This window comes from Clostridium subterminale (genome assembly GCF_039521425.1).
Classification (GTDB): domain Bacteria; phylum Bacillota; class Clostridia; order Clostridiales; family Clostridiaceae; genus Clostridium_J; species Clostridium_J subterminale.
Map to the genome: position 1 here is coordinate 1 of NZ_BAAACI010000018.1, position 57,671 is coordinate 57,671.

General features: G+C 29.1%; 60 protein-coding genes and 6 tRNA genes (1 of these 66 running past the window's edge). 49 read left to right on the forward strand and 17 right to left on the reverse strand.

The features are described from left to right. Window positions 1-69: 69 nt before the first annotated feature. The 6 genes from ABDZ93_RS19630 to ABDZ93_RS19655 all read left to right on the forward strand — a co-directional run bounded on the left by ABDZ93_RS19630 (window position 70) and on the right by ABDZ93_RS19655 (window position 603). Window positions 70-144, forward strand: a tRNA-Gly gene (locus ABDZ93_RS19630). 3 nt (window positions 145-147) lie between these two features. After that, a tRNA-Gly gene (locus ABDZ93_RS19635) sits at window positions 148-221 on the forward strand. Window positions 222-226: 5 nt separating this feature from the next. Continuing rightward, a tRNA-Arg gene (locus ABDZ93_RS19640) sits at window positions 227-303 on the forward strand. 5 nt (window positions 304-308) lie between these two features. After that, window positions 309-384, forward strand: a tRNA-Pro gene (locus ABDZ93_RS19645). Window positions 385-401: 17 nt separating this feature from the next. Next, window positions 402-475: transfer RNA gene (locus tag ABDZ93_RS19650), tRNA-Gly, on the forward strand. Between the two features lie 51 nt (window positions 476-526). Further along, window positions 527-603, forward strand: a tRNA-Arg gene (locus ABDZ93_RS19655). 89 nt (window positions 604-692) lie between these two features. On the opposite strand, the gene ABDZ93_RS19660 is transcribed toward ABDZ93_RS19655, so the two are convergent. After that, complete coding sequence (locus ABDZ93_RS19660) at window positions 693-896, reverse strand: tyrosine-type recombinase/integrase (RefSeq protein WP_343828278.1); 204 nt, start codon at window positions 894-896, stop codon at window positions 693-695. A gap of 150 nt (window positions 897-1,046) precedes the next feature. Here ABDZ93_RS19660 and ABDZ93_RS19665 point away from each other — a divergent pair, with 150 nt between their 5' ends. Next, window positions 1,047-1,742, forward strand: coding sequence for a cadmium resistance transporter (locus ABDZ93_RS19665; protein ID WP_343828213.1), 696 nt, complete (start codon window positions 1,047-1,049; stop codon window positions 1,740-1,742). Between the two features lie 166 nt (window positions 1,743-1,908). Beyond that, window positions 1,909-2,472: a peptidylprolyl isomerase gene (locus ABDZ93_RS19670; RefSeq protein WP_343828214.1), complete on the forward strand. Its 564-nt coding sequence runs from the start codon at window positions 1,909-1,911 to the stop codon at window positions 2,470-2,472. A 51-nt stretch (window positions 2,473-2,523) separates the two neighbouring features. Here the strand turns inward: ABDZ93_RS19670 and ABDZ93_RS19675 are convergent, their stop codons facing one another. The 4 genes from ABDZ93_RS19675 to pflB all read right to left on the reverse strand — a co-directional run bounded on the left by ABDZ93_RS19675 (window position 2,524) and on the right by pflB (window position 7,578). Continuing rightward, window positions 2,524-3,621 carry an AI-2E family transporter gene (locus ABDZ93_RS19675; RefSeq protein ID WP_343828215.1) on the reverse strand — a complete coding sequence of 366 codons (1,098 nt, stop codon included), beginning with the start codon at window positions 3,619-3,621 and terminating at the stop codon, window positions 2,524-2,526. Window positions 3,622-3,772: 151 nt separating this feature from the next. Continuing rightward, window positions 3,773-4,222 (reverse strand): type III secretion system chaperone family protein, encoded by a 450-nt coding sequence (locus ABDZ93_RS19680; protein ID WP_343828216.1) that lies wholly within the window; start codon window positions 4,220-4,222, stop codon window positions 3,773-3,775. Between the two features lie 206 nt (window positions 4,223-4,428). Further along, window positions 4,429-5,172: a pyruvate formate-lyase-activating protein gene (gene pflA / locus ABDZ93_RS19685; protein WP_343828218.1), complete on the reverse strand. Its 744-nt coding sequence runs from the start codon at window positions 5,170-5,172 to the stop codon at window positions 4,429-4,431. Window positions 5,173-5,346: 174 nt separating this feature from the next. After that, a complete protein-coding gene (gene pflB, locus ABDZ93_RS19690; RefSeq protein WP_343828219.1) occupies window positions 5,347-7,578 on the reverse strand; it encodes a formate C-acetyltransferase in 2,232 nt (743 codons plus the stop codon). Window positions 7,579-8,172: 594 nt separating this feature from the next. On the opposite strand from pflB, the gene ABDZ93_RS19695 reads away from it, so the two are divergent. The 7 genes from ABDZ93_RS19695 (at window position 8,173) to ABDZ93_RS19725 (ending at window position 15,384) form a co-directional block, all read left to right on the forward strand. Continuing rightward, window positions 8,173-8,964, forward strand: coding sequence for a hypothetical protein (locus ABDZ93_RS19695; protein ID WP_343828220.1), 792 nt, complete (start codon window positions 8,173-8,175; stop codon window positions 8,962-8,964). Window positions 8,965-9,165: 201 nt separating this feature from the next. Beyond that, a complete protein-coding gene (gene tig / locus ABDZ93_RS19700) occupies window positions 9,166-10,455 on the forward strand; it encodes a trigger factor (RefSeq protein ID WP_343828221.1) in 1,290 nt (429 codons plus the stop codon). Window positions 10,456-10,577: 122 nt separating this feature from the next. Then, on the forward strand, window positions 10,578-11,162 hold the full coding sequence (gene clpP, locus ABDZ93_RS19705; RefSeq protein ID WP_343828222.1) for an ATP-dependent Clp endopeptidase proteolytic subunit ClpP: 585 nt from the start codon (window positions 10,578-10,580) through the stop codon (window positions 11,160-11,162). A gap of 18 nt (window positions 11,163-11,180) precedes the next feature. Continuing rightward, window positions 11,181-12,473, forward strand: coding sequence for an ATP-dependent Clp protease ATP-binding subunit ClpX (clpX, locus tag ABDZ93_RS19710; RefSeq protein ID WP_343828223.1), 1,293 nt, complete (start codon window positions 11,181-11,183; stop codon window positions 12,471-12,473). Window positions 12,474-12,612: 139 nt separating this feature from the next. Then, window positions 12,613-14,304: an ATP-dependent protease LonB gene (gene lonB, locus ABDZ93_RS19715; protein ID WP_343828224.1), complete on the forward strand. Its 1,692-nt coding sequence runs from the start codon at window positions 12,613-12,615 to the stop codon at window positions 14,302-14,304. 22 nt (window positions 14,305-14,326) lie between these two features. After that, on the forward strand, window positions 14,327-14,596 hold the full coding sequence (locus ABDZ93_RS19720; RefSeq protein WP_343828225.1) for a hypothetical protein: 270 nt from the start codon (window positions 14,327-14,329) through the stop codon (window positions 14,594-14,596). Between the two features lie 455 nt (window positions 14,597-15,051). Beyond that, window positions 15,052-15,384 (forward strand): hypothetical protein, encoded by a 333-nt coding sequence (locus ABDZ93_RS19725; protein WP_343828226.1) that lies wholly within the window; start codon window positions 15,052-15,054, stop codon window positions 15,382-15,384. Window positions 15,385-15,745: 361 nt separating this feature from the next. Here ABDZ93_RS19725 and ABDZ93_RS19730 read toward each other — a convergent pair whose 3' ends face one another. Next, window positions 15,746-15,877 carry a hypothetical protein gene (locus tag ABDZ93_RS19730; protein WP_343828227.1) on the reverse strand — a complete coding sequence of 44 codons (132 nt, stop codon included), beginning with the start codon at window positions 15,875-15,877 and terminating at the stop codon, window positions 15,746-15,748. Window positions 15,878-16,459: 582 nt separating this feature from the next. Here ABDZ93_RS19730 and lon point away from each other — a divergent pair. The 7 genes from lon (at window position 16,460) to ABDZ93_RS19765 (ending at window position 23,006) form a co-directional block, all read left to right on the forward strand. Then, window positions 16,460-18,793 (forward strand): endopeptidase La, encoded by a 2,334-nt coding sequence (gene lon, locus ABDZ93_RS19735; RefSeq protein WP_343828228.1) that lies wholly within the window; start codon window positions 16,460-16,462, stop codon window positions 18,791-18,793. Beyond that, complete coding sequence (gene yihA, locus ABDZ93_RS19740) at window positions 18,783-19,373, forward strand: ribosome biogenesis GTP-binding protein YihA/YsxC (RefSeq protein WP_343828229.1); 591 nt, start codon at window positions 18,783-18,785, stop codon at window positions 19,371-19,373. Before lon ends, yihA begins: the two co-directional genes overlap by 11 nt. 110 nt (window positions 19,374-19,483) lie before the next feature. Further along, window positions 19,484-20,215 (forward strand): CPBP family intramembrane glutamic endopeptidase, encoded by a 732-nt coding sequence (locus ABDZ93_RS19745; protein ID WP_343828230.1) that lies wholly within the window; start codon window positions 19,484-19,486, stop codon window positions 20,213-20,215. A 254-nt stretch (window positions 20,216-20,469) separates the two neighbouring features. After that, window positions 20,470-21,045, forward strand: coding sequence for a hypothetical protein (locus tag ABDZ93_RS19750; protein WP_343828231.1), 576 nt, complete (start codon window positions 20,470-20,472; stop codon window positions 21,043-21,045). Window positions 21,046-21,110: 65 nt separating this feature from the next. Next, complete coding sequence (locus tag ABDZ93_RS19755) at window positions 21,111-21,446, forward strand: hypothetical protein (RefSeq protein ID WP_343828232.1); 336 nt, start codon at window positions 21,111-21,113, stop codon at window positions 21,444-21,446. Window positions 21,447-21,576: 130 nt separating this feature from the next. After that, window positions 21,577-21,852, forward strand: coding sequence for a hypothetical protein (locus ABDZ93_RS19760; RefSeq protein WP_343828233.1), 276 nt, complete (start codon window positions 21,577-21,579; stop codon window positions 21,850-21,852). Window positions 21,853-22,031: 179 nt separating this feature from the next. Next, the gene (locus ABDZ93_RS19765; RefSeq protein WP_343828234.1) at window positions 22,032-23,006 is read left to right on the forward strand and encodes a hypothetical protein; all 975 of its coding nucleotides are present in this window, start codon (window positions 22,032-22,034) and stop codon (window positions 23,004-23,006) included. A 196-nt stretch (window positions 23,007-23,202) separates the two neighbouring features. Here ABDZ93_RS19765 and ABDZ93_RS19770 read toward each other — a convergent pair whose 3' ends face one another. Together ABDZ93_RS19770 and perR are read right to left on the reverse strand one after the other, a co-directional pair. After that, entirely contained in the window at window positions 23,203-24,138 is a 936-nt protein-coding gene (locus ABDZ93_RS19770) for a hypothetical protein (RefSeq protein WP_343828235.1), read from the reverse strand. 92 nt (window positions 24,139-24,230) lie between these two features. Next, entirely contained in the window at window positions 24,231-24,650 is a 420-nt protein-coding gene (gene perR / locus ABDZ93_RS19775; protein WP_343828236.1) for a transcriptional regulator PerR, read from the reverse strand. A gap of 213 nt (window positions 24,651-24,863) precedes the next feature. Between perR and ABDZ93_RS19780 the strand changes: the two genes are divergently transcribed. The 5 genes from ABDZ93_RS19780 to ABDZ93_RS19800 all read left to right on the forward strand — a co-directional run bounded on the left by ABDZ93_RS19780 (window position 24,864) and on the right by ABDZ93_RS19800 (window position 30,121). After that, window positions 24,864-26,240, forward strand: a complete 1,377-nt coding sequence (locus ABDZ93_RS19780) for a PhoH family protein (protein WP_343828237.1) — start codon at window positions 24,864-24,866, stop codon at window positions 26,238-26,240. 441 nt (window positions 26,241-26,681) lie between these two features. Next, window positions 26,682-27,335: a site-2 protease family protein gene (locus tag ABDZ93_RS19785; protein ID WP_343828238.1), complete on the forward strand. Its 654-nt coding sequence runs from the start codon at window positions 26,682-26,684 to the stop codon at window positions 27,333-27,335. A gap of 65 nt (window positions 27,336-27,400) precedes the next feature. Continuing rightward, window positions 27,401-28,057, forward strand: a complete 657-nt coding sequence (trmB, locus tag ABDZ93_RS19790; RefSeq protein WP_343828239.1) for a tRNA (guanosine(46)-N7)-methyltransferase TrmB — start codon at window positions 27,401-27,403, stop codon at window positions 28,055-28,057. A 194-nt stretch (window positions 28,058-28,251) separates the two neighbouring features. Continuing rightward, window positions 28,252-29,208, forward strand: coding sequence for a sulfurtransferase (locus ABDZ93_RS19795; protein WP_343828240.1), 957 nt, complete (start codon window positions 28,252-28,254; stop codon window positions 29,206-29,208). A gap of 199 nt (window positions 29,209-29,407) precedes the next feature. Continuing rightward, complete coding sequence (locus tag ABDZ93_RS19800) at window positions 29,408-30,121, forward strand: TVP38/TMEM64 family protein (protein WP_343828241.1); 714 nt, start codon at window positions 29,408-29,410, stop codon at window positions 30,119-30,121. A 40-nt stretch (window positions 30,122-30,161) separates the two neighbouring features. On the opposite strand, the gene ABDZ93_RS19805 is transcribed toward ABDZ93_RS19800, so the two are convergent. Beyond that, window positions 30,162-30,617 (reverse strand): rhodanese-like domain-containing protein, encoded by a 456-nt coding sequence (locus ABDZ93_RS19805; RefSeq protein WP_343828242.1) that lies wholly within the window; start codon window positions 30,615-30,617, stop codon window positions 30,162-30,164. 252 nt (window positions 30,618-30,869) lie between these two features. On the opposite strand from ABDZ93_RS19805, the gene ABDZ93_RS19810 reads away from it, so the two are divergent. From ABDZ93_RS19810 to ABDZ93_RS19835, 6 genes are read left to right on the forward strand one after another with little or no spacing between them, the layout of a single operon-like run. After that, the gene (locus ABDZ93_RS19810) at window positions 30,870-31,655 is read left to right on the forward strand and encodes a heterodisulfide reductase-related iron-sulfur binding cluster (RefSeq protein WP_343828243.1); all 786 of its coding nucleotides are present in this window, start codon (window positions 30,870-30,872) and stop codon (window positions 31,653-31,655) included. Next, window positions 31,655-32,254, forward strand: a complete 600-nt coding sequence (locus ABDZ93_RS19815; RefSeq protein WP_343828244.1) for a CDP-alcohol phosphatidyltransferase family protein — start codon at window positions 31,655-31,657, stop codon at window positions 32,252-32,254. The genes ABDZ93_RS19810 and ABDZ93_RS19815 overlap by 1 nt, the downstream gene beginning before the upstream one ends. Further along, window positions 32,244-33,452: an ABC transporter substrate-binding protein gene (locus tag ABDZ93_RS19820; protein ID WP_343828246.1), complete on the forward strand. Its 1,209-nt coding sequence runs from the start codon at window positions 32,244-32,246 to the stop codon at window positions 33,450-33,452. The genes ABDZ93_RS19815 and ABDZ93_RS19820 overlap by 11 nt, the downstream gene beginning before the upstream one ends. Continuing rightward, window positions 33,442-34,308, forward strand: a complete 867-nt coding sequence (locus ABDZ93_RS19825) for an ABC transporter permease (RefSeq protein WP_343828247.1) — start codon at window positions 33,442-33,444, stop codon at window positions 34,306-34,308. The genes ABDZ93_RS19820 and ABDZ93_RS19825 overlap by 11 nt, the downstream gene beginning before the upstream one ends. After that, on the forward strand, window positions 34,308-35,099 hold the full coding sequence (locus tag ABDZ93_RS19830) for an ABC transporter permease (RefSeq protein WP_343828248.1): 792 nt from the start codon (window positions 34,308-34,310) through the stop codon (window positions 35,097-35,099). The genes ABDZ93_RS19825 and ABDZ93_RS19830 overlap by 1 nt, the downstream gene beginning before the upstream one ends. Window positions 35,100-35,102: 3 nt before the next feature. Beyond that, complete coding sequence (locus ABDZ93_RS19835; protein WP_343828250.1) at window positions 35,103-35,888, forward strand: ABC transporter ATP-binding protein; 786 nt, start codon at window positions 35,103-35,105, stop codon at window positions 35,886-35,888. A gap of 62 nt (window positions 35,889-35,950) precedes the next feature. Here the strand turns inward: ABDZ93_RS19835 and ABDZ93_RS19840 are convergent, their stop codons facing one another. Further along, the gene (locus ABDZ93_RS19840; protein WP_343828251.1) at window positions 35,951-36,604 is read right to left on the reverse strand and encodes a TVP38/TMEM64 family protein; all 654 of its coding nucleotides are present in this window, start codon (window positions 36,602-36,604) and stop codon (window positions 35,951-35,953) included. A gap of 221 nt (window positions 36,605-36,825) precedes the next feature. Between ABDZ93_RS19840 and add the strand changes: the two genes are divergently transcribed. After that, the gene (gene add, locus ABDZ93_RS19845) at window positions 36,826-37,818 is read left to right on the forward strand and encodes an adenosine deaminase (protein WP_343828252.1); all 993 of its coding nucleotides are present in this window, start codon (window positions 36,826-36,828) and stop codon (window positions 37,816-37,818) included. A gap of 201 nt (window positions 37,819-38,019) precedes the next feature. Here add and ABDZ93_RS19850 read toward each other — a convergent pair whose 3' ends face one another. Both ABDZ93_RS19850 and ABDZ93_RS19855 read right to left on the reverse strand, forming a co-directional pair. Next, window positions 38,020-38,820, reverse strand: a complete 801-nt coding sequence (locus ABDZ93_RS19850) for a metal ABC transporter permease (protein WP_343828253.1) — start codon at window positions 38,818-38,820, stop codon at window positions 38,020-38,022. Beyond that, window positions 38,807-39,466, reverse strand: coding sequence for a metal ABC transporter ATP-binding protein (locus tag ABDZ93_RS19855; protein ID WP_343828254.1), 660 nt, complete (start codon window positions 39,464-39,466; stop codon window positions 38,807-38,809). Before ABDZ93_RS19855 ends, ABDZ93_RS19850 begins: the two co-directional genes overlap by 14 nt. Before the next feature lie 256 nt (window positions 39,467-39,722). On the opposite strand from ABDZ93_RS19855, the gene ABDZ93_RS19860 reads away from it, so the two are divergent. The 4 genes from ABDZ93_RS19860 to ABDZ93_RS19875 all read left to right on the forward strand — a co-directional run bounded on the left by ABDZ93_RS19860 (window position 39,723) and on the right by ABDZ93_RS19875 (window position 42,463). Beyond that, on the forward strand, window positions 39,723-40,655 hold the full coding sequence (locus ABDZ93_RS19860; protein ID WP_343828255.1) for a metal ABC transporter solute-binding protein, Zn/Mn family: 933 nt from the start codon (window positions 39,723-39,725) through the stop codon (window positions 40,653-40,655). Between the two features lie 147 nt (window positions 40,656-40,802). Next, entirely contained in the window at window positions 40,803-41,030 is a 228-nt protein-coding gene (locus tag ABDZ93_RS19865) for a DUF1450 domain-containing protein (protein ID WP_343828256.1), read from the forward strand. Window positions 41,031-41,152: 122 nt separating this feature from the next. Then, window positions 41,153-42,001 (forward strand): DegV family protein, encoded by an 849-nt coding sequence (locus tag ABDZ93_RS19870; protein ID WP_343828257.1) that lies wholly within the window; start codon window positions 41,153-41,155, stop codon window positions 41,999-42,001. Window positions 42,002-42,007: 6 nt separating this feature from the next. Further along, window positions 42,008-42,463, forward strand: a complete 456-nt coding sequence (locus ABDZ93_RS19875) for a PadR family transcriptional regulator (protein ID WP_343828258.1) — start codon at window positions 42,008-42,010, stop codon at window positions 42,461-42,463. Between the two features lie 423 nt (window positions 42,464-42,886). On the opposite strand, the gene ABDZ93_RS19880 is transcribed toward ABDZ93_RS19875, so the two are convergent. Next, a complete protein-coding gene (locus tag ABDZ93_RS19880) occupies window positions 42,887-43,561 on the reverse strand; it encodes a DUF4397 domain-containing protein (RefSeq protein ID WP_343828259.1) in 675 nt (224 codons plus the stop codon). Window positions 43,562-43,712: 151 nt separating this feature from the next. Continuing rightward, window positions 43,713-44,651 (reverse strand): magnesium transporter CorA family protein, encoded by a 939-nt coding sequence (locus ABDZ93_RS19885; RefSeq protein ID WP_343828260.1) that lies wholly within the window; start codon window positions 44,649-44,651, stop codon window positions 43,713-43,715. A gap of 217 nt (window positions 44,652-44,868) precedes the next feature. Between ABDZ93_RS19885 and ABDZ93_RS19890 the strand changes: the two genes are divergently transcribed. Further along, window positions 44,869-45,420 (forward strand): manganese efflux pump MntP, encoded by a 552-nt coding sequence (locus ABDZ93_RS19890; protein WP_343828262.1) that lies wholly within the window; start codon window positions 44,869-44,871, stop codon window positions 45,418-45,420. Window positions 45,421-45,439: 19 nt separating this feature from the next. Continuing rightward, window positions 45,440-46,894, forward strand: a complete 1,455-nt coding sequence (locus ABDZ93_RS19895) for an aminoacyl-histidine dipeptidase (RefSeq protein ID WP_425544811.1) — start codon at window positions 45,440-45,442, stop codon at window positions 46,892-46,894. Window positions 46,895-47,009: 115 nt separating this feature from the next. On the opposite strand, the gene ABDZ93_RS19900 is transcribed toward ABDZ93_RS19895, so the two are convergent. Further along, complete coding sequence (locus ABDZ93_RS19900) at window positions 47,010-47,351, reverse strand: hypothetical protein (protein WP_343828264.1); 342 nt, start codon at window positions 47,349-47,351, stop codon at window positions 47,010-47,012. A gap of 87 nt (window positions 47,352-47,438) precedes the next feature. Here ABDZ93_RS19900 and ABDZ93_RS19905 point away from each other — a divergent pair, with 87 nt between their 5' ends. From ABDZ93_RS19905 to ABDZ93_RS19935, 7 genes are all read left to right on the forward strand, one after another. Further along, a complete protein-coding gene (locus ABDZ93_RS19905; protein ID WP_343828265.1) occupies window positions 47,439-47,837 on the forward strand; it encodes a DUF6762 family protein in 399 nt (132 codons plus the stop codon). A gap of 20 nt (window positions 47,838-47,857) precedes the next feature. Next, window positions 47,858-48,916, forward strand: coding sequence for an HD-GYP domain-containing protein (locus ABDZ93_RS19910; RefSeq protein ID WP_343828266.1), 1,059 nt, complete (start codon window positions 47,858-47,860; stop codon window positions 48,914-48,916). 330 nt (window positions 48,917-49,246) lie between these two features. After that, window positions 49,247-50,272: a YkvA family protein gene (locus tag ABDZ93_RS19915; protein ID WP_343828267.1), complete on the forward strand. Its 1,026-nt coding sequence runs from the start codon at window positions 49,247-49,249 to the stop codon at window positions 50,270-50,272. 25 nt (window positions 50,273-50,297) lie between these two features. Next, complete coding sequence (locus ABDZ93_RS19920; protein WP_343828268.1) at window positions 50,298-51,209, forward strand: ribonuclease H family protein; 912 nt, start codon at window positions 50,298-50,300, stop codon at window positions 51,207-51,209. 181 nt (window positions 51,210-51,390) lie between these two features. Then, on the forward strand, window positions 51,391-51,561 hold the full coding sequence (locus tag ABDZ93_RS19925; RefSeq protein WP_343828269.1) for a hypothetical protein: 171 nt from the start codon (window positions 51,391-51,393) through the stop codon (window positions 51,559-51,561). A 199-nt stretch (window positions 51,562-51,760) separates the two neighbouring features. Then, window positions 51,761-53,074, forward strand: a complete 1,314-nt coding sequence (locus ABDZ93_RS19930) for a helix-turn-helix domain-containing protein (protein WP_343828270.1) — start codon at window positions 51,761-51,763, stop codon at window positions 53,072-53,074. 15 nt (window positions 53,075-53,089) lie between these two features. Beyond that, window positions 53,090-54,349, forward strand: a complete 1,260-nt coding sequence (locus tag ABDZ93_RS19935; RefSeq protein ID WP_343828271.1) for a helix-turn-helix domain-containing protein — start codon at window positions 53,090-53,092, stop codon at window positions 54,347-54,349. 88 nt (window positions 54,350-54,437) lie between these two features. Here ABDZ93_RS19935 and ABDZ93_RS19940 read toward each other — a convergent pair whose 3' ends face one another. Beyond that, on the reverse strand, window positions 54,438-55,160 hold the full coding sequence (locus ABDZ93_RS19940; RefSeq protein ID WP_343828273.1) for a type 1 glutamine amidotransferase: 723 nt from the start codon (window positions 55,158-55,160) through the stop codon (window positions 54,438-54,440). 15 nt (window positions 55,161-55,175) lie between these two features. Then, window positions 55,176-56,330, reverse strand: coding sequence for a MurT ligase domain-containing protein (locus ABDZ93_RS19945; protein WP_425544809.1), 1,155 nt, complete (start codon window positions 56,328-56,330; stop codon window positions 55,176-55,178). On the opposite strand from ABDZ93_RS19945, the gene ABDZ93_RS20175 reads away from it, so the two are divergent. Beyond that, window positions 56,329-56,580, forward strand: a complete 252-nt coding sequence (locus ABDZ93_RS20175) for a hypothetical protein (RefSeq protein WP_425544810.1) — start codon at window positions 56,329-56,331, stop codon at window positions 56,578-56,580. The genes ABDZ93_RS19945 and ABDZ93_RS20175 overlap by 2 nt on opposite strands. Window positions 56,581-56,914: 334 nt before the next feature. Then, window positions 56,915-57,671 carry the 5' end (the start) of a phosphoenolpyruvate carboxykinase (ATP) gene (pckA, locus tag ABDZ93_RS19950; RefSeq protein WP_343828274.1) on the forward strand. The gene runs 818 nt beyond the window's last position, so only the first 757 of its 1,575 coding nucleotides appear in the window; its start codon is at window positions 56,915-56,917; its stop codon lies beyond the right edge, outside the window.

Here is a 57,671-nt window from a genome sequence, read left to right on the forward strand (position 1 = left end):
TAGGATCTAGCGCCTTAGGCGTGGGGGTTCGACTCCCTTCACCTGCACCAATCATAAAAATAAAAAATTGCGGGAGTGGCTCAGTGGTAGAGCGTCACCTTGCCAAGGTGAACGTCGCGAGTTCGAATCTCGTCTTCCGCTCCAAATGCGGGTGTAACTCAATGGTAGAGTGCTAGCCTTCCAAGCTAGTTACGAGGGTTCGATTCCCTTCACCCGCTCCAAATATGCGTTTTTAGCTCAGCTGGATAGAGCAACGCCCTTCTAAGGCGTGGGCCAGGGGTTCGAATCCCTTAAGACGCACCATATATCGGGGTGTAGCGCAGATGGGAGCGCGCGTGGTTTGGGACCATGAGGTCGCAGGTTCAATCCCTGTCACCCCGACCACTTTAAATTAAATATATGCGGGTGTAACTCAATGGTAGAGTGCTAGCCTTCCAAGCTAGTTACGAGGGTTCGATTCCCTTCACCCGCTCCATTTTTTTATTTTTTGAGAATATATATTGTTGGGAATTAATATTTTACTTGTGCACCCATAGCTCAGCTGGATAGAGCGCTGGACTTCGAATCCATCGGTCGCAGGTTCAAATCCTGTTGGGTGTACCATGAATGTAGTAATATCAACGGTTTCAGTTATTGAGATTGTTGGTATTTTTTTATGTTTTCATATATTTATCACATTTTTATCACACTGGTTAATTTATCACAATTATTGAGTTGAAAATATCTATACTTTTCTCTTTATGTTCTTTTAATACATGGGTGTAAGTATTAGCTGTGATATAAATATCTGTATGACCTAATAATTCACTTACAGTTTTTAATGAAGTATTACCTTCAAATTGATTAGTAGCATAAGTGTGGCGAAGAGTATGAAATTTTTTATAATCAACATTAATTTTGTCTAAGAACCTTTTCTATGCTCTAGTAAAGCAGTTAGATGTTTCTTGAAAATTGGATAGTACGATGTTTATTATATAACAAATAAATGAAATAGTGTATAATTGTAATACATTATAAATTAAGATAAATATTAATAATGTGTAGAGGTGAAATTATTGATTAGTACAATAATAACTGCTTTTATTTCATTTGCGAGTACAAATATTGATGATATATTTATACTCATGCTATTTTTCTCTCAAATAAATAATGGTATGGAGAAACGACATATTATTATTGGTCAATATTTAGGTATTATTTTATTGATTACAATAAGCATTATAGGGGCTTTGGGTGTATCATTAATTCCAAGTGAATATGTTGGGCTACTTGGATTAGTACCGATATATTTAGGAGTAAAAGCATATATTGGCCATAAAAAGGATCATAAGAATAATGTGGATATAGGTCAGCGACAAATTCAAAATAGTGAGGATTTAGAACTGATAAAAATAACTGATATAAAAGAAGAAGGCATATTAAGTTTTGTTATGAAATTTATTAATCCGAGTGCTGTAAAAGTATTGGGTTTGACATTTGCTAATGGTGCTGATAATATCGGAATTTATATACCTCTTTTTTCAAGTATGAGTCTAAGAGATATTTTTATAACAGTAATAGTATTTATGTTTTTAACAGCCCTTTGGTGTTTTATCGGAATGAAATTAGCAGAACATTCTTTGATACAAAGAATTATTGAGAAGTACAAGAATATTTTTATTCCAATAGTATTTATAGGATTAGGAATTTTTATATTGATAGAAAGCGAAACAATAAGTTTCATTATTAAGAAAATATTTTAATTGTATTTAATAAGCGTAAAATTAAATAATTTATTCACAATACCGTATTATTTAAATGAATATGCGGTATTTTTTTATTTTACTCTTAGTTTAAGATTAACATTGTAATGATTTATGGTATGTAGTAAAATTTCCATATATTGATTTTAAATGGGAGGCATTAATTATGAGTAAAAATCCTATAGCTACAATTGTAATAAATAATAATGAATACATAAAGGTTGAATTATATCCTAGAGATGCACCAAATACTGTTAACAGTTTTATAAATTTAATAAATGAGAAGTTATACAATAATAGAGCTATAAAAAGGATAGTAAAGGATTTTGTTATTCAACCTAGTTATTGTAATTTTGAAGATTCAAGATGTAACTTTTTTATTGATGGAGAATTCGAAAATAATGGATTTGATAATAATATTAAGTTAGATAAATGGACTATAGCAATGGCTGGAGATGGGAAGAAAATAGCTTCAGGAAGTGAATTTTTTATAACTATAGGTGAAAATGAAGAAAGGCTTAATGGAAGGTATGCAGCATTTGGCAAAGTTATTGATGGGTTTGAAGTATTAGAAAGATTAGAAGAGGTAAAAACTAAAGAAATTGAAAGTGATATGGAGGAAGTTACTATTAGGGAGCCTATAAAACCTGAGATAATCACGGAAATTTATGTAAATACCTTTGGTGAAATTTACCCAGAGCCAATAAGATTAAAGGAATTGGTAGAGTAAAAAATAAGAACTACTGAGTTAAACCAGTAGTGCCTATTTTAATATAAAAAGTTATTTTTCAACTGTAATTTCTGTATTATGCTTATTTATCAAATAACAGTATAAATTCTTAATAAGAATTTTAACAATATTATATATAGGAACAGCAAGGAAGGCTGCGAAGAAACCACCAAAGTATACACTTATGGTAACTACTAAAATAGTTGTCAGTGGGTGCATATTGAGTTGATTACCAGTGATATTAGGGGTTATAACATTGCCTTCTAATTGCTGCACAATCACTGTAAGAATTATTATTTTAAGTACCATACCAAAGCCCATACTTAAGGATATAAGGATAGCTGGAATAATTCCAAGTATTACACCTAAGAAAGGAATAAAGGCGGTTACAAGTGAAAATAGAGAAAGAACAAGAGCATTAGGCATGCCAATAATTACATAACCTATAAACATAAGAACTCCGATGACACAAGCAACCATAATCTGTGAAGTAATGTATTGTTTTAATACTGTATCAATTTCATGGAGTATTTTTAATATAATACTTTTAAATTTTATTGGAAGAAAGGAGGTGAAAGTATTATAAATTTTTTTATCATCTTTAAGTATATAAAACATTATTATTGGGATTAAGATCATCTGAGCTACAAAATTACCTATAGAACTAGCAAATACATATATATTTTTACTTATATCTGTAAAAGAGTTTACTAAATAGTTAGCAGCTTTTTGAAGTAATTCACCAATATTCAAAAATTCATTAATTTGAGGAAATAGATAGCTATATTTATCCGTTAAGTTTTGCACAGAATTAATTATAGATATGGTTAAACTTTCACCTTGAGAAGCTATTATCGATGAAGAATACATAAGAATATATACTATTAAAATTATTATTAATAGTATTGAAAGTGCCGTAGCTAATCCGCTTGATAGCTTCCTATTTTGAAGAAATCTTTTTACCGGCCTTACCAAATAGTAAAGAAAAATTGCTAAAACTATAGGTATAAACATGGCATTAAGAATTGTAGTTATAGGAGATAGTACAAAGTTCATTTTACTAAAGAGCCATATAGCTATTAGAATTAAGTTTATTATTAAGAGAATTTGTATTGTTTTATTCATATTTTTATTAATATTTTTATTCATTTTTTCCTCCCTTTATTTAAATTTTAGCTTCGAGTAAAGTTTTGGCTACACCCAGGTTTGGTTATATTTATACCATTATATACCATGATATAAATGATTAAAAAAATACATGCTAGAAAGTTAAAACTAGCATGTTAGTTTTCAAAGTTATTTAGTTGTGTAAGGTAGAAAGGATTTTAGGGTATTCTTCATCTACAGCTCTAAATATTATAGAAAGCATTTGAAAAACTAAATCTGCATCAAAGTTATCATTGAATGGTAGAGATACTTTTGCGCTTATAATTTCATTATCTTCATAAAAGGATACATATTTATATGTAGAGTTTAATTCATTAAATAAAGCATATAACTTATATTTATCTTGAGCTTTAGCTATAGATGCTATATTAAAGCAGAAGATGTCAGCTAATGTATCATCATCTCTTAGTGATATAACAGCTCTTCTATCTTGGCCACCACCAAGAACAGGCTTAGTAACACCATTTATAGTAATCTTTTCAGGAAATGAAAAGATGGTGAATTCATCTACATTGAGTCCTTTATTTAATGGAATTCTATGTTCTTCTATATATTTTTCAAATTCTATGGCATTATTTCTCATATTATTTCCCCCTTAGATGAAATTAATATAAATATATTTTTTGAATATTATTTATATTATAATGTATTAGTAATTATCTCATAAAAATGGTAGTTAGTAAATAGAATTGTATAACTTAAAAGTATATGATTTAAATTATAAATTTATTACCAACCTGTGGATAAACTTGGGGATTATGTGGAAAAAAATGTAAAAGAAATAGTGGTTTAAGAAATTTTATTCTTTTTACCCTGTTGAACTTTAGATACTAAATAATCTTGGAGTTGACTACAAGTTTCCTTATCCATCTGGTTTACACCATCTAGTCTATATTCTATACCTAAATTTTCATACTTATTTACACCTAAAAGGTGATAAGGTAATAATTCTATCTTATCTACATTAGGAATTTCTTCAATTATTATATTAGCTATTTCATCCATATGTTCTAAAGTATCCGTATAACCAGGGACTACTACATGCCTAACCCATACACGAGCTTTAGATTTTCTAAGAGCTGATAAGAATAAGTTAACATCTCGTGTGTCCCTACCAGTAAGAGTTACATATCCATCACTATTAATATGTTTTACATCTAATAAAACTAGATCAGTATACTTTAATATTTCATCATAATCACCATGTCCATAGCCAGCGGTATCAATAGTTGTATGGATACCTAATTCTTTACATTTTTTTAATAATTCTAATAAAAATTCAGGTTGAATAAGAGGGTCTCCACCAGAGAAGGTTACACCGCCTCCAGAAGGTTGAAAATATGGTTTAAATCTGATGATTTTATTTATGATTTCATCAGAAGTTACTTCTTTACCATCTTTTAAGTTCCAAGTATCTGGATTGTGGCAATAAGCACATCTTAATTTGCATCCTTGAAAAAATACTACAGTTCTTATACCAGGACCATCTACTAAGCCCATGCTTTCTATTGAGTGAATTCTACCAGTTTTCATTATAAATCCTCCTTGTAATTTTAACTAAATAACATAATTAACTTTATACAAAAATAAATTCTATAATTTCTCTATAAAATTAATTAAAATCAATTTTTCAAATGTTAAATATAATAGAGATATCTAAAGAAGACATCTCTACTATGTTGTTATAATTAAATATTTTAAATCAAATTACATTGATGCGTGGAAAGTTCTGCTAACAACATCTAACTGCTGCTCTCTTGTTAGTTTAATGAAGTTAACAGCATATCCAGAAACTCTTACAGTTAACTGAGGATATTTTTCAGGATGATCCATAGCATCTAATAAAGTTTCTCTATTAAATACATTTACATTTAAGTGATGAGCATTTTGTCCGAAATATCCGTCCATTAAGTTACTTAAGTTTGATATTCTATCTTCAGATGATTTTCCTAAAGCATCTGGAATAATTGAGAAAGTATTAGAAATACCATCTTGAGAATATTCATATGGTAACTTAGCTACAGAATTTAGTGATGCTAAAGATCCACTACTATCTCTTCCGTGCATAGGGTTAGCTCCAGGAGCAAATGGCTCACCAGCTTTTCTACCGCATGGTGTTGTACCAGTTTTCTTACCATAAACTACGTTTGAAGTTATAGTAAGAACTGATTGAGTGTGATATGCATTTCTGTATGTTTTGTTCTTTCTAATCTTATTCATCATAGTTTTAACTAAGTTTACTGCTATATCATCAACTCTGTCATCATCATTTCCGTATTTAGGGAACTCACCTTCAATTTCAAAGTCTACTGCTATTCCTTGTTCATTTCTAATAGGTTTAACTTTAGCATATTTAATTGCAGACAAAGAGTCTGCACATACTGAAAGACCAGCTATACCACAAGCCATTGTTCTAAATACATCTCTATCATGTAAAGCCATTTGTAAAGATTCATAAGAGTATTTGTCATGCATGTAGTGGATAACGTTTAATGTATTAACATAAAGTTTAGCTAACCATTCTACCATAACATCGAATTTTTCTATAACTTCGTCATAGTTTAAGTATTCAGAAGTGATTCTTTCCATTTTAGGAGCAACTTGTACTCCAGATTTTTCATCTACACCACCATTTATAGTATAAAGTAAAGTCTTAGCTAAGTTTACTCTAGCTCCAAAGAATTGCATTTGCTTACCAACTCTCATAGCAGATACACAACAAGCGATAGCATAGTCATCTCCCCAATAAGTTGCCATTAAATCGTCATTTTCATATTGAACAGAACTTGTATCTATAGAAGCTTTTGAGCAGAAGTCTTTAAAGCCTTGAGGTAATCTTGTTGACCATAGTACAGTTAGGTTTGGCTCAGGTGAGGCTCCTAATGTATATAATGTATTAAGCATTCTGAAAGAGTTCTTAGTTACCAAAGTTCTTCCATCTAATCCCATACCACCAATTACTTCAGTAACCCAAGTTGGGTCTCCAGAGAATAAATTGTTATAATCAGAAGTTCTTAAAAACTTAACTAATCTTAATTTCATTACAAAGTGGTCTACCATTTCTTGTGCATCTTCTTCAGTAAGAACACCATTATCTAGATCTCTTTGAATATATATATCAATGAAAGTAGAGGTCCTACCAAGAGACATAGCAGCACCATTTTGCTGTTTTATTGCTCCAAGATATCCGAAGTATAACCATTGAATAGCTTCTTGAGCATTTCTAGCAGGAATTGATATATCAAAGCCATAACTAGCTGCCATTGCTTTTAACTCATTAAGAGCAACTATCTGATCAGATAATTCTTCTCTTAATTGAATAACATCAGCATCGATAGTGCTAACCTCTAAGCTTTTCTTTTGTTCAATTTTATCTTCTATTAATCTATCTATACCATATAAAGCCACTCTTCTATAGTCACCTATGATTCTACCTCTTCCATAGGCATCTGGTAAACCAGTTACTATACCATATTTTCTAGCTAATTTCATTTCATCTGTATAAGCATCAAAAACTCCTTGATTATGAGTTTTTCTGTGTTTTGTAAATATTTCAGAAATTAAAGGATCAATTTCGTATCCATAAGATTTAGCTGCAGTTTCAGCCATTCTTATTCCACCTTGAGGCATAACAGCTCTTTTAAGTGGAGCGTCAGTTTGAACACCAACAATTTTTTCAAGATTCTTATCTATATAGCCTGGGTTATATGCATCTATCTTTGATATGGTCTTAGTATCAACATCTAAAACGCCACCATTTTTTATTTCTTTTTTAAATAGTTCACTTACTTCATTCCACAACTTGTTTGTAGCTTCTGTAGCACCAGCTAAAAATGATGCATCACCTTCATATGGAGTATAGTTTGATTGAATAAAGTCTCTTACATTAACTTCTTTCTTCCAAGTTTTGCCGTTAAAGCCATTCCATTGAGTAAACATATATAATCCTCCTAATAAATTTAATTTTGAATAAATAAATAAATTTATATATTCAAATCAAAGCATAAAACAGATCAAATTTAACTGTTTTATATGTAAAAATTAAACAACTAATAATATGAATTAGATGTTGATTTCATCTCCATCTGTTATAATTGTACAACTATAACAGATGAAAAACAATAGTTTTTTTTATGGTGAATTAAGTTTTAATATTAAGAAAATTAAAACAAGTAAAGGATTAAATTTGTAAAATTTATTAAAAAAACAATTGCAAGGTGGTTAAAGACAATTTTCATTAAATAGCAATCTTCAGATGAATATAACAGTTAAAATGAAATTCTGAAACAGATTAAAGTTAATTAACTGTAACACACAATTATATATATTAAAATAATACAGTAATACTAGATTGGGATTTTAAACAAAAAATAGAGAAAGTTAATATAGTAAATAAACTAATTGTAAATTTAAATTGATTTGACATAAAAAAATGTTAATTTATAATAAGTTGAGTTATAATAAGTTATGAGAATATAATTATTAATCAAAATGTATAGTGAAATAATAAAGTTAACTATGGAGGTAAAAGATGTGAGGAAAAAACCAAGTATGTTTAGTAAGGATTATCGCAGACAGTTAAAGCTGAGGCGTATAAAATATATGGTTATATTTTTGATTATAATAATGGTTATGGGGATAGCAGGATTAGTTTTCACTAATAAAGAAGGAATAGTAGCTATAAAGAAAATTTTTGTTAAAGAAAGCATAGAAGATAATAACCATAAGTCTGAAGAAAATAAAAATAAAACTGAAGAAAATTCTGAAGGTGAAAGTGTTGTAGAGGAAAAACCTACTCAAACCTCTTCAAATATAGAGCTTAAGTCAGGAAAAAAAGTTGTCATTAATTATGAAGAAAAAGATGGAGTTAAGAAAATTAACACAATTGATTCAGATTCGCAAGTTAAATGCAGTCTATCTCCATCTCAAGAAATAATTTTAATTTTGGATAATGAAGCGCAGGACATGTATATTTTAAATAGAAAAGAAGAACTAACTAACATTACCAATGAACAGTATGTATCAACTACAAATGAAGTTTTTAGAAAGGAAAATGTATTAAGTTATAATCCTTCTTATAAGTGGGTTGAAAGTGCTCAATTTATTGACAATACTCATATTGCATATTCTAGTAGCTTGCCTTGGATAAATGATAATGATAATAGATATCTGTGGATATACAATATGGAGAATAATACTCATAAGGGATATTACAATATAAAAGGAAAAAGCTTTGAAGTAGGACAGATAACAGATAAAGGATTAACTATATCTTTAGATAATAGGGAAATAATTGTAGATAGAGATGGTAAAATAGTTCAATAAATATATAGTGGGAAAAAGTATTGTACATAATAATAGTATTATTGTATAATTTATTAGGTAATATTTAATTTATTATCATAAATTTAGAGTATGACGATGTATCTTATTAGCAGTTAAATAATGAAATGTACTATTTACTTTACTAAATTTATGTTATAATTTTAAGAAATACAGAGTTGGTAATATTAGGAGGAAGAAATAATGAACGTTAAAATGGAGAAACTAGAAAAAAACGTTGTTAAATTTGAAGTAACAATAGGAGCAGATAAATTTGCAGAGGCTGTTAAAAAATCTTATGCAAAAAATGCGAAAAAATTCAATGTGCCTGGATTTAGAAAAGGTAAGGCTCCAATGAATATAATTAAACAATACTATGGAGAGGGTGCATTATATGAAGATGCTATAAACTACATATATGAAACTACTTATCCAGAAGTATTATCAGAAAATGATATACATCCAGTAGATTATCCGTCAATTGATATTGTTCAAATTGGTGAAGGAAAAGAATTTATATATACTGCCTTAGTACCAGTAGTACCAGAAGTGGAACTAGGTGCTTATAAGGGAATCGAAGCAAAGAAAGAAGTAGTAGAAGTTACAGAAGAGGATGTAGAAAACAAATTAAAAGAATTACAAGCTCAAAATACAAGAGTAGAAGTAAAAGAGGGAGCTATTGAAAAAGGTGATATAGCTGTTATAGACTTCAAAGGTTATGTAGAAGAGGTTGCTTTTGAAGGCGGAGAAGCTAAAGACTACGAATTAGAAATAGGTTCAGGTAGCTTTATTGATAACTTTGAAGATCAATTAGTTGGATTAACAGCTGGAGAATCTAAAGACGTGGACGTTAATTTCCCAGAACAATATGGAAAAGAAGACCTAAATGGAAAACCAGCTAAATTTGAGGTAACAGTTAAATCTGTTAAGAAAAAAGAATTACCAGAAATAACTGACGAATTTGCTAGTGAGGTTTCTGAATTTGAAACTTTAGAGGAACTTAGAAACAATATAAGAGAAGAATTAGTAAAAGCTAATGAGTTGAAAGCAGTAAATGAATATGAAATGGCTGTTATAGAGACTGTAGTTGCTAATGCTAATGTGGAAATTCCAGATGCTATGGTAAATAGAGAATTAGATGGAATGCTACAAGATTTAGAAAATAGATTAAAATATCAAGGTTTAGATATAGAAAGTTACTTCAAGTTTACAAATACTTCAGAAGCTGACTTTAGAGAACAGATGAAAGATATAGCAACTAAAAATGTTAAAAATGAATTAGTATTAAATGAAATTGCTAAAGCTGAGAAAATTGAAGCATCAGAAGAAGAGATAAGAGAAAAAGCTAATGAGATTGCTAGCAAGTATGGTGAAGCTGAGAAGTTAGAAGAAACCGTTAATCGTTTAGTTCAAGTTCAAAGAGAATATCTTGGAACTCAAATAGTAAATGAAAAAATTAAGAATATGATAATGGAAAATAGCAAAACTATTTAAGTTGATTAATAATTGCCAGTATATACTGGCAATTATTTTAAATAAAATAGGTTAAAATAATTTTAATGAGGATATAATAGTAAATATTCTAATATATTTACAATAGTAAGGAGGTTGTATTTATGAGTTATATACCAATGGTTGTAGAGCAAACTGGTAAGGGGGAACGATCTTATGATATATATTCTAGATTATTAAAAGAAAGAATTATTTTCTTATCAGATGAAGTAAATGATATCACTGCTAGCTTAGTTGTAGCACAACTTTTATTTTTAGAATCAGAGGATCCAGATAAGGATATATATCTATATATAAATAGCCCTGGGGGTTCAATAACGTCTGGAATGGCAATTTATGATACTATGAATTATATAAAGCCGGAGGTTTCTACAATTTGTGTAGGAATGGCTGCATCTATGGGAGCATTTTTACTTGCAGCAGGACAAAAGGGAAAAAGATATGCGCTTCCTAATAGTGAGATAATGATACATCAGCCATTAGGTGGATTTAAAGGTCAAGCAACTGACATCGATATTCATGCTAAAAGAATATTAAAGATAAAAGAAACTCTTAATGAAATATTAAGTGAGAGAACAGGCAAGCCTTTAGACAAAATAAAGCAAGATGTTGAAAGAGATTATTTTATGTCCGCGGATGAAGCTAAAGAATATGGATTAGTAGATGAAGTAATTATTAAAAAGAAATAGCTTTAAAGGGGTGTCAACATGCCAAGAAATGAAGAAAAGAAAAAATTTAAATGTTCTTTTTGTGGAAAAAGTGAAGAGCAGGTAAGAAGACTTATTGCAGGTCCAGGTGTATATATTTGTGATGAGTGCATTGAGCTTTGCTCCGAAATCATAGTAGATGAAAGAGAAGAAGATGTCCAAATTGACATGGGCACATTACCTAAACCTAAAGAAATTAAAAAGTATCTAGATCAGTATGTAGTAGGCCAGGACGATGCTAAAAAGGCTTTGTCTGTAGCAGTGTATAATCATTATAAAAGAATAAATTCCAATGTTATGGATAATGATATAGAACTACAAAAAAGTAATATACTTCTTTTAGGCCCAACAGGTTCAGGTAAAACTTTATTAGCACAAACACTAGCAAAAATGTTAAATGTACCTTTTGCAATAGCAGATGCTACAACTCTTACAGAAGCTGGATATGTAGGTGAGGATGTAGAAAATATATTATTAAAATTAATTCAAAACTCTGATTATGATATAGAGAGAGCTGAAAGAGGCATTATCTATATCGATGAGATTGATAAGATTGCACGTAAGTCTGAAAATCCATCTATAACTAGAGATGTTTCTGGTGAGGGGGTTCAGCAAGCTTTACTTAAAATTCTTGAGGGAACTGTATCTTCTGTACCACCACAAGGTGGAAGAAAACATCCACATCAAGAGTTTATCCAAATAAATACATCTAACATATTATTTATTTGTGGTGGAGCTTTTGATGGATTAGAAAAAATTATCACAAAAAGAACTCAGAAATCAGCCATGGGATTTGGTGCAGAAGTGGTATCCAAGGAAAAGCAAGACTTAGGAGAATTATTTAAGCAAATAATGCCAGGGGATTTACTGAAATTTGGATTAATTCCAGAGTTCGTAGGAAGAATTCCTGTAATAGTAACTTTAGACAACTTAGATGAAGAGGCTCTTGTAAAAATATTAAGTGAACCTAAGAATGCATTAGTAAAGCAGTATCAAAAGTTATTAGAAATTGATGATGTTAAACTTGAATTTGATGAAAATGCACTTATATCTATAGCTAAAGAAGCAATAAAGAGAAGCACAGGAGCAAGAGGTTTAAGGGCAATAATAGAAGATATAATGCAGGAAATAATGTATGAGATTCCTTCACGTGAAGAAATAGAAAAAGTTATAATTCATGAGGAAACTCTAAACACAAAGATTCCTGAATATATTATTGCAGACAATGGAAAAAGGGAACCTTTAAAAATAGATAGTAAAAAGGGTGTAAAAAGAGCACCTGAACTTGCATAATATAAAAACTGCTGAATTTCAGCAGTTTTTTCTTGTTATAGAATATTAATCCAATATATTGTGAATAATACTATTGTGACTTAAATAATTAGTAAAGGGAGGGAAGATTAGTTTGCTTATAAAGTAGGCTAATATTGATATGGAACCAGTAGCGATTTTAATTATGCTAATACAACTATTAGTTACAATAGTAATGGGAATCTACTTTTTTAATGCATTAAAGGGGCAAAAATCATCTAAGATTACAATTAATAAAGAAAGTACGAAAGAAATTGAAAAACTAAGAAAATTAAAAAGCATATCTTTAACTGAACCTTTAACAGAGAAGAGTAGACCCAGAAATTTTGAAGACATAATTGGCCAAGAAAAGGGGATTAAGGCTTTAAAAGCAGCCATATGTGGTCCGAATCCTCAACATGTAATAATATATGGACCTCCAGGAATAGGAAAAACTGCAGCAGCAAGACTTGTACTAGAAGAGGCAAAACTAATTTCTTCTTCACCATTTAAGGCAACTTCTTCTTTTGTAGAAATTGATGCTACAACTATAAGGTTTGATGAAAGAGGAATAGCTGATCCTTTGATAGGGTCAGTTCATGACCCCATATATCAGGGGGCGGGTCCACTAGGTGTTATAGGAGTACCACAACCAAAACCTGGAGCAGTTACCAAAGCCCATGGGGGAGTTCTATTTATTGATGAAATAGGTGAACTACATCCTATAGAAATGAATAAGTTATTAAAAGTTTTAGAAGATAGAAAAGTGTTTTTAGATAGTGCATATTACAATAGTGAAGATCCTAATATGCCATCCTATATTAAAGAGATATTTGAAGAAGGGCTTCCAGCTGATTTTAGATTAATAGGTGCAACAACTAGAAGTCCAGAAGAAATAGTTCCAGCTATTAGATCTAGATGTGTAGAAATATTTTTTAGATCTCTCGATGGGGATGAAATAGAGATAATTGCAAAAAATGCAGCAGAAAAAGTTGGAATAACCATAGAGGAAGAAGCAGCAAAATTAGTTGGAATGTTTGCTAATAATGGTCGTGATGCTGTAAATTTAGTTCAATTGGCTTGTGGGATTGTAATAAATGAAAATAGAGATACTGTTGGTATAAATGAAATACAATGGGTTATCGAAAATGGTCAATACTCACCAAAGCCTAATAAAAAGATATGTGCTAAACCAAAGGTTGGTTATGTAAATGGCCTTGCAGTATATGGTTCTAACGTTGGATCTGTAATGGAAATCGAGGCAACGGCTACTAAGTCACGGGAAAGAGAAGGAATAGTTAAAATAACAGGTATAGTTGAAGAAGAGGAATTAGGGGATAAGGGCAGAAAATTAAAGCGAAAGAGTACAGCAAGAAATTCTATTGATAATGTAATTACAGTGCTAGAGAGATTATATAACATTGATACAAAAAAATACGATATACATGTTAATTTTCCTGGTGGAATACCTGTAGATGGTCCATCCGCTGGAATAAGTATGACTACTGCAATTTATAGCGCAATAACAGGTAGGAGTGTAGATAATAATATAGCTATGACTGGAGAGATATCCATTCATGGTGAAGTAAAGCCTGTTGGAGGTGTTACAGCTAAGATTACTGGTGCTATAAAAGCAGGTGCAACAAAGGTTTTAATTCCAAAGGAAAATTGGCAAGAAGTATATAAAGATTATAAAGATATAAAAGTAATACCTGTAAATACTATAAAAGAAGTAATAGATGAAGCTATAATAAAAGAACAAATTCTTCACATAAGTGTAGAGCAAAAAGATCAAGGGTTTGAATTGAATATGTTACCACAATTGGATGCTTAAATCTAATCCCTATAGAAGTTCAATGGATAAAATTTTTATAGGGATTAATTTAATAATAGATACTATTGCAGAACAAGAAGCCTTTGGTGTAGCTATAGCTAAAGGTATATTAAAACACTTAGGGATGACCACTGAAGTATCTAAGCCTACACCAGAATCAGTTCCAACACCAAGTAAAAAGAAGATAGATTCTTTTATCAAGTTGGATAATTTCTCTTGGGTACAGAACTATAAATCATCCAATGGAAATTATGATTTTGCTGGTAACGATATAGAGATAGATAGAGTTTAAATGAAACTTAAGGGGTTAAATGGATATTCTATAAGATATAGAGTACATCTGTTAGGAGGTTCTTGGCTTGAGTAGGTTAAGGACGATACAGACTTTGCAGGTATAGTAGGAAGAACTATAGATGCAATCGAAGTTGAAATAATATAATTTTAAGGCTAGTAGAGAGTAAAATCCTTACTAGCCTGTTTTTCTTTTGTATAATCACATGGTTTAAGATGTATTTAGATTATAGACAAAAATATATAAAATTAATGATAATATTGGAAAATTAGGTTCAAAAATAACCCTTTCATGCATTTGCTAAAGAAAAGTATGTATATTCATGTAATAATATAGTAGATATAAATAATTATTGAGGGGGATATAAAAATGAAAAAACTAATTTCAAAAAAATTGCAATTAGTTTATGTTTACTTTTAATGCTTTCTATTTCTACAGTTTTTGCGGAAACACTTATGCTCTACAAAGAGACAGGCGTTCGTGAAGGATTTTCTCAAGGATACTTTGAAATATACAATGAGGGTTATATATCTATAGGTAATTGTATTGACGAATGGAGTACTAATAATCGAGATGATCAAAATATGCAAGTACAAATTTGGCAAAGGATACCTGGTTCAACAGGGCAATATAAGCTATATAATAATGGGTTTTATCATGGCGGAGATGGATGTGTTCCTCTTAGAAAATTTTTTTGTGAGAAAGGGATATATAAACTAAAATTTGTTTCTTATAACAAAAATGCTTATGCTGATGTGCAAGGTCGAGTTGGAACTTGGGAGGATTAGGTTTTATCGAGCCTAAAATGGATAATATAATCAGATTTTAGATTTTAGTGTTGGAACATATAAAATTAGGATCTAAGAGTTATGTTTCGAGATAAGTGATTAATTACTAACATAAAGGGCATAGTTTTACATTCTAATTAATAGAGGATTAAAAGAGAACCTATAGAATAAAATATAGGTTCTTTTTTTGTAAATAATCTAAACCAGTTGTGACTGAAGTGAATGGTTTTTATTTTATTATAAACAGCAATGTCAACATCATAAAGAATGCAAATATCCCAAGTATAGATCTTAGTACCAGTATTGCTTTAGTTAAGATTTTATTATTTCCACATCATCACCTCATTTAATTTTCTTAAGATTATCTTCCTTTCAAAATTTGTAGGAGTTCTTCTTTATGTGAATCAACTAATCTTAATAATGATTCTGTAATTAATTTAGATGAATCAGGTCCCGTAGTAACAGTTGCGTTTAATTTTCTTTTTTTCTTCATTGTAAATCACCTCAAATTAATTATTGTCAATTAAAGAAGAGTTTATAACATATCTATAGATTTTATATAAGATTTAATAAATATATTTAGAAATAAGTTGATATCACAGGGAGAAACTCTATAAAGATATTATAGAATTTGTTTTAAAATAAAAAAGAGTATGATATAACTGAATATACCTACTCGTTTTATTTGCCGTCAAAAATTAATTTCACAACTATTCGTGTCTTACAAGTGATATTAAAATTATATTATGTTAATACTAGACATATCAATGTTTCTCATAGTTTATCACCCTTTTAAAATGGTTCATTAATTTAATTGAAAAATTATATTTTTATAGGTATAATATACTAGTCTAATTATAATTAATATAATAATGCATATCATTTAGATATTTTATTAAAGTATGATTTTCTTTCATAAGTTTTATTTTGCAATAAATAAAGAAAACAGTGCCCTAAAAGATTCCTGTATAAATACTTAAGATTGAATTATTTAGTTTAAGTAAACTAGGTAAAGTTTTATAATATGAAATTAAGTAAGATTAAATAATAGATTAGATAGAAATGAGGAGATATTATGGAGAATCAAATAATGAAACTTCCATTAATTCCCCTTAGGGGATTAAGTGTCTTTCCACATATGGCTTTAAACTTTGATATAGGCAGAAATAAGTCTATAGAAGCGATTAATAGAGCCATGGATGAAGATCAGAAGATATTTGTAATAAGTCAAAGAGAAGCAACTACTGAAAATCCAACTGAAAAAGATATATATAATATTGGATGTGTATGTACAATAAAGCAATTTATGAAGTTGCCGGGGAATCACTTGAGAGTATTAGTAGAGGGCGAATATAGGGCTAAACTTGTAAATTATTTAGATGAGGATGATTGTATAAGTGCAGACGTTGAAGCTATTGAAGAGTTAGATATAGAAGATGAAACAGAATCTCAAGGATATAAAAATTCATTAAATGATATGTTTATTAATTACTTAGAATTAGCAGGTGAAGAATTTAAAGATTTAATAGTAGAATTAGAATCAGAAGAAAATAATAGTGTATACTGCGATGTTATAAGTGCATTTCTACCTGTAAAGGCTGAAGTAAAGCAAGAGTTATTGGAAATCATTTCAATTAAAGAAAGAATGGAAAAGTTATTAGTTATTCTAAAAAAAGAGATAGAAGTTGTAAAGGTAGAAAAGCTTATAAGTAATAAGGTTAAGGCTAGAGTGAGTGCATCTCAAAAGGAATATTATCTTAGAGAGCAACTTAAGGTAATTCAAGAAGAACTAGGAGAGGAAGATGAGCTTACAAGAGAAATAGCTAACTATGAAAAAAAATTAGGACAAATTAAATTACCTAAAGAAGTTAAAACTAAGATAGAATACGAAATCAATAGACTTAAAAATGTAGGACCTTCATCCCAAGAGGGGTCAGTTATCAAGACTTACTTAGATACTGTTTTAGGTATGCCATGGAATAAACTTACAAAAGATAATTTAGATTTAACTAATGCTAGGAAAGTTTTAGATGAGGAGCATTATGGATTAGAAGACGTAAAAGAAAGAATCATAGAATATTTAGCAGTTAGAAAAATGAGTAAATCACTAAAGTCACCTATAGTGTGTCTAGTTGGACCTCCAGGTGTTGGTAAAACATCTATTGCAAAGTCAGTGGCTAATTCACTAGGAAGAAAATTTGTAAGAATGAGTTTAGGTGGAGTGAAAGATGAGGCTGAAATTCGAGGTCATAGAAAAACTTATGTAGGAGCAATTCCGGGAAGAATCGTATCTGCTTTAAAGGAAGCTGGCTACAAAAATCCAGTATGTCTTTTAGATGAAATTGATAAAGTATCAAAGGATTATAAAGGAAATGTAGAAGATGCTCTTCTTGAGGTGTTGGATTCAGAACAGAATAAGACTTTCAGAGATCATTATATAGATGTAGAATTTGATCTATCAAAGGTATTATTTATAACTACAGCAAATACTTTAGATACTATATCTAGACCTCTTCTAGATAGGATGGAAGTAATAGAGGTTTCAGGTTATACTACAGAAGAAAAGTATGAAATTGCAAAGAAATATTTAGTACCTAAAGTTATGAAAGAATATTCTGTGGAAGATGGTCAGATTGTAGTTAATGAAAGTGCTTTAAGAACTATAATAGATAGATATACTAGAGAATCAGGGGTTAGAAATCTAGAAAGAAAGATTGCCTCAGTGATAAGAAAAGCTATAACTGAAATTATGGAAAGTGATAAGAAAAAAATAGCTATAAATTCTTTAACAGTTAAAAAATATTTAGGATCTGAATTATATAGCTATGATGATTTAGAGAAAGAAGATAAGATTGGTGTAGTCACAGGTCTCGCATGGACTGGATATGGTGGTGATACACTTCCTGTAGAAGTAGCAGTAATGGAAGGTGATGGTAAACTTCAACTTACAGGACAACTAGGAGATGTAATGAAGGAATCAGCTAAGGCAGGATATAGTTATGTAAGGGCTCACTGTGATGAGAATGGTATAGATAAGGAGTTCTACAAAAATAAAGATATACACATTCATATACCAGAAGGAGCTATTCCGAAGGATGGTCCATCTGCTGGAGTTACTATGGTTACAGCTATGATTTCTGCTTTAGGTAACAGGAAAATAAAATATTCAGTAGCTATGACAGGCGAAGTTACTTTAACGGGTAGAGTATTACCTATAGGTGGACTTAAAGAAAAAAGTCTGGCTGCTTATAGAATGGGTATAAAAACTATAATTATTCCCAAAGCTAATGAGAAGGACTTAAAAGATATACCAAAAGTTATAAAAAACAAAATAGAATTTATACCAGTAGAAAAAATTGAAGATGTGTTGAAGAATGCACTAGTTGGAGAAGATAAGAATGGAAATTAAACAAGCAGAATTTAAAACATCGGCTGTAAAGCCTACTCAGTACCCAGAAGATGGAATGTGTGAAATTGCCTTTGTTGGTAGATCTAATGTAGGAAAATCTTCACTTATTAACACTTTAACCAATAGGAGGAAGTTGGTTAAGGTAAGTGGTACGCCAGGAAAGACAAGACTTATAAACTTCTTTACCATAAATAATAAGCTATACTTTGTAGATTTGCCTGGATATGGATATGCGAAAGTTTCTAAAAGCGAGAAGGCTACTTGGGGGAAAATGATGGAACAATATTTAATAAATAGACCAGAGTTAAAAAAAGTAGTTATTTTAGTAGACTGTAGGCATAAACCAACTGGTGATGATGTAATGATGTATGAGTGGATTAAACATTATGGTTATGAGGTTATAGTTGTAGCTACTAAAAAAGATAAGTTAAATAAAAATGAATTACAGAAAAGTGCTAAGGTAATAAAAGAAACTTTAGAGTTTGGTAAAGAAGATAAATTATTATTCTTTTCTTCTTTAAAAAAGGAAGGAAAAGAAGAATTACTTGAGGAAATATTTAAAGATTTAGATATTGAATAAAACAAAGGGTTATTGATTGTTACAGTCAATAACCCTTTATCTATGATATAATAATATTGATTTACTTTTAAACATATAAATTATATATGTGATTAAAGAGGGGTGTTTATTTGAAGATATTTGGAAATTTATTTATTATATTTATGCTTTATATTTTACCGTTGGTATGTTTTCTAAGAACAGTGATAATAGAAAGAAATTCTAAATTAATTAAAATTGTTGTGACTATAATATATATATCACTATACTTGTTATTGCCTGAACTTTATAATAATATATTACCTTTTATTTTAATTATTTTTATATTAATTAATTGGTCTAATTCAAAGCATAAAAATGGTGATTATATTAAATATAAGTTTTCTTTAACTGAGTTTAGACTAAGTAAAGGCATGAAATATGTAGGAATGACTTATGGATTTACAATAATATGTGCTTTAGTATGGTATATGATACTTATTATCTTAAACATATCTATTCAACAACAAGAAGTTATAACTATGCTAAGTAATTATGATTTGGTTTCTTTTATAATTACTATTCCTTTTACAGTTATTTTTGCACCAGTAGTTGAAGAGTTTGTTTTTAGGTACTTATTTTATGGCAAATTCTTAAGAAAGAGGCTTAATAGTAAGTTTGGATTTATTCTATCTGCATCTATTGTAAGTATACTATTTGCATCAGTACATTTTAGCATTAGTGTTTTTGCTTCGTTATTTGTAATAAGTTTTTTAAATTGTTATTTAATTGAAAAGGAAGGGTTTTGGTATTCAGTATTTACCCACTTATTTGTTAATAGTGTTTCTACTATCGTCTTGCTTTTAGGCAAGATAATTTTATAGTAATAACATAATAAAAAGTCATCTCATAATTTTCTTTATTGAAAATTATGAGATGACTTTTTTATCACCGATTTTATGGAAAAACATATATTGTAGTAAAGAGACTTAGGAAAAAAACACCGAAAATACTATAGGATTAAATATATAAATAACTTTAGAAATATAATTATCAGTGTCAAAACTTAAGCAAAATCATATAGTGTATTATACAAATGATGATATAAGAATATAAGTTTAAAAGGAGGATGAAAAATATGAGTGACTTTTCAAATCTACATCAAATGTTTGGAGAAGCATGTACAGATGGGAATTTCTCCCGTAACTTTGGATTTGGAGGTGGAAGAATAATAATTTGGATAATAATAATACTAATTTTCTGTAGAGGTGGATTCGGAGGAAACTGTGGACGCGGTGGATTCGGAGGAAACTGTGGATGCGGTGGATTCGGAGGAAACTGTGGATTCGGTGGATTCGGTGGATTCGGAGGAAATAATTGTTGTTGCAATCCTTGCTGTTGTGATCCTTGTTCTTGCTGCTGCGACCCTTGTTCTTGTTGCTGCTGTGAGCCTTGCTGCTGCAAATGTAAAGAATGTTGCTGCTGCTGCGGTGGAGTTATAAAGGGCCATAAAAAACAAAAGAACTATATAGTAGAAACATGTTGTTGCAATCCATGTTGCTGCAATAATAACTTTGGTTCTGGTGGATTCGACGGAAACTGTGGATCCGGTGGATTCGGCGGATTCGGAGGAAACTTTGGATGGTGCCAAATAATTCTTATAATAGTTATTTTCCTTATAAGAAGAGAACCAATATGTTGTAAGCCATGCTAAAGAATAGATGATATAAGAAGCATATGGATAAGAAAACGATAAATAAAGATTGGAGGAATGAATAAATGTGCGGATGTTCAAATAATAGATGTAACTCACAAGCATGTACTATTATTTTAATAATAGTTATTTTTGCAAATCAAGGATTGTTAGATGGTTCATCAAAGTCTAAAAATGCATTAACATTGCTTTTCTTATGGTGGTTATGTGGATTCAATGGCGGATGTGGATGCAATAACTCAGGACAAATGATGTCAGGAAATTGTGGCGGTAGATCAATGTGTGGAAACCAATGCTCATGTGGATGCGGATGCGGATGTCAATGCAAGTGTAAATGTTGCAAATGTAAATGTAAAGAAAAAAAATGCAAATGTAAAAGAATAAAAATTTGTTGCGCATAGAATAATAAAAAATTAACAGAAGTAATATTGATTATCAAGAGATAAAATTAAATTAGTAAATTTTAACAAAAGGTATTAAGTGATTAATTTATGATAATTAAAAAATACAATTTACAAGGAGGAGAAATTTATGATGTCTGGATGTGGGAATATAGGAAATTCAGGTTTTTGCTCTTCACCATGCATAATTATACTATTAATCGTAATTCTAAAAAATCAATGCCTATTAGACACAGAGTGTAATTCAAGTGCTAGAAATGCATTAACTTTAGTATTCTTATTCTGGCTATGTTGCTCTTGTGGCTCTGGTGGCTTTGGAGGTAATAGAGGAAATTTTGGATTTGGCCATAATAACTTTAATAGTGGATGTTGCTGCAGAAAACAATGCTGCTGCAAATGTTGCTAATCTGTAAGAAATTTGAACAAAAGAAATGACTGCTTATAATAGTGGAAATAACGAAGGATGAATTGTTATGTAAACCATGGCCCAGTGTAGGGGGGTTTCTAGAAAAGTAAGAAAACTAGCAGTCCATGTTATTCATGGATTGCTTTTTTAAAATTTATAATTAGTAAAGAGGTGAGTAGATGGGAAAGCATAAGCATAGAAGAAGAGATAGAGAAGAAAACTATGTACAAGATCAAAATAATAATGGATACTTTGGAGGATATAATGGTAATAATTCAATGAATAATATGGGTATGAATGCTATGAATATGGCCGCTAACTTAGGTGCTATGGGAATGAACAATCCAACTGGGATGAATAACCAAATGGGAATGAATAATCTAATGGGAATGAATAATCCAATGGAAATGAATAATCCAATGGGTATGATGAATCAAATGGGAATGAATAATCCAATGAATAATATGGGAGGAAATAATCCACTAGCTAGTATACTAGGAGGTATGGGTGGAAATTTTAATGGCATTCTAGAGTTGCTTAGCACTTTAGGCATAGGTGGAGGAAGCAACACAGGCGATGGTGGTGATTTAATTAGTATGATATCTTCTTTATTAGGAGGAGGTAGTACACAAGCTTCTTCTAATAATATAAACAATGGTGCAGCAAATAACAATAATTCCATAGAGCAGTTTTTATCTCAAATTAAGCCAGAGGATATAGAACAATTAAAAACATTAATAGGGAATATGAATTCTAATAATACTAATAATGTTAATGAGGGGAATTTTGGAGAAGTTACAGATGTAAAAAAAAAAGATAAAGAATCAGTAGATGAAATATTAGCTAATCTTGACTTTAATGCTATATTAAATAATATGAATAATATGGAATTTTCAGGAGTAGATTTTTCAAATGTAGATTTAAATAATTTAGACATAAATGACATTATAAAAAATGATGAATTTTCAGAAGAAAATATTACTACAGTAGATGAAGCAGATATAATTGAAGAGAACATATTTAGAGATGAAAAAGGGTTAACTCAAGAAGAGTACAATAAACTTGTAAATATATTAATAAGACTTATTGATCCAAATAAAATTAAATTACTACAAAGAATTCTAGATGAATATAATAATGCAGAAAAAGACTAAAATATTTTAAAAAATGTATATATAATATAATTTGGTCAATAATAAAAATGTAATGGAAGTTAAAATCTCCATAAGCCTCTAGAAGTAATTTTAGAGGTCCCCCCCCATCCCCCTGGGACCGTTAGGTCCCATTTTTATTTTTTTGACTATTATAATTCTAATGATGGGAGTAGGAAATTATAAAAGTTGAAATAGTTTAATATATATTAACAGAGGTAATTTTAAATGGAAAATCATCATCATTATATTTATTTACCATTAAATTTATAGTTATATTACTTACTTTTTCACTATCGGATGTGCTGATTACTCTAAAGTTTAATATCCAATTTTCACAGATTATATTTCCAGTATTATCCCAAGCTAAATCTGTAAAATAGCCATCTTGAAATTTATAATAATTTGATCCGTTAGCAAGCCTAAAAATACTCTCTAAATCTGCCCCACTTATTTGAGAATAAAAATAAGTGGGAACAGACAAGTAAGGATTTGGTAAACTTTCTATTAGGCATATAAAATTATTTATAGTATCTTTCCCAGGCAAAGATGTAGTTAGACTATTATTAAATTCCTTAAGTGAGCCTTGATTATATAAATATCCCTTTAACTCAATATTATTATCTTGAAAATTACCAGATATAATTTTAGGAGTTTTATTATTAGCACTATCTATAAATCCTAATAAATTATTGGTAGAACAGAATATGTCATCATATCCATTTCCATTCCAAGAAAAAATATGTTGTACAGCTTTATTGTGAAAAGAGCTTTGAATAAGTATTTCTTTAGAATTATCTCTAGAAATATCTAAGGTAGATACTCTTACAGGCCAATATTTGCAGTATTCTCCAAGGGTCTGCAAGTTTTTATCATAATTTAAACTATAGGTTTCATTATCGTTTAAATTTACTTGAGCTAATAAATCAGAGTTAGATTTTTTTATAAGTATAGAATCTTTTTTATTATCATTATTTAAATCTTCATTAATCACAATACTTTCTTCAGATAAGTTAAATACATTTTTCCCTTTTAAGTTATATTCTACAAAAAATAGTTTTAAAAAGCATAAAATAGCTAATGCTAATAAGAATATATTAAATAATTTAGTATACAAATTATTTTTCTTATACACTATAATCACCCCTTTATAAATTATATGTGTAAAGAGCGATAATAATTAATAAAAATTAGACAAATAAAAAGGAGATTAGATAATCTAATCTCCTATTTTGATTTCTTGCACGTAGGGCATAGTCCATAAAAATATACTTTATTAGAAATAATCTCATAATTCGTATTATCTTTTACACTAGAATTTAGAAAATCAAAGTTAACACCTTCTAAATCATCTACCCTAGAGCAATTTATACAATGTATATGAGGATGTGGATCAGCAAAACCATCATATCTAAAGTTGCCTTCTCCAACATTAATTTCTTGAATTAAGTTAACGTCTACTAAAACTTTTAGCGTTTTATAAACCGTTGCCAAACTCATTGTTGGATAAGCTTCTTTTAAAGCTTTATGAATAGTTTCAGCTGATGGATGTTCTTTTGTTGATTTCAAGTAATTGTATACGGCTATACGTTGAGGTGTAAGTTTTAGTTTTTTTTCTTTGAAAACTTGGGTAAAATTAATATCCATTGAATCACCTCTATAGTTATTTGTTATGGATATTATATAATAAATATTATCCATTGTCAAAGGTAAATGATGGATAATTATTATTATATAATAGAGTAATATTACATAATATATTATAGCAATAACAATAAAATATTTGTACAAATTTTAAAAAATAATTCAATTAATAAGAAGTGATTCATATATTATAGTATAAGAGAGGAGGAGAATGACTTGAAAAAAACATATGTATTAGATACTAACGTTATATTATATTCATCAGGAGCATTATTATCTTTTGGTAATAATGATGTAGTAATACCAGAGGTGGTACTAGAGGAACTAGACGATTTTAAAAAAAATAATACAGAGCTTGGATTAAATGCTAGACAGGCATCAAGAATTATAGATGGATTAAGAAAGTTAGGAAATTTAAATGAAGGAGTGCCTCTTCCTGGTGGTGGTAAATTAAGAATAGAAACTAATTGCTTAAATGCTGAGGTTCCAAAGTTTTGGGATAGTAATAAAGCTGATAATAGGATACTCCAAGTATGTAAGGCATTAAAAGATGCTGGAGAAGAAGTTATATTAATCACAAAGGATACCTTTGAAAGAATAAAAGCAGATATTGTTAATGTAAAAAGCGAAGACTTTTATGAGAAGGTAGTTCCAGCTGGGGATGAACAGTATACTGGGCGTATTGAGGTTTATATTTCACAGGAGAAGCTTTCAGAATTCTATTCAAAAAAAGTTATATCTAAAAATGACGTAGTTTGTTATCTAGAAGATAATGATGAGTATTACACTCCTATCCTTTATACAAATCAATTTTTAGTTATGCATTCATTAGAGAATAAAAAACAAAGTGCTTTAGGCAGGTTTGATGGAGAAAATATAGTACATTTGCATTATAAGGATAGTAAACCTCTTGGGTTGAGTACTAGAAATGTAGGACAGAGATTTATGTTAGAGTGTCTATTTACATCATCTAATATGGCTCCTCTAAGTATAGTAAAAGGACCAGCGGGAACAGCAAAAACATTATTTTCTTTAGCAGTGGGATTACAGAAAATAATAGAAGAAGAAACTGGAGAATATAGAAAAATATTAGTATGTAGACCTAATGTAACTATGGATGAAGAAATAGGTTTTTTACCAGGTACTGAAGAACAAAAAATATCTCCATTTATGAGACCTATTTTTGATAATTTAGAAGTACTAGTAGATTCGGATGAAAAAGAAAGATATCGTAATGAAAAAGAATTACAAGATAAGGTTAATGAGTTATTTGATAGAAGGATTATAACCACTGAAGCCATAGCATATTTAAGAGGTAGATCAATAATAAGACAGTGGGTAATTATAGACGAGGCTCAAAATCTTTCTCCAAAGCAAGTAAAGGCAATTACTACTAGGGTAGGAGTTGGAACAAAGCTTATACTTATTGGAGATCCAGATCAAATAGACCACCCATTTATGGATTCTAGGTCCAATGGGTTATGTTATGCATCTGAAAGAATGAAGGGAAGCAAATTGTGTTATCAAGTAACTTTGAAATATGATGAATGTGAAAGATCACCATTATCTTTTGAAGCTGCACAGCGTCTGTAGTTTATGAATTACAAAATTATTAGGACATAATAGCCTTTATAGTATTTAGATAATAGTAAAGAACCGATAAGTATTTTTAAATATTTGTTGGCTCTTTATTTTTATAATAAAATATGTTGTCATGGCTGAGTGCATAATTTTTCATGGAGAGTACTTGAGTTACTATTTAATGCATGAGTATAGACAAAATTGTACCTATTTAAAATGTTACATATATAAATATTTAACTATATAACTATTTAAATATTTGTTTTATCCATGAGGGTTTCAGAGGTTTTCATATTTTGATAGTGCAATTAAAGCTATATTAAAGATAAAATGAAAGTATATTTTATTAAATTAGGTAGTTTATCAAATAATAAAAGCGCTATATTGATAAAAGAATTAAAAAATATTATAAAAATATGATATACTAGGAGTATTGCAGAAGGAGTGAAAAGCATGAACGACAATTATTTATTGGGAAGAATCTTAGTGATACCAGCAATATTAGTTGCATTTACATTTAAGGGATATATACAATCTAAAATTGCTATAAAACTTGGTGATGATACCCCAAAACAGTATGGAAGAAATACTTTAAATCCTTTAAAGCACATTAGTGTATTTGGGTTTATATTTATGCTTATAATAGGTTTTGGATGGATAAAACCTGTAGAAATTAATAAATCAAATTTTAAAGACTATTATAAAGCTGATTTGAAAATAAGGCTTGGAGGCCTTATAACTACTTTGGTTATAGGATTTATAGCTACAATAACTCTAGCTTTATATGTTAAGTTTATACCAGGGAATAGTAATATTAAGTATATAATATATTTGATTATTAAACAAACGGCCATAATAAATTGTTCATGGTTTATATTAAATTTATTACCAATACCAGGATTTGATGGATTTAATATAATATTGGATATATTGAGAGGCAGATCGAAAAAATTTGAAACTTTAATGTATAGAAATAACATGTTAATATTTATTATATTAGTTCTACCTATCATAGGTGGATTTTCAATTTTAGATTTTGTTGTTGGAATACCAGGTCAGCAAATATATAATATTTTTGCAGCTATGGCTACATATTTATTTTTATAGAATTTATATAGACAAAAATAAATATATAATATAATTTAAGAAACTAATATCGAGGAGAGAAATTTATGAGACTTAGAAAAAAGTACTGGGCAAGACCAGAATTAGAAGCTAGTGATATTGTAATATATGATAAATATGGTCATTGTGGAAAATGGAGAGAAGAATTTGAAAACAATAATCCTATTCATTTAGAGTTAGGTTGTGGTATGGGAGGACATATAAGTCAACGAGCAATTAAAGATAGAAATGTAAACTATGTAGGAATAGATTTGAAAGATGAAGTCGTTGTGTATGCACTAAGGAAAGTTATGGCGACATCAGAAGAAATCGGAAGAACAAAAGATATAAATGTAAGACTTATAGTTCTTAATATAATGCTTATAGATAACGTATTTGGTAAAGATGAGATAGATAGAATATATATAAACTTTTGTAATCCTTGGCCGAAAAAAAGTCATAATAAGAGAAGACTTACATATACGAAATTCTTACAATCATATAAAACGTTTTTAAAACAAGATGGAGAGATATGGTTTAAAACGGATGACGTAGATTTATTCAATGATTCTCAAGAGTACTTCAAAGAAGCTGGTTTTTCTTTAGAGTTTGTAACTTATGATTTACATAATAGTGAATTTAAAGATAATGTAGTTACAGAGTATGAGAGTAAGTTTACAGCTATGGGAATGAAAACTATGTTCTTGGTAGCAAGACTAAAATGAAAATAAGAGACAAGATTTAGCTTTAGATTGATGTTAAATCTTGTCTCTTATTTTTATAATATATTTAATCTATAGATATTTCAAATAGAAACTAAGAAAGCTATAAGTATATTAAATAAATTTTGACTATAAATAGTGTCTTTGCTATATTTATGTAGGAATATAAAATAGTAAAACTATATGGGGGAATTAATATGAGAAAAAAGGCATTATTATTAGCTATGAGCTTAATGTTAACTACTAATATTTCCTTGGTTGGTTGTGGTAAAAAAGAAGAAGTGAAATCAGAAACAAATTCTTCAAAAGGAGCTCAAGTTGAAGAAAAGGTCAGTTTTAAAGGTAAGTACATAGTAGACGTTTCATATGTAAAAGAAAGTTTAGAAAAAGAAAATCTACTTCTCATTGATGCTAGAGGTGAAGAAACTGCAAAAAAAGGAACTATTCAAGGAGCAATGGCTATGGCATGGCAGTCTATTGCTAAAGTTGAAGATAGCAAAGCTGGAGATGAGATGTGGGGTACTATTCTAGAACCAGAAGAGTTAAGTAAAAAGCTAAGTAACTTTGGTATTGATAAAGATAAAGAGATTATTATTTTTGCAGCTGCTAAAAATGGATGGGGCGATGACGGAAGAATTTTATGGGAGCTTGTAGCAGCAGGCTATGATAATGTTAAAATGGTTGATGGTGGATACGATGCTATGGTATCAGCAGGGTTACCAGTAGTAAAGGAGATTGCTACACCGGAGCTAGCAGATGTAAAAATTGAGGCTGTTGATGATACTCATTTAATTAACACTGATGCTTTAAAAAAAGAATATGAAAATGTAAAGGTAGTAGATGTTCGTGCTGATGAAGAGTATGAAGGAAAGACATTATATGGAGAGGCAAAAGGTGGACATTTACCAGGGGCAATACACATTAAATACACAGATTTATTTAATGAAGAAGGAAATTTAAAGTCAAATGATGATTTAACAAAAATATTTGAAACATCAGGATTATCAAAAAGTGATAAGATAGTAACCTATTGCACAGCAGGTATTCGTTCTGCATATATGCAGTTAATTCTTGAAATGTGTGGATTTGAAAATTCTCTAAATTATGATGAATCATACTATAGATGGTGTGCGGTAGAGGAAGTTGAAAAATAATATCATAAAGTTAATATTATAAAATAAAGTATTCTTTGATATCAAAGAATACTTTATTACAATAGAAAAACATTATATCTAATACAAGAAATAATACAAATTACTGAATAGCTTGGATATTATATATGATACAAAAAAGATAATAAGTAAATATGATTTTCTATGGATAAATATACATAGTTAAAGTAAGGAGTATGTTATGGAAAAGAAATTGACACACAAAAAAAGAAATTTAGGAAAAATCTTAATATTAATTATTATAGTATCACTAAGTTTAGCATATTTTTTCATACCAACTTTCAATTCTAAAGTAAATGGCATATTTATGTTATTCAGCTCCATGAGTATAGAGTCTATAGCTGGATATATAAGATCCTTCGGAATATATGCAGTATTAGTTTCATTTTTACTAATGGTGTTTCAATCAGTGGCAGCACCTTTGCCAGCATTTCTAATAACCTTTGCAAATGCTGCTATTTTTGGATGGTGGCAAGGGGCAATGTTATCATGGATTAGTTCTATGGTTGGAGCGGCTTTATGCTTTTATATTGGAAGAATTCTTGGACGAGATGCCGTTGAAAAACTTACTAGTAAATATGCCATGGCAAGTGTGGAGGGGTTCTTTGAAAAGTATGGCAAGCATACAATTTTAGTATGTAGATTATTACCTTTTATATCTTTTGACTTTATATCCTATGCAGCAGGACTAACATCTATGGGATTTTTAGCATTTATAGTGGCTACAGGAATTGGGCAATTACCAGCAACTGTTGTTTATTCCTATGTAGGTGGTATGTTAACTGGTGGAGCTCAAATGATTGTAACAGCACTATTAATACTTTTTGCAATAACTGTATTAGTATTTATGTTTAAACAGATATATAAAGAGAGACAAAAGAAAGGTAAAAAATAAAATGCAGAGTTAAAATTCACTCTGCATTTTATAATAAAAATTATTTTTCTAATAATTCATCATATGGCCAACCTTTTTGGCCTTTTTCTAATATAAACATTCTCTTTGCATCTACACCTTTAGTTGTTAAGTAATCAATAGTGTTTTTAGCACCACCGCCACCACCTGGGCAAACAACTATTATTGGTTTATCTGTTTTATTAATTTCATCTAAGGTAACATCTATTTTAGATCTTAAATCATCAGTATCTGCTGGATAAGCATAAGTTGGAACAGTACCAACAATATGATGTGAATCGTAATCTTCTTTTGGCTGTATATCTATTAAATAAATATCATCTTTATTTTCAATAGCAGTTTTTAATTGTTCAGTTGTATAATATTGATATTGTTTTTCTTCGCCTTCTTTTGAAGTATCCTTTGATTTACTACATCCCATAAGCATAGTTGAGATAATTAAGCAAAGAGCAAGTAGAAGAGTAAGTTTCTTTTTCATTTTATATCCCTCCGTAAGTAAATTAATATATTTATTATATTGGTTTCTATTACCAAAGTTATTATATATAAAGGATACATTAAAATCAAATAGAGAAATTAAATTGAAAGTAATAGGTGTATTAGAGATAGCTATACTTATTGACAATAATTATTATTAAAGCTATACTTTTTTTGTTGAAATAAAAGGATATGAAATAGGGGTCAATAGTACCTCTTATTTTTATGCATAGAAAGGTAGTGTTATAAGAGGATGGTTAAGGGGGAAATAAGCATAAAAACTCATCAACTTCTTAGTTTTAGTTCACTATTTATTGAGCTTTCACCAGGAGAAAATGTATTTTGGCCAGGGTGTGCTATTTTATCTATGGGAGAAGAAATAGTGATGAAAACCTATGAACTTTTAAAAACACAGCTACCTGATTTAAAATTAAGTACTATGTGCTGTGGAAAACCATCACTTCATATAGATGGGGGAAAACCTTATGAGAAAAGAAAACAGTTTTTAAATAAGGCTTTTGAGAAAAATGGAGTAAAGAAAATTTATAGTTTATGTCCTAATTGCCAAAATACTTTGGTTGAAAATAGCAATTGTGAAATAATATCAGCATGGACAGTTTTAGATGAGGTAATCCCAGGAAATAAACATAATATATATATAGGAAGAAAATTATCTTTACATGATCCTTGTCCAATAAGAGGTCATTTAGAGAATACTGTTGCTGCAAGAAATATATTAAATAAATTAGGAGTAGATATATTAGAGTTTCCTAATAATAGGGATGAAACAATTTGTTGTGGGAAAAAAGATATGATTATGACTTTAGATCCAGAAAAGGGTCAAAAGCTATTTAAAATTCGTGCAAAACAGGCACCATCTAAAGAAATAGTGACATACTGTGGTTCTTGTGTAGATACTTTTAGAGAAAATAGTTTTGAAGCATATCATATATTAGAATTATTATGGGAAACAAAGGCTAATGGATCTTGGAAGAATAGGTATAATTCTGTAAGGAAGAGTAAGAGGAAAGATAGATAATGTTAGATACAAGGGGAAGAAAATATTTTGATAGAATATTTGATAAAATCGGAAGAAGTTTTCTTAAAATCGGTTTCATGCCAACACATATAACTATTATTGCTGCTATTGTTGGAATTGTAGGAGCTGTTTCATTTTCCTTTGGTAAGTTTATTTTATCAATAATTTTATTATGGATTTCTGGATTTTTAGATGCTGTAGATGGTTCTATGGCAAGACAAAGCGGTAAGGTTTCAGAGGTAGGTACATTATTAGATATATGGCTTGATAGATTAGTTGAAATTTCATATATAATATCCTTTGCTATAGTATGTAATGAGGCAACCTTTACCTTAATGATATTAGCTTGCACTATAATTTTATCTATGACGGTATTTTTGACTAGTGGAATGCTCTTAGAAAATACAGGTATTAAAAGTTTTCATTATCAAGCTGGATTAATGGAAAGAACTGAAGGGTTTATAATATTTACCTTTATGATAATCTTTTATTCTTATATGAAAATATTAGCATTTATTTATGCCGTGTTAATTTTATATACAGCGGTACAAAGACTATATATGGCAATTAAAATATTAGGAGGTAACAATGAAAATTAAGAAATTAAAATCAATACTTTTGGTGATTTTTTCTGTAATACTTGTTTTTGGACTTGTAGCCTGTGGTAAGAAAACTGATGAAGCTGAAGTGGTAAACTTATATGGTTGGGGTGGAGATGAAAGAGTTAACACTTGGGTTGATAAGGAATTAGCGGCTTATGTAAAAGAAAATTACAATATTACTTTAAATCGTATTCCTATGAATATTGATGAAATTTTACTAAAACTTACTAATGAAAAAAGTTCTACAGAAAAAGGTTCTATTGATATTGTTTGGATAAATGGTGAAAATTTTTATTATGCTAAGGAAAATGAACTCTTATATGGACCTTTTTTAGATAAGTTAGATAATGTAAAAAAATATGTAGATTTAGATGGTGATGCTGCAAATAAGGATTTTGGATATTATACAGAAGGATATGAAGCACCTTGGGGAACTGCCCAATTTGTATTGAATTGTGATAGTGATAAGATAGACATGCCACCAACTAATGCAGAAAAGTTGAAAGAGTATGTAACAAAGAATCCAGGGAGATTTACATATCCTCAGGCTAGCGATTTTACTGGATCAGCCTTTGTTAGAACAGTACTTTATGATATTATTGGTTATGATAAACTGAAAGATTTACCAGCAGATTATGATGCAGTTAAAGAAGCTATGGCACCTGCATTAGAATACCTTAAAGAGATTGAGCCTTATCTATGGAAAAAAGGGGAGGTTTACCCTACAGATTCTGCTCAACTAGATGGCTTATATCAAGATGGTGAAGTTGATATTGCTATGGATTACAATGCTAATAAAGCTTTAAGTAAAGTAATGGATAAAAGTTGGCCTGCGTCTACTAAATCCTTTGTATGGGATAAGGGAACTCCATTTAATACACATTATTTAGCTATAGCAGCTAATGCATCTAATGTAGATGGAGCATTAAAGGTAATTAATGCTGCCTTATCAGCTGAAATGCAGATATCTAAAGCAGACTTAAGGGGATGGGCGGATCTACCATCTATTGAATATAATAAGTTAAGTGAGAAACAACAGAAGGAACTTGATGAGAAGCTTACTCCAGATAAAGAGTATGAGCATACAATTCTAAGCTATGAAGAACTTTCAAAGCATCAACAAGCAGAATTAAGATCAGACTTAGTAGTAATTATAGAAAAGGTATGGGAGGACGTGATTCTTTTTGATAAATAATAAGCAGAGACGAAAGGTTATAGGTGGATTAATGATTATTCCATCTTTATCTGTGATAGTTGTAATTACTATGTTTGTTATTATCAATACCTTTATGGAAAGCTTAGGATATATTCCTGAGCTTTCCTTTAATAATTTTACATTTAAATATTATAAAGAGTTATTTTCAGACCCTGTTTTTTTAAATAGTTTATATTATAGTTTTAAAATATCCTTAGTATCTTCAGTAATTGCTACAGTTTTAGGAAGTTACTTAGGGTATTACATATCAAAATCAAAGAATAAATTTATAAATGTTTTATATAGATTACCAATACTACTCTCCTATGTGGCAGCAGCAGTTCTTATATATACAACTTATAGTGATAAGGGGTTACTATTTCACATAATATCATTATTAGGATTTTCTCATATAAATATAAATTTAATTTTTAATTCTAAGGGAATAGCAGTAATACTTTTAAATATTTTTAAAGGTATGCCTTTCATAGCATTTAGTGTTGCTCCTATTTTTATGAAAGTAAATAAAAATTATAGCTTTATAGCACAGAACTTAGGATGTACAAGATTTCAGTATATAATAAAAATTCTTTTACCTTTAGCTAAGAGAGCTATATTTACTTCATTTTTAGTAATATTCAATTTTAATATGTTTACCTATGAAGGTTTTTACTATCTGGGACCATCAAACCCAATTTCTATAGGGGTTTATGCTTATAAAACCTACCTAAATGCAGATTTATCTAATAGAATATATGGAATGGCTATAAATATGATAATGATTATAATATCTTTAATATTATGTGTGCTTTATTATAAAATGATAAAGGATAAGGGTCAAGAGGAGGTGAGATAGTGAGAAGGTGGATTAAAAGTGCATTGATATTTTCTATACTTATATTTTTAGTACTTCCTATAATATCTATGATGGTTTGGGCCTTTTTTAAAAATTGGAGAGCAACGGATATTTTACCTAATACTTTTACACTAGATGGTTTTAAATACTTTTTTACATCAGGAGATTTGTATATTGGAATAAAGTCTATTATCTTTTCTATAGAGGTAGCATTAATTTCTTTAATTTTGAGTATAATGGCTGCAAGATTTTTTATAACTACCCACATAAAGTATAAAGGTACACTAGAAAGCATTTTTTATTTGCCTATGCTATTACCAGTAATAAGTATATGTTTAGGAAGTCATAAATTATTTCTAAATTATTTTTCTTCTTGTAGTATTGCTGTTTTAGTATTACATATTTATTTTTCTTTACCCTATGCATTTAAATTAATATATTCCTATTATACTGTTTGGGGTATTGAAGATGAGCTTACAGCTCGAGGTCTAGGTGCATCTTTCTGGAAAGCTTTTAAATATGTGAATATACCACTATATGCTCAAGGCTATGCATCAAGTTTTTTCATGGCATTTATTATATCCTATTCCCAGTATTTTGTAAATATGTTTATTGGAGATAATAGCCATGTTAATTTTTCTATGATTATGACTCCGTATATAGGAAATTCTAACAGAAATATAGCTTCGGTATATACATTAATGTATATACTCTATGGAGTAATAGTAATGATAATGACTTCATTTATAGCAAAGAAGTACAGTAATGATAAATATAGGGAGATGGGTTAGGATATGAGTAAGCTAGAGCTTAAAAACATATATTTTTCTATTGGTAATAAGGAAATTCTGAAAAATATTAATTTAACTATTGAAGATGGAGAGTTTTTCTCTATATTAGGTCCTAGTGGAGCAGGGAAGACTACAATTTTTAAGACTATTACAGGAGCTATATTACCTAATAAGGGAGAGCTTATAGTAGATGGTGAGATTATTAACTATTTACCTATGGAAAAAAGAAATGTAGTAATGGTACATCAAGGAAATCAACTTTTCCCACATATGACTGTAAGAGAAAATGTAGAGTTTGGATTAAAAATGAGGAAGTTTCCAAGGAAATATATTGAGGATAAGGTTAAATTTCTTGTTGAGTTTTTTAACATGAGTGAACATATGAAAAAATACCCCCATCAACTTTCTGGGGGACAACAACAGTTAATAGCATTAATGAGAGCTTTAGCTATAGACCCTAAGGTACTTTTGCTTGATGAGCCTTTTACAGGGTTAGATAATAATTTAAAACATTATATAAAAGATTATCTAATGAAGATACAAAAACAGTTTAGAATTACTATCATTATGATCACTCATGAAAAGGAAGATGCTTTTTCTATGAGTAGTAGCATAGCTTTTTTATTTAAAGGAAGTATAGCTTTAGTAGGTAAAACAGAAAACTTAAATAGATTAACTAATATATCTTGTATTGATGAATACTTAGGTGAAATTACTACCTTAGAGGATGGAAGGATTATTTTTTCAGATAGAATTATAAAGGTAAAAAATAAGGAATCAATTATTTAATTGATTCCTTATTTTTTATATTATTTAGTTAAATGTATGGGGAAATTCATATGAGATTTATTTTAAGAATTAGTTTTTCCTATCTTTTTTCCAAGGATTAAAGAGAAAACCGTCAATAACATTAGAAGAATAATTGATACTATAAATGCTGGGCTATGGATATTCAAAGCTTGATTTCCAATATTCAAAAATACTAAGGTGCCTGGAAGGATTCCAAGGATAGTAGCTAGCATATAGCTACTGAATTTTATTGATGTTAATCCAGCACCGTAATTAATTAAATTATACGGCATTGCTGGTATTAATCTTAGAATAAATATAATTCCAAAGCCTTTTTTTTCATCCAAATCAAATAAGAAGCTATTCCAATTTTCAGGAAGCTTTCTTTGAAGCAAATTAGTAACAGCCTCCTTTGCTAGTACTTTAGCCATTAAGAACATTATGGCACTATTTAAAACTGCCCCAATTAAAGTATATATGGTACCAGGAAGAAATCCAAATAGAAGTCCTGCAGCAAGGGCTAAGATAGGTACAGGGAAAAAAGCAATTGGTAGTATGGTAAAGCATAATATATAAATAAATGGTGCTAAGTAGCCAAAATCACCTATGTAATTTCTTAAAATCTCTGGAGTTAATCCTCTGAAAAATGCAAAATAGGTGATAACAAGTATTAAAAGGGTTATCGTTGAAATTATAAGCTTTTTATTTTTTTTCACAGTGTTGCCTCCTTATAGTAACTATATGTCCATAACATATAGTATATAAATTAAAAGTGTAAGTCAATATATTGAAACTGGTATAGGGAATTTCTATAAGTAAAAGGTAATGATTATTAAAATGTAGTAAGTTAACTTTAATTTTGGTATAATTTAACTAACTAGTTGATATTTAAATCATAATATGATAATATACAACAAAATAGAAAGGGGTATGAGTTATGGACTTTAAAGTATTGCCAAAAATAGAATTACATTGTCACTTAGATGGAAGTGTTAGACCTGAAACTATATTAGATATAGCTACTAAAGAAAATATAGAAATACCAACATATGATTTGGAGCAGTTGAAAGAACTATTAGAAGCTCCATTAGAATGTAAATCACTAGTGGAATATTTAGATAGATTTAACATTCCCATAAAGATAATGCAAAGTAAAGAAAGTTTAAGAAGGGTTACCTATGAACTTTTAGAAGATGCAGCTGGAGAAAATGTAAAGTATATAGAAATTAGGTATGCACCTACTTTACATACAGAAAAGGGATTAACACTAGAAGAAGTTATTGAAAGTGTATTAGTTGGAATTAATCAAGGTGAAAAAGATTTTAATATAAAAGCTAATTTGATTTTATCTTGCTTAAGACATAATGGTGCAAATAGTGCAGCTACAGTGGTGGAAGCTGGAAAAAAATTCTTAGGTGAAGGTGTAGTTGCTGTAGATCTTGCCGGAGCTGAAAATGAAGGCTTTGCTAAAGAGTTTATAGATGTAATAAATATAGCTAGGGAATATGGTTATAGAGTTACTATACATGCAGGGGAAACGGGTATAGGAATAAATGTGGTAGATGCAATCAAATTACTTCATGCAGAGAGAATAGGTCATGGAGTAGCTATAAGAGATCTTAAGGAAGCCTACGACTTAGTTAAAGAAAACAATGTAACTTTAGAAATGTGTCCAACTAGTAATATGCAGACAAAGGCTGTTAAAAGTTATGAAGAACATCCATTATTTAAATTTTATAAAGATGGTATAAGAGTTTCTTTTAATACTGATAACAGAACTGTTTCTGCTACTAATGTAACTGGTGAGTGTGAAAGTATAGGCAAGGTTGTAAATATGACCTATGAAGATTATAAAAAGATATATAATTATTCTGTAGATGCTGCATTTACTACAGAAGAAGTTAAGGGATATTTAAAAACTTTAATATAAACAGAGTCCTTTGCTTCAGAGGGAGTTTTTACTCCCTCTGAAGGTTAGAAATCGTTATCCAGGGACGTAGTAGCTCTTTACTCCCACTTTGAAGAAGATGGGAGTATTAGAGCAGGTAGTCATCGGATAAACGTGTTAGTTTTATAATTGTTATATTAAATAGCTATAATCTTAGTTTTTAAGATTATAGCTATTTATGTTTTAATTTCTAGATTTAAAAGTGGATTTAAATATAATAATTACTATTAATACAAAAACAGAGGTTAAGGCTATAGTACCTCCAGGAGCACAATTTAGTATGTAGGAAAAAACAAGTCCCAATATTATATCTATAAACCCAAAAAGAATAGACAGTAGTAGAGTTGGTTTAAAGCCTTCATCCAGTTGAAGAGCTGTAGCTACAGGTAGTGCAATCATTGATGACATTACAAGAATACCCATTATACGTATAGAGACAGATATGGTAGCACCAACTAGTAAAGAAAATATATAGTTTACTGCCTTTACATTTATACCAGAAATCTTAGCTCCTTCTTCATCAAAGGTAGTATAAAGAAGTTTATCATATAAAAAGTATATAACTACAATAGATATACAGCTAAGAATAACCATAATAATTAAGTCCGATTTAGTAACAGTTAGTATACTTCCAAATAAGTAGCTATTAACATTCCCACTAGCTTTTCCAGTGCTTATAAGGGTAATTCCTACGCCCACACTAAAGGTTAGAACTATGGAAAGAATAAGCTCTGCATATTTTTTATAATAATCTCTAAGGTATTCTATGGATAAGCCGCATATAGTTGTAAATATAAATGCACATATTATAGGGTTAAATCCCATTACTAGACCTATAGCAACACCAGCAAAGGCTGAGTGAGCCAAGGTATCACCCATCATGGAATGTCTTTTAAGCACTAAAAATACCCCTACCATAGGGCATAATATGGATATGAATATAGCTGCTAAAAAGGCATTTTTCATAAACTCATATTGAAACATTAGAAATCCTCCTTATGTACTCTTCAGATGTATATAGAGTTCCAAAGCCATTATCCATGGTAAGAATATGGGATGAATTTTGAAGGGCAGTTTCTAAGTTATGCTCTACAGATATAACGGTAACTCCATTTTTTTTATTTAAAGAGGCTATAAGCCCATAAATTTCTTTCATGCTTTTACTATCAACTCCAGTGGAAGGTTCGTCGAGAATTAATATATCTTCATTAGCTAATATAGCTCTTGCAATAAAAATCTTTTGTTTTTGACCTCCAGATAAATTCCCAATAAGAGAATTTTTATATTCAAGCATTCCAACTTTATTTAGTGCTTCAGTTATTGACTCTTTATCCTTAATTTTAAGAACATTTCTATGGGCATTAAGCATCTCCCAAACAGTTATAGGAAAAGAACTATTAAAACTTTCAACTATTTGAGGAACATATCCAATTTTTTTTGAGGTTAAATTAATAGTTCCTTTTTGAGGAGTAAGTAGATTTAAAATTAACTTTATTAGGGTGCTTTTACAACTACCATTAGCACCAATTATGGATACGTAGCTTCTTTTATCTATGTTTAGTGATAGATTGTCAATAATATAGGGTTTAGAATTATTATATGAAAAACATAGGTCTTTAATTTCGATCATTAGCGTTGCTCCTTTCTATCATTATAAGTCTAGCCATAATTTTACATAGTATAGCTTTAAGTTTCAATAAATTAATATAAAATTATATTTTATTGAATGCTTTTTCTTCAATAGGACAATATTAAAAATGTAATATATGCAAATTATTAACACTGACCTAATATATAATAGTAATAGGTCAGTGTTGATAATAAAAGTGAATATGATATAATTATACTACTTATGAAAATCACTTTCAATTGAAGGAGAGAAAATTATGAAGAAATTAAAAGTTTTAGGGGCGCTAACTTTGATAGTTGTTATGTTGACAGCGTGTTCCAATAGAGAGTCAAAGGATAATGTGCAAAATGATGACAGGATAAAGGTTGTTACTTCCTTTTATGGTATGAAGGCTTTAACTGAGGAAATAGGGGGAGATAAGGTTAATATAGAAAATGTTATACCAGAAGGTAGCGAACCCCATGACTTTGATATTAAAGCTAAGGACATGAAGGCAATAGAAGAGTCTGATATATTCATTTATAATGGAGCTGGTATGGAAGAATGGATTGAAGATGTAAAAGCAGCTATAAGTGAAAAAGAATTAATAATTGTAGAGGCTAGTAAAGGTGTGGATCTTATTAAGGCTGATGAAGAAGCGGAAGAATCAGAAGAACATGAAGGGCATAATCACTTAGGAAAGGATCCTCATACTTGGCTTGGTTTAAATGAAGCAAAGATTCAAGGTGAAAATATTAAAAATGCTTTGGTAGAAAAGGATGCAAAAAATAAAGAGTATTATGAAGAAAATTTTAAGAAATTTAATGAAAAAATAGATAGCATAATAGAGGAATATAGTCCAAAGTTCAAAGAGTTAGATAATAAAAATTTTGTTACAGGTCATGCAACTTTTGGATATTTATGCAGAGATTTTGGACTTGCTCAAAAGAGCATAGAAGGGGTTTTTGCAGAAGGAGAGCCATCGCCAAAGGAATTACAAAATCTTATGGAGTATTGTAAAGAAAATAATATTAAAACTATTTTTATTGAAGAACTAATTAGTACTCAACTTTCAGATACTTTAGCTAATGAAGTAGGAGCAGAGACTAAACAAATATATACTTTACACAGCAATGAGGACGGAAAATCGTTTTCTGATGTATTAAAATATAATGTAGAAACTATATATAGTGCTATGAATAAAAAATAATTACATAATATAAAATAAGGCGTGTACTTTATAGTATACGCCTATAGTTTTCAATGAAAATAAATTTTAATTTTTGTTGTAAATAAAGGACTATAGTATATAATAATTATATAAATTATGAATAAGGATTGAAGGGATAAATAAACTATGGGAAAGAAGATTAGTACATGTAAATGTAACGAGGGACAAGAAGAACTAGTAAAGGAATTAAAAAAATTTCTTGGTGATGATCATAAGATAACAGAAAATATGTGTATAGGTGCATGTAATTTATGCAGTCACAAGTACATTGCAAGGGTAGATGGAGTGCTTGTAGAGAATGAGAATTTAGAAGAAGTTTTAAATTCCATTAAAGAGAGAGTCCATAGAATTTAGTATATAAAATAAATAAATATAAAAAAATTGCATATAATATTATCACTTCTGATATATCACTATTGATAATTAGCTCATTAGTGATATATAATAATAATAGAACACATATAGGAGTGATAAGTATGGAAAAAATAGCTTTAATTACTGACAGTGCTAGTGATATTACTAAGGATATAGTTGATAAGTACAATGTAAAGGTATTGCCTTTTAAAATAATATATAGGGATAAAGAGTATAGTGATGGAGTAGATATTACATCTAAATATGTATATGATACTTTAGAAACTAATGCACCAACCACTTCATTACCATCCATGAGAGATATGGAGGAAATGTATGATGAATTAAAAAAAGAAGGATATACTCACGCAATAGTAGTAACAATTTCTTCAAAACTATCAGGGTTTAATAATGCCATTAAACTAATATCAGAGGATCATCCTGAGATTAAGACCTATGTTCATGATTCTAAATCTATATCTAAGGGTGAAACTATACTTATTGAAGAGTCAGCAGAAATGATTAAACAAGGAAAAAGTTTTGATGAAATAGTATCAGAACTTCCTAAAATAACTGATAGAATAAATATATACTTTGTTATAGGAACCTTAGAATATCTTATAAGAGGGGGAAGAATTGGAAAGGTAGCTGGAACTATAGCTCAATTTTTAAATCTTAAACCAATTGTAAGTGTAGATAAGGAAGGTGAGTATTATACTTATGCAAAGGTTAGAGGAAGAAAACAATCTTTAAATAAAATTTATGATATTGTAGTATCAAAATTAAATGATAAAAAATATGATATTCATATAATGCATGGTGAAGCAGAGGCAGAGGCTATGACATTGCTAGATAAATTTAAATCACATAAAAATGCTAACTTCGTAAATTTCGGAGGTTATCTAAGTCCAGTATCAGGTGTTCATTCAGGGCCAGGATTCATAGGAGTACTTATCTATGAAAAGGAGTAGATTGATATGGTGGAGGATGAATTAGGGAGAGATTTAAGTGGTATAAAAGCTGAAGAAAAGAAACTTTATGAAGAATATAAAAGAAAATTGCAAGAGCTTCGGAAGGTAAAAGCGGAAAACGAAGCAGTAGGCCAAGTGTTTACTAAAGGATTATTACCAATATATACACTATATATATTGTCTCAGAGACCTACTAATGGTAATGATATATCTCATCAAATAGGAAAGAGAACTAATGGATTTTGGATACCTAGCACAGGCGGTATATATCCTTTGCTTAAAAAGTTAGAGAAACAAGGATTTATTGAAGGTAGTTGGGATGAAGGAAAAAAATCACAGAAGATATATAGCATTACAAATGAAGGGATGAAAGAGTTTGAACATAAAAAAGTGCTATTAAAATCAAATATAGAAGAGGCATTAGAAGTATTTAAAATAATTAAAAAAGATTTATATGATTAAAGAAATTCCATAAGTATAGTATCTTATGGAACTTTTTTATGATAAAAATTAATAAAGATAATTTAGTTAAATCTATAGTATATATATTCGTTATAGCATCTATCATAGCCATTGGAAGATTTATGTGGAGAATATATGCAAATGGTACTTAAAGAAAAATAGAGTATGATATAATAAGTAAATTTTTAAACATTTATAAGGGGTATCATCGTAATGCACAAGGGAAGAATACGTAAAATTGGAAATCATTCAGAACTATTAGAGAAAAAGGGACTTTATAGCAACTTTTATAAATTACAATATTCAGGACAATAATTAAAGTAATAAAATAAAAAGTAAACTTAAAAGCTAGCTAAAGGGCTAGCTTTTAAGTTTATGTGAAAATGTTCATTAATAAAGGTTTAGAGCCGTAAGAAAGAAAATTTATATATTTAAATAACTTATTCCATCTAAAGGTATTAACATCTGTGGTGTTGGAAAATTATTAACTAAGCCAATCAAATAAAGAGTGTAGTATTTATCTGATTTAAGATTTATATTGGGAACATATAACATATCAATATCTGTATTAGCTAATTTTAATAGCATAGTATATCTACCAATAGGTAGTTCTATATAATTTCTTATATCCTTAAAGTTTACATTTTTATAAAGTACAGTACCATTAGAAAGTACTACATCTACAGGTGGCATGTTTTCAATAAACTGAGCAATTCTAATTTTAGCTTTACCTTCAGTTGGAGAGGTTAATGGAGTCTCATCTACAGGGTATAAGCTTAGCATTCTTCTTTGAATGTAAGCAGCTATGGTAGTTACACTTTTAGGTGCTATAAAAACATCTACATCTGCCAAGGGAAAATCAGTATTATTAGCTCTATATACCTTTATGTTATAAGTTCCAGAAGGAAGTTTAATATAGTTGGTAAATTCTCTATATTTAAGAGATGGTATTATTAGTTTATCATTTAAATAAATATCTACATCAGGAGCTCTAGCTGCAATGTGAACAAGTCTTACGTAAGCTGACATATTATCTTCAGAATTGACAATATCATCTTTTCTTGTAGAAATATTAAAGGGAAAGTTAATATATTGCATTATATACCTCATATAAAAATATTATCAAATATAGTATATGAAATAGAATTGCAGAATGTTACAAAAGGGAACTTAATATAAAATCTAGTATATAATTATCCATTAAATAACTTAATAATTATATGCTAGATTTCAAGTGATTGTTTACTATTTAAAACATATCTTTTTTTCTAAGATAGTAGGTTACGGCTAAAGTTATTAATCCTACAATTATACACATATACAGAAATCCATCAGGTGTATTGAAAAAAGGTATTCCACCTACATTCATACCTAAAAGACCTGATATTAAGGTTGGAATAGAAATAACTATAGTTACAGATGTTAAGTATTTCATAACTTGGTTTTGATTATTAGAAATTATAGAAGCAAAGACATCCATAGTACCAGTTAGTACAACACTATATATACTACACATCTCTATAGCTTGACGATTTTCTATCATAACATCATCTAAAATATCTCTATCTTCATCATATTTTGTAAGGATTTCCTGTTTTAAAAGTTTCTCTAAGGTTAAATCATTAGATTTTAAAGATGTAGAGAAATATACTAAGGATTTTTGAAGAGCAAATAATTGAATTAATTCTCTGTTTTTCAAAGATTTATAAAGAGTTTTTTCAACTAATAGACTCTTTCTATTTATTTGTCTTAGGTATAATAAATAATAATTTGATGCTCTATATAATATTTGAAGCATAAATCTGACTTTCTTAAAAGTATAAAATGAAGGAATTTTTTCAAGGGTAAAATCTGATAATACAGGACTGTTTTTAAGACATACAGTTATAATTACGCTTTCAGTATATACTATTGCTAATGGATATGTATCATAGGTTAATGAATTATCATCCATTTCAGTGAATGGAATATCTATAATTACAAGAGTAGCATTATTCTCAAATTCTATTCTTGAACCTTCTTCTTCGTCTAAGGCAGCTCTTATAAAATCTTGAGGAATGTTAAGCTTTTGCGTAATAAGAAGAACTTCTTCATTAGATGGATTAATCATACTAATCCAAGAGCCATGTTCTATAGAATCAATTTCTGTAAGAAGGCCCGAGGTATCACTTTTAAATATTGTAATCAATGTTATCACCTCATATAATAAAACTCATGAATATATTTTAACATTATATTTCTAATTGACAACTGTATATTTAAAAGTAATAATTATTATAATACAAATATTTTATTTTATAATCATAATTTTGAAAAATTAGAATTATAATATTAATGTTAATGTTGTAATTTAAAATATAAATTTATGATAATTTTTAAATTATTGTATTTGTAGGAGGTCTTTTATGGCAATAGAAGAATTGCTATTCATAGCCTTGGCAGTTTCACTAGATGCTTTTGGTGTTGCAATAGCTATTGGTTTATGTAGAGGAGCTAAGGCAAGACAAAAGTTATCTTTTGCAATTTCTTTTGGATTTTTCCAATTTTTGTTTTCTATTTTAGGAGGATTTGGTGGTAAAATATTTACAGAGAATATTGCTTCCGTTCCGGCAGTTATTGGAGGAATAGTAATTGCAATAGTTGGTATACTTATGATAAAGGAAGGTATGATAGAAAAAGAAGAAAGCATAGTCATAACCTTTAAAATGTACTTCATATTAGGGATATCTGTGAGCATTGATGCAATAGTAATTGGATTTATTGCTTTCTCAAGGGTAGAAAGTATGGTAACCTTAACACTCTTTACTGCTATTGTTGGTATGATAACATTTTTTATGAGCATATTAGCATTTATAATAGCAAAGTATCTAAGAAAAATCCATATATTAAGAAAATATGCTGATTATATAGGAGGCATAATTTTAATATTATTTGGATTAAAGATGATTTTCTTTTAAGGAAAGGATGATTAAAATGATAGAAACATTAAAAAACTTAAAAAGCTTTGAGGCAATCAAATTTTTTAAGGAGATGAATGAAATACCAAGAGGTTCAGGAAATGAAAAGGCTGTTAGTGATTGGTTAGTTAAGTTTGCCAAGGAAAGAGATTTAGAAGTTATACAAGATGAAGCGCTAAATGTTATTATTAAAAAGCCGGCTACTAGTGGTTATGAAAATGCTCCAACAGTAATTTTACAAGGACATATGGATATGGTTTGTGAAAAAAATCAAGGAACTGAACATGACTTTGAGAAGGATCCAATAGAATTTATTGTTGATGGTGACTTTATAAAGGCTAATGGAACTACTTTAGGAGCTGATAATGGTATTGCTGTAGCATATGCTCTTGCAATTCTTGATAATACAAAAATAGCTCATCCTCCTATAGAAGTATTAATTACTACTGAAGAAGAAACAGGGATGGGTGGAGCTACAAATTTACATCCAGAACATTTAGATGGAAGGATATTAATAAATATAGATTCTGAAGAAGAAGGAGTACTTTTAGTAAGTTGTGCTGGTGGAGTTAGGCTTAAGTTCTCTGTACCAACAAATTATGAAAAGGTAGAAGAAAACTATAGTTCATTAGCTATTAAAATAAGAGGATTAAAAGGCGGACACTCTGGTATGGAAATTAAGAAAGAGAGAGGAAATGCCAATAAAATGATGGGTAGATTCTTAATGGATCTTAATTCAGTTGTAGATTTCAAATTAGCATCTTTAAATGGAGGAGCTAAAATGAATGCTATTCCAAGAGAATCAGATGCTATTATAGCTGTAAGACCAGAAGATGTAGTTAAAGTTGAAGGAAAAGTTAAAGAATGGTGTTCTATATTTATAAATGAGTTAAAAGGTATAGATGATGATTTAAAATTAACTTATGAAATTACTAAGTCTGTAGATAAAGTATTCTGTGATGATACTAGACAGAAAGTTCTAAGAACATTATTCTTATTACCGAATGGAGTTCAAACCATGAGTATGGCAATACCAGGATTAGTACAGAGTTCTACTAATGTAGGTGTAGTAACTACTACTGGTGAAGCTGTAGAATTTGATAATGCAGTTAGAAGTTCAGTAGCTTCTTTAAAAAAATCAATAGTAGATCGAATGACAGTACTTGCAGAAATAATGAATTGTGTTATAGAGCTTGAATCAGATTATCCTGAATGGCAGTATAATCCGGATTCTAAAATTAGAACTGTATTTGAACAAGTTTACGAAAATAAATTTGGTAACAAGGCAGAGATATCTGCAATTCATGCAGGGCTTGAATGTGGATTAATTGGAGATAAATTTAATGGAAATATAGATCAGATTTCCTTTGGACCAAATATTTTTGATGTTCACACACCGGATGAGCATGTAAGTATTTCTTCACTAGATAGAATGTATGACTACTTATTAAGTGTATTAGCAGAAATAAGATAGTAAGAACAAATGCTCCCCTTAAGGTAACAATCAATATTATCTTAAGGGGAGTATATATTGTTGTATATTTATGGTTACTAAGGTATACTAAAGTAGTTATGCTTATGTGAAATAATCAATTGTTATTAGGAGAAATTTCAGATAATTTCCACTTGCCTGATTTATGCTTTACTAAATGAAGATTATAAGTTATGGATTTATATGGACTTTTTCCTTCTATTCCATTTACTTCTGCTATGCATATACTACCATCTGAAAACTTGATTTTAAAGTTTTCTAAGGAATATAATTTATGTTTATTAAAAAGACCAGAAGTAGAGTATTTTTCTATAGCATAATCTAAGTTCTTACATTTAAAGTTAGAGTAGCTAAAGACAATTATAGAAGTAGTAATTATAACAATTAAAGATATAAGGAAAAGAGTTTTGAATTTCTTAAGTTTTTTTACAAGATTCATAATTCACACTCCTTTAAGAATATAACAAAAGTATAACATTTAGTGTTATTTATGTAAATAAATTACAAAAATTAGGAGGATATTATAATGGATTTTTCTGCTATTGTATTAATGGAAAAGGATAAAGATACGAAATTTTTTACAAGAGAGCTTGGAAGTTATGAGGTTAATGAAGGTGCAGAATATATTATTAAACTATTTTATGATGGTGAAAAGGTAAATTTATATTTTGATACTAACAAAGATGTTGAGGAATGGGAGTTTTCAGCAATATACGATTTATTCGATGATGAAAGTTTCAATGATATAGTAGACTCTATAGAAATTTATGATGAGGAGTTTAATCCTACGTGGATTGTTACTTTTGATTATGATGAAGATCATAATGTACTAAATAATAGATTAAACAATATATGTATTAGAATTAAAGAAGCTCTAGAAAAAGTTTTTATTGATATAGAAGGAAAAAGTGTAGAATATCAATAGTACATAATTGGGGGAGAATCATGAGATTAGAACATATAGGTAGAGTTAGTGAAGCAGATATACTTGGCAAACATGTATATGGTGATGATGGAAGAATATTGTTAAAAGCGGGTATGAGTCTTAGTAGTATGTACATAAAAAGACTCGAAGAATTAGGAGTATATTATGTTTATATAGAGGATGAAAGATTAGAAGATATAGACATAGTAGATGAAAAACTAATAGTACTAAAGCAAGCCACTATGAAAAGTTTAAAGAACATATCAAGGGGTATAGGAAGTATAGGTGGTTCATATGGAGATGAATATTTAGAAAATATGGACCATTTATTGAATTATATAATGGAAATTGAAGATGTGAATAAATGTTTAAATGATGTAAAAACTCATGATAACTATACATTTTTACACAGCATAAATACTGGAATTATGGCAGTGTTTCTAGGAATAAGCCTAGGGATGAAAAAGTGGGTAGTACGAGAATTGGGTATATGTGGGATGTTACATGATATAGGGAAAATAAAAGTGCCAGCAGGTATAATTAATAAAAATGGGAAGCTTTCCAATGAAGAGTTTGAAATTATGAAGAAACATCCAATTTATGGTGGAGAAATATTGAGTAAAAATTATAAAATTTCAGCTTGCGCAATTGAAGGAGTAGAGCAGCATCATGAAAAGGTTAATGGAAAAGGATATCCTTATGGATTGCAAGGAAATCAAATTTCAAGATTTGGTAAGATAGTAGGAATATGTGATGTATATGATGCTGTAACTAGTGATAGAAGTTATAGAAAAAAGTTTGAGCCTAATCAAGCTTATGAACTTATACTTTCGGGATCGGGGAGTCAGTTTGATGAAAAATTAGTACATACTTTTAAAGAGACATTTTCAGTATATCCACTAGGTTGTTGTGTAAAACTTTCTAACGGAGTAGAGGGATATGTTATAAGGCAGAATAAAGGGTTCCCAGATAGACCTATATTAAGAGTACTATATGACCATGAAACTAGAAAACCAGTAAAATTTTATGAAATTAATTTGTTAGAAAAAATTAATTTAATTATCCAATGTGTAATTTAATAAATATATGGAATTGAGGGATGTACTGTTCTTGATTATGCTGTATAATTGGGGTATGTCCTTTTTGTTTTAATTTAGAAGCTAGGTATATTTATAAATATATTTTATCCGATGACTACCCGCTCTAATACTCCCATCTTCTTCAAAGTGGGGAGTAAAGAGCGGCTGCGACCCTGGATAACGATTTCCCCTAAAGGACAACGAATTCTAAGTATCGAAAATACTGATACTAAGAATTCTGTTAGTAACCTTCAGAGGGAGTAAAAACTCTCTCTGAAGCAAAGAACTCTGTTTATATTATGCTTAGAGTACAATTGGAGGTAAAGTAAAATGAAGATATCTAATATAAAGATTACAATAACAGAAAAAGATTTATATAGTATTGTTGTAGATGTATTACGAGACTATGTATCGGTGGAAGGACTTAAAATCGACAAAATATTAATAGATAAAAATATTAATGTAGTTGGAAGTTATAAACATAGAGTATCTATTCCTTTTTCTGTTGATATATCCATAAATAAAGTTGAGAATAATAAATTATATTTAAGTATAGATAAAATTAATTTAAAAAGTCTTAAAATATTTAAAGGTGTTGTAAATGTAGCATTAAAAGTGATTAGCTCAAAAGTAGCCAATTTGGGTATAGAATTTACTGATAATATAATAAATATAGATTTATATAAGTTGTGCAAAGTTATACCAATGGTTGATTTTAAGCTAGAAGATTTATCTATAATCCCATATGGACTTGAAGCAGTGGTTAGTAATTTTAATTTTAAAAATGAAAGTGAAAAATCTAATGATGAAATTTATAATGGTGATGATAAAAATAAAGAAAAACATGAAGAAGAAGTACTAATTTCAAATGTAGAATGTAATAAAAAAAATTTAGATAGTCATATAGAATACACGTATAGAAGATTTAGAAAAGAATTTAAAGAAAGATTTTCTGCAAAATATGAAAAGATGTACCCATATGTAGTAATGATACCAGATATAATTGCTTTATTTATGAGGTTATATAAAGATGAAAGAGTAGCAAAGGAGGTAAAGTTTAATATATCTATTGCTTTAGGATATCTTTTGTTTCCTTTAGATATATTGCCAGATACATTACCGCTTATAGGTAAAATTGATGATCTAGCAGTTACTTTTTTTATACTTCAAAAGGTGCTTTGTGATATTCCAGAAGAAGTAATTCTTGATAATTGGGAAGGGCAGAGTAATATTATAGAGATCTCTAGAGAAGCTATGGCTTTGTTAAATGACAAGTTTGGGGCAAAAGAAATAAGAAAAATGGTGGATGTAGTAAGGATATCTATAAAGAAGACTATAGTATTTTTTACTAAATAAATCTACGTTTAAGGTAGGAGTTATTATGGCAACGAAATATTATGCAATAAAAAAAGGAAAAGATTTTAATAATAATATTGACGTTAATAATATTATTGTGAAAAGTTGGAGTGAGTGTCTTTCTTATGTAAAGGGAGCTAAAGGTGCTATATACAAGAGCTTTTTAACAGAAAAAGAGGCAAAAGATTATTTGGATAGTAGTTTAGAATTAAAGAAAGGTGTGGACAACTATCCTTTAGATGTGCCTCATATATATGTTGATGGTAGCTATAACATATCTACAGAAGAGTTTGGATATGGGTTACTTGTAGTTGAAAGTGATATAATTACATATGTTAACTATGGTGGAGGAAAGAATAATGAGTGCAATCAAAGACAAGTAAATGGAGAGCTTAAGGCTGCTATAGAGAGTGTAAAATATGCATTAGATAATAACTATAAAGAAATAGTATTATTTTATGATTATGCTGGGGTATGTCAACATGCAACAGGCGCATGGGAAAGAAATACAGTTTTATCACAAGAATACTATGAAGTTATTAATAAGTTAAAAAAAGAAGGAAATATAAATATTATATTTGTTAAGGTAGATAGTCATACCAATGATTTGTATAATGATATTGCTGATGAATTGGCAAAGAGTGGTGCAGGGTTAGAATTTGATTCTGTAGTTGATAAAACCGTTGGAAACAATGCTATAAAGGTTGCTACTAGTGATGTTAAAAATAAACTTTGTAAAATTATTAAGAAAAATATTAGTAACGTTATATCCTTAGATGTTCATAATACTAAAGAAATTGAAGAAAAATATGATATTTCCAGCATAGTAGAACTCTTAAATAGTATGGATATGAATGAGGGAGAAAATTATTTGAAATATATACCTATAGAAGTTAAGGATAAAATTATATTAGAATTAGTTAGAAATTTAAAATAAATTAATTATAATTAAAGGAAAATTTTAAGCATATAAATTTAGAATATGAGCATCCTATAAATATACTTACATCTGCTAATTATAAATAAGTAAATATTTGTGTAATTTTAAATGTTTATTTATATAAAATTCTAAGGAATTTTAAGTAGATAGGTATACAATGAGAAGGGATGTGTATTTTATGAAAATGTTATTAAAAATTATGGTGTTGATAGCAAGTTTAGCCTTAGCTGTTAATTACGTAATGCCTTCAATGGATGGAAGAACTAAAAGAAAATTAAGGAAAAGAGTAAAGAGATTTCAACATAGAGCTGAGGATATGTTAGATAAAGCAATGGTTCCTTTAAGATAGCTAGAGCAGATATTCTGCTCTAGCTTTCTTTATTCTAAAAAAAGTTTAATATAATATTACAAAATCGATTAAATTAACCCATATTTAATAAAAATTTAAGACATTTATTTTTGTTTATTTTGTTTGTTTATGATACAATATAAGGGTATAATTATCTGAAGTATTTAGGAAGCATTTGCTAAGAGAAGAGGATGAATTTATGGAAATTTTATCTTTAGGAGAAAAAATAAAAAAAAGGAGAAAGGAGCTTGATTTAACTTTAAAAAATCTGGCTGGAGATAGAATAACTGCTGGTCAAATAAGTTTAATTGAATCAGGTAAATCTAATCCTAGCATGGACTTGTTAGAATATTTAGCAAGTGCATTAAAAGTTTCGGTAGAACACCTTATGGAGACTGAAGAAACACAAGCAGGCAAGATTTGTATATACTATCAAAATATTGCGGAATCTAATATATTAAACAATAATTTAGATGTAGCATGGAAGGCTTTAGAAGATTCATTTTTATATATTGAAAAGTATGATCTTGAATTGAATATGGCAACTAATTTGTATTTAAAAGCCTTAATACTTGAAAAGAAAAAAGAATATGATGAAGCTCAGGAGTTACTACTTTCGGCTAATAATATATATATTAAATATAATTGTAGTGATGAAATTATTAAAGTATTTATGCTTCTAGGCAAAATTACTCTTGAACTCGATGCATATCATTCTGCATATAGCTATTTTCAACAAGCAGAGAAGGTATTTGAAGAAAGTGATGTATATAACGAAGTTGCTATAGGAAAGGTTTATTATTACATAAGCAAAACTCTTAATAAAATGGGAATTGATAAAGAAGCAATTGAGTATATGAAATATGCTGAAGAAAAACTTTTAAAACTAAAGGATTCAAGAAACTATGGAGAATCATTTATGAAAATTGGACAAGAGCGGTTTAAAGAGGGTAACTTAAACCAGGCTATTGCATACACTGAAAAAAGTTTGAGTCTTTTTAAAACTAGACAACAAAATGTTTTAGTTGCATATTTAATGTCTGGGTTAGGAGAATTATTTTCAGAATATGGATATATAGATAGATCTTTTGAACATCTTTTAGACGCAAAAGCTATTAAAGAAAGGATTTCTGAAGAATCTACGGTTAACACTTTAATGTTGATTTGCAATAACTATATAAAATTAAAAGATGAAATAAATGCAAAAAAAGTATTAGAACAGATAGTATTTAGCATGCAAAATTTAAGTGTAACAGACTGTACCTTAATGTGCAAGTATCATATTCTCAAATATAAAATTGAGTTACTAGAGAAAAAATATGAAGAAGCAGAAAGAACTTTAATAGATGCTTTAAACTATACAGAAAAAATGAATTATTATAAGGAAAGTGCTGAAATTGCTATTACCTTAGGAAAATTTTACATGGACTTAGGAAAAGAAGAAGAAGCTAGAAAATATTTAGATGAAGGGGTTAAGATTCTTGAACAAACAAAATGCTTAACGGATTTTTAATAATGGGGGATAACTATGGAAATATTATCGGCTGGAGAAAAAATAAAGAGGACCAGAATATACAAAGGTCTAACTTTAAAAGATATATGTGAAGATAAAATTTCCGTTTCTAAAATGAGTTGTATAGAAAACAATAAGGTGGAGCCAGAGGATTGGATTCTAGAAATTATTGTAGATAAGCTTGGATTAGATATGGAGTATTTAAAGCACGGTGTGAGAGAACAGATTGAAGTAAATATTAAGAAGTTTAATTCTATGACACCATTAATTTCTTTAGAAGATGTACTATACAATGTAGATTATGCAGAGAAATACCACTATTACGATTTAAGTTGTAAACTATTTCAAATACTATTTGAATACTATCTGAATCATGGTATGTCAGCAGAATTAAGTACTACTATACCTAGATATTATAATTCTTGTCAAAAGTCGAAAGATGAAATTTTACATATCAATTATTATATGTATATAGCAAAATTTTTATATACTAATGGTGAATATTCTCAAGCTGGTAGTTATATATCAACAGTAAGAAAAAAACTTATTGAACTAGATAAAAAGGACTCAGTAGAATATATAAAGGCAACTTATAATCAGGTAGTAATCTATATAATGAGCAGTAATATAGTTAAAGCAAAAAAAGTTAGTGAAGATTTAAAGGAGATACTTTCATTTAATAAAAATGAGTATGTAAACGCAGAAATATATAAAGTGTTAGCTATAATAGAGATATATTTAGGTGGCAATGAAGTCAAGTACTATGAAGATCAAGCTTTAAAAAGATATGATAACTTGTTAGATAAAAAAGCTAGGGCATATTATGATCTTGCAAAAGCCATGTTTGAAAATGATATTAAAGACAAGGCTTTAGAATATATACAAAAAGCATTGAATGAGTATCCAAGAAGCAATAAAGAGCAGCTATGTGAATTTTTAATTGTAGGGGCTAAAACTTTGATAAAATATGGACACTACGATTTAGTTTTAGATTACATAGAAGAGGTGCTAGATTTATCTATTGAATTAGAACTTATTCCGATAATGGAAAAAGCGTATTATTATAAAGCAACGATATTCGAAAGGAAGAAAAATTATATAATGGCTGAAACTTATATGATGCTTTCTTTGGATGCTTTGATGAAATATGGAACTAAGAATGAAATATATAAAAGGTATATGAGGATAGGAAACATGTATCATGATATGGGAAATGTTAATGACTCAATTAAATATTTTAGCTTAGCTTTTAAAAAGGAAAAAAGTTTTTATTAGTAAGTGATTTTACCAATTAGAGTTTTAATATGAAAATAGGTTGTTGCAAAATGATTTTTGATTATTTTGCAACAACCTATATATTTTTTTATTTAATAAATCTCTGTATAATATGATCTTTAGCTTTAATTTCAAAGGAATCATCTAGAGGGGAAAGTTCAGCTTGACCATACTTATTTTTAATGGCTAAAGACAAAAGTCTATCTGTAAGTTCTGGGTTTTTAGATAGTAAACTTCCATGAAAATAAGTACAGAAAGTATTTTTATAAATGCAACCTTCTTTTTTATCCTCGCCATTGTTACCAAATCCGTATTTTACTATACCAAGAGGTGTTAAATCTCCAATGTAAGTTTTACCAGAATGATTTTCGAATCCTACATAGGTTTCGTTAAAGAATTCATTATATATAATTGAATTACCGATTAATCTTTCATTAGAGGCTTTAGTATAAATATCTAATACACCTAATCCTTCTAAAACTTCACCTGTAGAAGTTTCATATGTTTTTCCTAGAAGTTGATATCCGCCACATATGCATATAAATACTTTCCCAGATTCTATATAATCAGTAATTCCTCGTTTTTTAGTTTCTACTAAGTCTTTAGAAACTATGGATTGTTCATAATCTTGTCCGCCTCCAAAGAATACTATATCAAAATCTTCTGGGTTAAATTCATCACCTATTGATACGTTTTTTACTGTAACATCTATTCCTCTTTTCTCGGCCCTATGTTTAAGGATTAGAATATTTCCAATATCTCCATAAACATTTAATAAATCAGGATATAAATGACATATATTAATTTCCATAAACTCACCTTAACCTTACCAAATTTTATTTATGTAGCCTTTACTGTGTAATAACTTTCTAAGATGTAACATAGCAGTATATGTAACAAGTACATAGGTGGTTTCTGCTTCAGCACTTATTATATTATTTATAAGTTTATCATCAGATTCACACATTTTAAAGCTTTCTTCTTTAAGACCAGCAATCTTTAGTCTTACAGCCATATCATAAAGACGTATACCGGAAATTATAATATCCTTTATTGCTAGTGAACTTAAATTTTCAAAGTCTACATCCCATATCCAAGAAACGTCTGTACCATCAGCATAATTATCATTTAACATTACTGCTAAATTTATTGGTTTATCATTAAGAAGTAATGTATTTATAGCTTGATTATAACCAGCAGGGTTTTTTACAAGAATTATTTTTACTTCTTTTCCATTTATATTTAGGCTCTCTTGTCTTCCAAAACTGCTCTCTTGATTTTGTAAAGAAGCTTTAATTGAAGTTGATTCTATACCTAATTCTCGGGCTACAGATAATGCACAAATAGCATTATAAATGTTATATTCTCCAGATTGATTTATAAAGTAACTTTCTTCATTAACAACAACTTCTGAGCCTTCAGCGTTCAAAGTCGTTATTTCATCTATGTGATATTTAAGCTCGGGTCTTTCATAACCGCAATCCGAACAAAAGTATTTGCCTAGATGATTGTAAGTAATAAATTCATAACTATAAGGAGTTTTACAGAACTTACAGAACTTACTGTCTGCATTTACATTTAAAACTGTATTTTCTTTAATGGGAACGTTAAAGCCATAATAAACCACGGGATTATTGGCATTAATTTTACCCAGTAGAGACTCATCACCATTTAGAACAAGAAGAGACTGAGGGGATTTATGTATACCTTCTAAAATTTTATTATAAGTGGTATGAACCTCTCCGTATCTATCTAACTGATCTCTAAATAGATTAGTAACCGTAATTATTTCAGGCTTTACATGTTCTGTTATGAATTTAAGGTAAGCTTCATCTACTTCTATAACTGCATATATCTCTTTATTCTTATTAGAAAATTTGAAGTTAGAAATGAAAGATGCGACTATACCAGTATTCATATTAGCACCAGTATTATTTGTTATAGCATTTTTACCGGACTTATTAAGAATATTATAAATCATGCTAGTAGTTGTAGTTTTGCCGTTAGTACCTGTAATTAAAATTACTTTATATCCTTTTGCAATTGTCGATAGTATATTTTTATCTAAGGCTAAAGCAACTTTGCCAGGAAAGTTTGATCCTCCTTTAAATAATTTAGTACTTAATTTTAGTATAATTTTTGAAGTGACTATAGCTATAAATGAATTAATTTTAATTTTTCACACATCCTTTAAATATTTTCCAAAGTTTTTTTATAAATTAAACATATAGGATATTTACAAGTATATCAATTTTATATTATAACATATATCTACATTAATGACATCATTCTATAGTGAAAATGAAAAGATGATTTCAAATGTTAATTAGATTTAAAAAAGAAATTAAAAGAGAGCAAAATTCGATAAAAGTGATGCACTATATATGGTGAGTATATCAAAAATGCATTATAATGAAGTTCAACTTGCAATAATCTTAAGGAAAATATGAATTAGAAAAGAAAAATAAAATTTTTATTGCATTTTTATAAAAAAGTAGTATTATAATATTAGGAAATTAAAAAATGTGTTACATTAATTCCTAGAAGATATTTGGGGGTAATAAAATGGATTTTAACTTAAATGATTTAAAAATTAATACTAATAAGGAAGCTTATAGAAATTTAAGCTATGCTGAGTTAGTTTCTCATGCTGTTAAAAATGGAGAAGGAGTTCTTGCTAATAGTGGAGCTTTCGTGGTAAAAACAGGAAAATATACAGGGAGATCTCCTAAAGATAGATTTATCGTAAGACAAGAAAGTGTCAATGATTTAATTAATTGGGGAGATGTTAACTTACCTATAGAAGAAGAAATTTTCAATAATTTATATTCGCAAGTTATGGATTATTTATCTGATAAAAACTTATATGTATTTGATGGCTATGTTGGAGCAATGAAAGAGTATAGCATGAATATAAGAGTTGTTAATGAATTGGCATCACAAGCTTTAATGTCTAATCAATTATTTAGAAGATATGAAAAAGAACAATTAGAAAATTTTGAACCAGAATTTAATGTGGTTGTAGCACCAGGGTTTAAAGCTAAAGGAAAAGAGGATGGAGTAAACTCAGAAGCCTTTATAATAATAAATTTTGAAAAGAAGATTGTTTTAATAGGTGGAAGTCAATATTCTGGAGAGATTAAGAAGTCAATATTCTCTATAATGAACTTCTTATTACCTAAAAAGGGTGTATTCCCAATGCACTGTTCAGCTAATATAGGAGAAGATGGTGATACTGCTGTATTCTTTGGGCTTTCTGGAACAGGAAAGACAACTTTATCTGCAGATCCAGATAGAAAACTAATTGGTGATGATGAACATG

Coding starts and splice junctions, on each gene's coding strand:
- ABDZ93_RS19670 (WP_343828214.1), top strand. CDS start 1,909: ATGAGTAAAAATCCTATAGCTACAATTGTAATAAATAATAATGAATAC.
- ABDZ93_RS19675 (WP_343828215.1), bottom strand. CDS start 3,621: ATGAATAAAAATATTAATAAAAATATGAATAAAACAATACAAATTCTC.
- ABDZ93_RS19680 (WP_343828216.1), bottom strand. CDS start 4,222: ATGAGAAATAATGCCATAGAATTTGAAAAATATATAGAAGAACATAGA.
- pflA (WP_343828218.1), bottom strand. CDS start 5,172: ATGAAAACTGGTAGAATTCACTCAATAGAAAGCATGGGCTTAGTAGAT.
- pflB (WP_343828219.1), bottom strand. CDS start 7,578: ATGTTTACTCAATGGAATGGCTTTAACGGCAAAACTTGGAAGAAAGAA.
- tig (WP_343828221.1), top strand. CDS start 9,166: ATGAACGTTAAAATGGAGAAACTAGAAAAAAACGTTGTTAAATTTGAA.
- clpP (WP_343828222.1), top strand. CDS start 10,578: ATGAGTTATATACCAATGGTTGTAGAGCAAACTGGTAAGGGGGAACGA.
- clpX (WP_343828223.1), top strand. CDS start 11,181: ATGCCAAGAAATGAAGAAAAGAAAAAATTTAAATGTTCTTTTTGTGGA.
- lonB (WP_343828224.1), top strand. CDS start 12,613: ATGGAACCAGTAGCGATTTTAATTATGCTAATACAACTATTAGTTACA.
- ABDZ93_RS19720 (WP_343828225.1), top strand. CDS start 14,327: ATGGATAAAATTTTTATAGGGATTAATTTAATAATAGATACTATTGCA.
- ABDZ93_RS19725 (WP_343828226.1), top strand. CDS start 15,052: ATGCTCTACAAAGAGACAGGCGTTCGTGAAGGATTTTCTCAAGGATAC.
- ABDZ93_RS19730 (WP_343828227.1), bottom strand. CDS start 15,877: ATGAAGAAAAAAAGAAAATTAAACGCAACTGTTACTACGGGACCTGAT.
- lon (WP_343828228.1), top strand. CDS start 16,460: ATGGAGAATCAAATAATGAAACTTCCATTAATTCCCCTTAGGGGATTA.
- yihA (WP_343828229.1), top strand. CDS start 18,783: ATGGAAATTAAACAAGCAGAATTTAAAACATCGGCTGTAAAGCCTACT.
- ABDZ93_RS19750 (WP_343828231.1), top strand. CDS start 20,470: ATGAGTGACTTTTCAAATCTACATCAAATGTTTGGAGAAGCATGTACA.
- ABDZ93_RS19755 (WP_343828232.1), top strand. CDS start 21,111: ATGTGCGGATGTTCAAATAATAGATGTAACTCACAAGCATGTACTATT.
- ABDZ93_RS19760 (WP_343828233.1), top strand. CDS start 21,577: ATGATGTCTGGATGTGGGAATATAGGAAATTCAGGTTTTTGCTCTTCA.
- ABDZ93_RS19765 (WP_343828234.1), top strand. CDS start 22,032: ATGGGAAAGCATAAGCATAGAAGAAGAGATAGAGAAGAAAACTATGTA.
- perR (WP_343828236.1), bottom strand. CDS start 24,650: ATGGATATTAATTTTACCCAAGTTTTCAAAGAAAAAAAACTAAAACTT.
- ABDZ93_RS19785 (WP_343828238.1), top strand. CDS start 26,682: ATGAACGACAATTATTTATTGGGAAGAATCTTAGTGATACCAGCAATA.
- trmB (WP_343828239.1), top strand. CDS start 27,401: ATGAGACTTAGAAAAAAGTACTGGGCAAGACCAGAATTAGAAGCTAGT.
- ABDZ93_RS19795 (WP_343828240.1), top strand. CDS start 28,252: ATGAGAAAAAAGGCATTATTATTAGCTATGAGCTTAATGTTAACTACT.
- ABDZ93_RS19800 (WP_343828241.1), top strand. CDS start 29,408: ATGGAAAAGAAATTGACACACAAAAAAAGAAATTTAGGAAAAATCTTA.
- ABDZ93_RS19805 (WP_343828242.1), bottom strand. CDS start 30,617: ATGAAAAAGAAACTTACTCTTCTACTTGCTCTTTGCTTAATTATCTCA.
- ABDZ93_RS19810 (WP_343828243.1), top strand. CDS start 30,870: ATGGTTAAGGGGGAAATAAGCATAAAAACTCATCAACTTCTTAGTTTT.
- ABDZ93_RS19815 (WP_343828244.1), top strand. CDS start 31,655: ATGTTAGATACAAGGGGAAGAAAATATTTTGATAGAATATTTGATAAA.
- ABDZ93_RS19820 (WP_343828246.1), top strand. CDS start 32,244: ATGAAAATTAAGAAATTAAAATCAATACTTTTGGTGATTTTTTCTGTA.
- ABDZ93_RS19835 (WP_343828250.1), top strand. CDS start 35,103: ATGAGTAAGCTAGAGCTTAAAAACATATATTTTTCTATTGGTAATAAG.
- add (WP_343828252.1), top strand. CDS start 36,826: ATGGACTTTAAAGTATTGCCAAAAATAGAATTACATTGTCACTTAGAT.
- ABDZ93_RS19850 (WP_343828253.1), bottom strand. CDS start 38,820: ATGTTTCAATATGAGTTTATGAAAAATGCCTTTTTAGCAGCTATATTC.
- ABDZ93_RS19855 (WP_343828254.1), bottom strand. CDS start 39,466: ATGATCGAAATTAAAGACCTATGTTTTTCATATAATAATTCTAAACCC.
- ABDZ93_RS19860 (WP_343828255.1), top strand. CDS start 39,723: ATGAAGAAATTAAAAGTTTTAGGGGCGCTAACTTTGATAGTTGTTATG.
- ABDZ93_RS19865 (WP_343828256.1), top strand. CDS start 40,803: ATGGGAAAGAAGATTAGTACATGTAAATGTAACGAGGGACAAGAAGAA.
- ABDZ93_RS19870 (WP_343828257.1), top strand. CDS start 41,153: ATGGAAAAAATAGCTTTAATTACTGACAGTGCTAGTGATATTACTAAG.
- ABDZ93_RS19875 (WP_343828258.1), top strand. CDS start 42,008: ATGGTGGAGGATGAATTAGGGAGAGATTTAAGTGGTATAAAAGCTGAA.
- ABDZ93_RS19880 (WP_343828259.1), bottom strand. CDS start 43,561: ATGCAATATATTAACTTTCCCTTTAATATTTCTACAAGAAAAGATGAT.
- ABDZ93_RS19890 (WP_343828262.1), top strand. CDS start 44,869: ATGGCAATAGAAGAATTGCTATTCATAGCCTTGGCAGTTTCACTAGAT.
- ABDZ93_RS19900 (WP_343828264.1), bottom strand. CDS start 47,351: ATGAATCTTGTAAAAAAACTTAAGAAATTCAAAACTCTTTTCCTTATA.
- ABDZ93_RS19905 (WP_343828265.1), top strand. CDS start 47,439: ATGGATTTTTCTGCTATTGTATTAATGGAAAAGGATAAAGATACGAAA.
- ABDZ93_RS19910 (WP_343828266.1), top strand. CDS start 47,858: ATGAGATTAGAACATATAGGTAGAGTTAGTGAAGCAGATATACTTGGC.
- ABDZ93_RS19915 (WP_343828267.1), top strand. CDS start 49,247: ATGAAGATATCTAATATAAAGATTACAATAACAGAAAAAGATTTATAT.
- ABDZ93_RS19920 (WP_343828268.1), top strand. CDS start 50,298: ATGGCAACGAAATATTATGCAATAAAAAAAGGAAAAGATTTTAATAAT.
- ABDZ93_RS19925 (WP_343828269.1), top strand. CDS start 51,391: ATGAAAATGTTATTAAAAATTATGGTGTTGATAGCAAGTTTAGCCTTA.
- ABDZ93_RS19930 (WP_343828270.1), top strand. CDS start 51,761: ATGGAAATTTTATCTTTAGGAGAAAAAATAAAAAAAAGGAGAAAGGAG.
- ABDZ93_RS19935 (WP_343828271.1), top strand. CDS start 53,090: ATGGAAATATTATCGGCTGGAGAAAAAATAAAGAGGACCAGAATATAC.
- ABDZ93_RS19940 (WP_343828273.1), bottom strand. CDS start 55,160: ATGGAAATTAATATATGTCATTTATATCCTGATTTATTAAATGTTTAT.
- ABDZ93_RS20175 (WP_425544810.1), top strand. CDS start 56,329: ATGCTAGTAGTTGTAGTTTTGCCGTTAGTACCTGTAATTAAAATTACT.
- ABDZ93_RS19945 (WP_425544809.1), bottom strand. CDS start 56,330: ATGATTTATAATATTCTTAATAAGTCCGGTAAAAATGCTATAACAAAT.